This is a genomic window from Marinibacterium profundimaris (assembly GCF_002210095.1).
Lineage (GTDB): Bacteria > Pseudomonadota > Alphaproteobacteria > Rhodobacterales > Rhodobacteraceae > Marinibacterium > Marinibacterium profundimaris.
Genome location: NZ_AQQR01000003.1, coordinates 459,440 through 517,110, shown reverse-complemented (window position 1 = coordinate 517,110; position 57,671 = coordinate 459,440). Strand labels below are relative to the sequence as shown.

The window sequence follows — 57,671 nt, the reverse complement described above, 5'->3', positions numbered from 1 at the left end:
ACGCGACCTGGGCGTCGAGACCATGTACGAATACGGCTCTCGCGTGGGGTTCTGGCGTCTGATGGACGTCTTCGACGAGCAGGACGTCAAATGCACCTTCTATGCCTGCGCGCAGGCGCTGGAACGCAACCGCGACGCCGCCGCCGAGATGCGCCCCCGCGGCCACGAGGTCATGAGCCACGGCTGGCGCTGGGAAGACGTGACCCTGCTGACCCGCGAGCAGGAGCGCGAGCACCTTCTGCGCGCCATCGACTCGATCACCGAGACGACGGGCGAACGCCCGCTGGGCTGGTACTGCCGCTACGGGCCGTCGGTGAATACCCGTGAACTGGTCGTGGAAGAGGGCGGTTTCGTTTATGATTCAGACACCTACAACGATGACCTCCCGTATTTCGTGAAGGTCGACGGCAACAAGCACCTGGTCATTCCCTATTCGCTCGCCAACAACGACATGAAGATCCACACCGGCTGGATGGGCTCGCCGGTGGAGTTCGAGCGGCATCTGAAATCCGCCTTCGACCGGCTCTACAAGGAGGGCGCGACGCATCCCAGGATGATGTCCGTCGGCCTTCATCTGCGGCTTGCCGGGCACCCGGGACGGGCGCTCGCCCTGGCCAATTTCATCGAATATGCGAAGTCCTTCCCGGACGTCTGGTTCGCCCGCCGGATCGACATCGCCAACCACTGGATCGCCAATCATCCCGACACGGTCCAGCCGATCCAACAGGACGCGTGAGGCGACATGGATACCGCACCCAACACCATCCCCGGCCCGCCGCGCGATCTCGTCGGCTATAACGGTAAACCGCCAAAGGTCACCTGGCCCGACGGCGCGCGCATCGCGATCTCTCTCGTGGTCAATTACGAGGAAGGCTCCGAACCCGCCGTGGGCGACGGCGACCCGGCCAGCGAACGCGCGCTGTCGGAAATCCCCTACCGCCCCTGGCCCGATGGCGAGCGCGATCTCGCCATGGAATCCATGTACGAATACGGCTCCCGCGCCGGCTACTGGCGGCTGATGGACATCTTCGACGAGCTCGACGTGAAGGCCACATTCTACGCCTGTGCCGTCGCCATGGAGCGCAACCGCAAGGCCGCCCGCCTGATCGGCGAGAAGGGCCACGACATGATCTGCCACGGCTGGCGCTGGGAAGACGTGGCGCTGCTGACCCGCGACGAAGAACGCGAGCACATCCGCCTGGCCGTCGCGTCGCTGAAGGACACCATGGGCCAGCGTCCGCTTGGCTGGTACTGCCGCGGCCGGCCCAGCGTGAACACGCGCGAGCTTGTGGTGGAAGAGGGCGGCTTTCTCTACGACAGCGATGCCTACAACGACGATCTGCCCTACTGGACAGAGGTCCACGGCAAGCCGCACCTGATCATCCCCTATTCGCTGGTCAACAACGACGGCGGCTTCGGCACGGGGGCCTTCGGCTCTCCCGACAGTTTCGAGGAGCACCTGCGCTACACCTTCGACCAGCTCTACAAGGAAGGCGCGACACATCCGAAGATGATGAACATCGGCCTGCACATGCGCGTCGTCGGTCAGCCGGCCCGCGCGCAGGCGCTCTACAACTTCATCGAATACGCGAAATCCTTCCCGGGCGTCTGGTTCGCCCGACGGATCGACATCGCCAACCACTGGATCGAGCATCACCCCGCATGACCCCCGAACACGCGCGCGAGACGGCGCTGGCCACGATCGACCAATCCGCCGACCGGCTGATCGAGGTCAGCCGCAAGATGCACGCCGAGGTCGAGCTGGCCTTCGACGAATACAAGGCGCAGGGCTGGCTCTGCGACGTGATGGACGAGGCCGGGCTGGAGGTGACGCACGGGCTGGGCACGTTGCAAACCGCGTTTCGCGGCACCGGCGGTCAGAAGCAGGCCGGACCCTCGATCGCCTTCCTCTGCGAATATGACGGTCTGCCGGTCTACGGCCAGAGCTGCGGGCACAACGTGGCTGCGGCCGCCTCGCTTGGGGCGGGCCTGGGCTTTGCCTCGGTCGTGGACGCGCTTGGCGGGCGCTGTATCATCATGGGCACCCCCGGCGAAGAAGGCGGCGGCGGCAAGCACATCCTCTGCAGCGAAGGCTGGTTCGATGATCTCGACGCGATGATGCTGATCTATCCCGGCATGGACAACATCGCCCATTCCCGCGCGGTCGGCGCCACGCGGGTCGAGATCTCGTATCACGGCAAGGCCGCCCATGCCGCCGCCCGGCCCGAACTGGGGATCAACGCGCTCGATGCGCTGCTGCTCGCGCTGAATGGCGTCTCGGCCCTGCGCCAGCAGCTGCCCTCGGACGTGCGGGTGCATTACATCATCACCAAGGGCGGGACCCTGCCGCAGGTCATTCCCGACCACGTGACCGCCGTGCTGACCCTGCGCGCCAACGATCCCGCCACGGTCAGGGCGGTCAAACCCCGCATCGACGCCTGTCTCGAAGGTGCGGCGCGCATGACCGGCGCCCGGCTTGACCGGCAATGGTCGCCCTCGGTCGGTCAGCCGCTGCTGAGCAACGCCGCCATGGCCGGCAGGTTCGACGGTGCGTTGCGCGGACTGGGCCGGGAAACACGGGGCCGCGACGAGCTGTCGGGCGCCTGGTCCGGCGACACCAACGCGGTCAGCTGGAAAGTTCCCACGATCCAGCCGCAGATCGCCATGACCGGCCGCGACGTGCCACCCCATTCGCACGAGTTCCACGCCGCCTCGGTCGGGCCCGCGGCCGAGGCCTGCATCCTGGATGCCGCCAAGGCCATGGCGCTGACCGCCATCGACCTGGTGACGGATCCCACCCTGATGCCCGCCGTGCGCGCCGAATTCGAGGCCGCTCGCGGCTGACGGACACCGAGGGAAAGAACCCGCGATGAAAGACCAACATGTCTTTGTGACCGGCGCCCTTGGGCGGATCGGCAACGCCGTCCGCACCTAGAAGGGCGCGCCGAAGCAGGTCTGAACGGACCTCAGGCCGCCGTCAGATCCGTCACGATCCTTGGCCATGCATCCGCCCAGGGCCGCGCGGCCTCGAACGCGGCCGAGGCCGCCATCACCAGCGGATCGTCCAGGTGGCGCCCGGCGATCTGCAGGCCCACGGGCAATCCCTCCGACGTCCAGCCGCAGGGGACCGAGGCCGCAGGCTGGCCCGTCTGGTTGAACGGCCAGAGCGAGGGTAGGCCCGGCCCCGTGACCGGCTGGCCGTCGATAACCTTCGGCCCATAGGTGTCGATATCGAAGGCCGGGTAGGCGACGGTGGGACACAGCAGCAGGTCGTATCGCGACATGAACCGCCACATCCGGATCACCACCTCCTGCCGCTTCTTCGCGGCCTCGGTGAAATCCTCGGCCGTATAGGTCGCCTCCATCGCCGCGCGCAGATGCGGCATGAAGATCTGGCCCTTCGCGTGCATCCCGCGCATGCCCACCAGATCGCTGTCGGCCATGATGATCATCCAGTGCAGGCCCAGCACGTCGCTCAGATCCGGCGCATCCTCGACCACCTCGCAGCCGAATTCCTCGGCGAAGACCTGTGCCGCCTTGGCTGTCAGCGCGCGGACCTCCGGGTCGACGAGGCAGCCGCCGAAATCGGGCGTATAGGCGACCCGCTTGCCTTTCAGGCCGCCGCGCATCGCCTCGAACCAGTCGAATTCCGGCCCGGGCAGCGAATGGCGGTCGCGCATATCCGGCCCCGAGACGACCGACAGCATCAGCGCGCTGTCCTCGACGGTCCGGGTGAGCGGGCCGATATGTTCGGTGCTTTCCCAGGACGACAGGCCGGGATAGCGCGGATCGCGGCACCCGGGATAGGCGGGCACGCGCCCGAACGACGCCTTCATCCCGAAGAGCCCGGCGAAGGAGGCCGGGCTGCGGATCGACCCGCCGCCGTCGCTACCCAGGGTCAGAGCGCCCATGCCGGCGGCCACCGCCGCAGCGCTGCCGGCGCTCGACCCGCCCGGGGTCTTGTCCAGGTCCCAGGGGTTGCAGGTGGTGGGAGAGACATTGTTGTGGCCGACCGCGCCATAGCCCAGCTCGGCCGTGTTGGTCTTGCCCAGGATGATCCCGCCCGCGGCCTTCACCCGTTCGACGACGATGTCATCCTCGTCGGGGACATGGGTTGCATAGGCTTCGGAACCCAGCATGGTGCGCACGCCCTTCGTGCAGATCAGGTCCTTGATCGACACCGGCACCCCGTGCAGCGGCCCCAGTTCGGCGCCGTCCATCACCGCCTGTTCCGCGGCCTTCGCCCCGGCGCGGGCGCTGTCTTCGGTCAGGGTGCAGAAGGCATGCAACCGGGGCTCCAGAGCGTGGATCCGGTCCATCACGGCGTCCATGAGCTCGACGGGGGAGAGCGCCTTCTGACGGATCAGCCGCGCCTGTTCGGCGCCGGAGAGAGAGCAGATGTCATGAGATGATCGGGTCACGGGCGGATCCTTGAGATTGGGTGGCCGGGCGCGCCGCACCCCGACCGGGGGCGGATCTCCGGCGGGGGGGCAAGACCCCGGACTTCAAGAGAAAACTAGCCGCTGCGACTGAGCCCCGACAGCTTTTCCGGCGCTTGCGGTCGCCGCGCCCGGCGCTTGTCCCACCGGGTGCCCCATTCCGCGCAGGATGCCCGGGATTTGGCCGTTTGCCTCAGCCCCGCTCGCGCGCCTTTGCGGCCCAGCGATGCAGAATTTCTGCCGCCGGGGCCGATCGATGCTGCGCGCTGGTCATCTTGCGCGCGGGGGCGGGCAGGCCGCATTGCGACAGCATGTGATCCACGTCGATCGGGAAGCGGGCGGCCTCGGGCAGATCGCCCAGGGCCGCGCCGGCCTGGGCCATGTCGGCGGCGTAATACAGCTCCGACACCCCGGCGATCAGCATCGCCGCGACGCAAAGCGGGCAGGGCTCGCAGCTGGAATAAAGCGCCGCGCCGCGCAGGTCGACAGTGCCGAGGTTGCGGCAGGCGTCGCGGATCGCCTCGGTCTCGCCATGGCTGGTGGGATCGTGGTTCAGGACCGAGCGGTTGATGCCTTCGCCGACGATGCGGCCGTCCTTCACCACGACGGCGCCGAAGGGTTCGGTGCCCGGTGTCTCCAGCGCCTCGGCCGAAATTTCGATGGCGCGGGCCATGAAGCTTTCGTCATACATGGGCGCTCTCCTGCCGGTCTTCCGCGGCGGCGAAACAGGCGACACGGCGGTCGTGAACGTGGACCTCGCGCTGCGGCCGCTCCCGCTTGCACCGGTCGAAGGCCAGGGGGCAGCGGGGATGGAACGAACAGCCCGAGGGCGGCGACACGGGCGAGGGGACTTCCCCGCCCATCGGCGCGCGGTCGCGCTTTGGGCTTTCAAGGTCCGGGATCGTGTCGAGCAGCATCCGCGTATAGGGATGCAGCGGGTTGGCAAAGAGGTCGCCTGTCGGCTGGATCTCGACAATGCGGCCCAGGTACATCACCGCGATCACATCGGCCATGTGACGCACCACTGACAGGTCGTGGCTGATGAACAGATAGGTTAGCCCCATCTCGCGCTGGAGCTTCTTCATCAGGTTCAGCACCTGCGCCTGGACCGAGACATCGAGCGCCGAGGTCGGCTCGTCACAGACCAGGAATTCCGGCTCGCCAGCCAGTGCGCGAGCGATCGAGATCCGCTGCCGCTGACCGCCTGAGAATTCATGCGGGAACTTCGCGGCATCGGCGCCCGACAGGCCCACGGTGCGCAACAGCTCTTCGACCCGCGCGGTGACCTGAGCGTCGGGCGTTTCGGGGTGCAGGGTGCGCAAAGGCTCGGCCACGATCCGGCCCACCCGCCAGCGCGGGTTGAGCGAGGCAAAGGGATCCTGGAAGATCATCTGCATCTTCTCGGGATCGCCGTTGAACCGGATCTTGCCGCCTGAAGGTGCGTGCAGCCCGGTGACCAGCTTGGCGATGGTCGACTTGCCGCAGCCGGATTCCCCCACCAGTGCAAGGGTCTGGCCGGGCATGATGTCGAAATCCACGCCATCGACGGCACGCAGCGTGCGGCGCGGCTTGCGCTCCAGCACTCGGTTCAGCCAGGGGGCGGAGACGTCAAAGCGCCGTTCCAGCGCATCCACTTCAAGGATCGGTCGGGTCATGCGGTCTCTCCTGTCAGGGCCAGCCAGCATGCGGCGCCGGGGCCGTCGGAGCGGGGGATGTCGCGGCGGCATTTCGGACCGGCCTGCGGGCAGCGCGGGTTGAAGGCGCAGCCCGAGGGGATCGCGCCGAGACGGGGCATGGATCCGGGGATCATCTGCAGCTCGTGCATGTCCTTGCGCAGGCTGGGGATCGAGCCCATCAGCCCCGCGGTATAGGGGTGCTGCGGGCGGCGGACGACATCCTCGACGTTGCCCAGCTCGGCCAGGCGGCCGGCATACATCACCGCGACGCGGTCGGCGGTTTCGGCGATCACGCCCATGTCGTGGGTCACCAGCATCACGGCGGTGCCCCGGTCGCGGCAAAGGCGCTTCAGCAGCGCGGTGATCTGCGCCTGGATCGACACGTCAAGCGCGGTTGTGGGCTCGTCCGCGATGATGAGTTCCGGTTCGGCGCAGAGCGCCAGCGCGATGACGATGCGCTGGCGCATGCCGCCCGAGAACTGGTGCGGGTAATTGTCGATGCGTTCCTCGACCGCCGGAATGCCGACCTCGCGCATCAGGTCGAGCGCGCGGGTGCGGGCCTGGGTGCGGGTGAGGGTGGAATGCAGGCGGATGGTCTCGACCAGCTGGTCGCCGACCTTGAAGAGCGGGTTGAGAGAGGTCAGCGGGTCCTGGAAGATCGCGCCGATGCGGCGGCCTCGGACGCTCTGCATCTGGTGCTCGGTGAGGGTGTCGATGCGGTCGCCGGAGAGGCGGATTTCGCCAGAGGCGATGCGGCCGGGCGGTTCCAGCAGGCCGAGGATGGCCATGCCGGTCATCGACTTGCCGGCGCCGGATTCGCCCACGACGCCAAGGATTTCGCCCTTGCCGATGGTCAGCGAGATGTCATCGACGGCGGTCAGCACGCCGCGCCGGGTGGGGAATTCGACGCGCAGGTTGCGGACGTCCAGGACGGTGTCGGTCATTTGGCCCTCCGGTAGCTGGGGGTGAAGATCTCGGACACCGGCGGGTGCCCGGCGGTGCGGTCGGGGTACTTGGCGATGAGCCCGTCGAATTGCTGCTGCGCGCGGGTGTAATCGGCGTCGCTGAAGCCGGGGATCTCGCGGTCGGCCATCACGCGGCGCCCGTCGATCCAGACATCGCGGACGTCATGGCCCGAGGTCGAGGTCATGATCGTCTGGATTGGGTCCGTGGTCTGCAGCGTGCGGGAGAGGTCGATCACCGTGATATCGGCGCAGGCGCCGGGGGCGAGGCGGCCGAGGTCGGGACGGTCCAGCGCCTTGGCGCCGCCGAGGGTCGCGGCGTCGAACATCATGGCGCAGGTGAGGGCGGATTGCGTCTCGGCGATGCGGCCGGTCATCATGCCGACCTGCATATTCAGGATCATGTCGGGCGGCCAGGTGTCGGTGCCGAGGCCGATGTTGATACCCTGCGCGCTGGCGGCGGTGAAGCTGCGCAGCAGACCGCCGTGGCGGGCCGAGACCAGCGGGCAATGCACCAGCGTCGCGCCGTGGTCGGCCATCAGCGCGAAATCGCGGTCCGAGGCATGTGTGCCATGGGGTAGCAGCCAGTTCGGACCGATGGCGCCGATACGGTCGAGCCAGTCGATGGGGGTGGTGCCGTGCTGATCCTGGAGCAGCCGCAGCTCGGTGGGCGACTGGCAGGAATGCTGGCGCACCGGGGCGCCCATCTCGGCGGCGATGGCATGGGTGCGCTGCAGCAGTGCCTCGGTACAGGTCTCGATCCGGTCGGGGGCGAACATGGCGCGGAGGCGCCCCTGCGCCGTGCCGTCTATGCGGCGGGCGAAGGCGGCGGCCTCTTCTAGGCCCTCCAGCCCGCGTGCCTCGTCATAGACCGGGCGGATGTTGCCCTTGCTGTCCGTGACCTGCCCGCCGGTGCGATAGGCGGGGCCGAGATAGGCGCGCAGGCCCATCTCGTCGGCCACAAGTGCTGCCGCCTCGAATTCCGCGACCGTCTCGCCCCATTCCCGGTAGAAGAGCGAGGCGATGGGCAGCGCCGTGGTGATCCCGTTGCGGATCAGCTGCGCGAAGGCAAAGCGCTTCTGAAAGGCCAGCTCGTCCGGCGAATACATCTCGTAGGGGTCGCGCTCGATGTAGCTTTGCGGCCAGACGCGGCCCTTCTTCCACGCCGGGCCGTTGTCATAGCCCAGGATCGTGGTGTCGAGATCCGAGAGCGCGTCGAGGTCGATGAAGCCGGGCGACAGGATCGCCTCGCCGTAGTCGATCCGCTCGGCCTCGCCTTCGAAGGCGGGGCCGACATGCAGGATCTTCGTGCCCTCGATCACGACGCAGCCGTTTTCGAAGATCACATGGGCGCCGTTTTCATGGCCGATCACCCAGCGGGCGGAGAGGGCTTTGCGTGTCACGGCGCCTTGATCACGGCCTTGCCGTCCTGCGCCACGATCTTGCCGGCCTTCATCACCATCTTGCGCGGGGCGCGCAGGGCGACGGCCTCGGCCAGCGTCTCGCCCTCGACCAGCACGCAATCGGCGTGGCAGCCGATCTCCAGCCCGTAGCCCTCCGTCTCCATCACCTTGGCGCCGCCATAGGTGCAGATATCCAGCGCCAGCTCGACCTCGTCATCGCGGCGCAGGTTGTTGCGCAATCCGATGAACATGGCGCGTTCCAGCATGTCGCCGTTGCCATAGGGCCCCCAGGTGTCGCGGATGCCGTCATTGCCGCCGCAGGTCAGGATGCCAAGCTCGGCCAGTTCCTTGACGCGCGGCGCGGGGGCCGAGGCCGGGGCGGTGGTGGCGATGTGGATGCGGTTCTCGGCCAGCTGCTCCTGCAGCCCGGCCACGTAGTCGCGATCCGGCGCGCCAAGGCAGAAGGCATGGCTGATCGTGACCTTGCCCTGCATCCCGTGCGCGATGGTCCGCGCGATGATCTCCTCCATGGAAAACCCGCCCATGGCGTCGCGCTCGTGCAGGTGGATGTCGATCGGCTTGCCGTGTTTCTCGGCCAGCCGGAACACTGCGTCCAGGTGGCCCTTGGGGTCACGCTCGATCCCGCAGGGGTCGATCCCGCCCACGATATCCGCGCCAAGCGCCAATGCCTCGTCCATCAGCTCCACCGTACCGGGGCGCGGCATCATCGAGGATTGCGGGAAGGCCACGATCTCGATGTCGACATAGCCCTTCAGCTTCTCGCGCGTGGCCATCACGCCCTCGATGCCCGCAAGCCCGTGATGCGTGTCGACATCCACGTGGGACCGGATCTGCGTCGTGCCATAGGCCATCGACTGGATCGCCTGCCGCTCGCTCTGCACCTGCGGGTCGAGCCCGAGCGAGACCTTCACCTCGCGCTCGTTGGTGATCTTGTCGATCAGGCGCGGCCCGACCTCGTTGCGATACCAGGGCAGGCCCAGCAGCGACTTGTCGAGATGGGTATGCGCCTCGACCAGGCCGGGGATCAAGATGCGGCCGCCGCAGTCGATGGTGTCTCCGTCGGCGCTGTCGGCGAACTTGCCGTCGGCGATGTAGAGGTCGGTGGCGGTGGCGCCCATCGGGCGGACGTTCTTCAGAATGGTCATAATCATCTCAGTTTTGGGTTGAGGGCATCACGGAGCCAGTCGCCGATCATGTTGACCGACAGGACGATCAGGCAGAGCTGCACGGCGGGGAACACGACGATCCACCACAGGCCGGAAAACAGGTACTGGTTGCCGATCCGGATCAGGGTGCCAAGGCTGGGTTGATCGGGCGGCATCCCGACACCGAGGAACGAGAGCGTCGCCTCGGACAGGATTGCGAGGCCGAAGTTCAGCGTCGCGGCCACCATGATCGGCGTCATGCAATTGGGCAGGATGTGGTGCAGCATGATCCGCCAGGGCTTCACCCGGATCAGGCGCGCGGCCTGCACGTATTCCTTCTTGCGCTCGACCATGGCCGAGGCCCGCACCGTCCGCGCATATTGCACCCAGGACGGCACGGCGATGGCGAAGATCAGGATCGGCGCGGCCAGCACATCCTTCAGCCCCGTGGGCAGGGCGGCGGTGGCCATGGCCGAGATCAGGATGGCGATCAGGATGAAGGGCATCGACAGCAGCACGTCGCCCAGCCGCATGATCACGTTGTCGACCCAGCCGCCGAAATACCCGGCGATGAGACCCAGGCTCAGCCCCACGGCCAGCGCCACGAGAACCGAGGCGAAACCGATGATCAGCGAGATCCGCGAGCCGTAAAGGATCGCTGACAGGATATCCCGGCCTTGCGTGTCTGTGCCCAGCAGGTAGGGCCACTGGCCGCCGTCCTTCCAGATCGGCGGGATCTCGGCGTTCCACAGCTCGAGCGCTGCCAGATCATAGGGATCCTGCGGCGAGATCACCGGCGCCAGGATCGCACTCAGCGCCACCAGCGCCAGCAGGCAGGCGGCAAAGATCGCGCTGGGATGGCTTAGGAACGAATACCAGAGGTCGCTCTCTCGCATCGCCTGCCAACGGGTGCGGATGGTCGGTTTGGCGGGACGTGTCTCTTGCGTCATGTGGGATATCTCAGCCATTGGCCCCTCCGGCTTTGGCGGTGTCGTCGCGCAGGCGCGGATCGACCCAGGCATAGGTGACATCGACGATCGTGTTGAGCGCGACGAAGATGAAGGAAACGAGCATAAGGTAGGCGGCCATCACCGGGATATCGACGAAGGTCACCGCCTGGATGAACAGCAGCCCCATGCCGGGCCACTGGAACACCGTCTCGGTCACCAGTGCAAAGGCGATCAGGTTGCCGATCTGCATGCCCGTGAGCGTGATCACCGGCATCAGGCAATTGCGCAGCGCATGGACCCAATGCACCCGGCCGGCGGGCACGCCGCGGGCGCGGGCGAATTTCACGTAATCGGTGCGCAGCGTCTCCAGCATCTCGGCCCGCACCAGCCGCATGACCAGCGTGATCTGAAAGGTCGACAGCGACAGCGCCGGCAGCACCAGCGCGGCCCGCCCCGAGGACGTCAGCAGCCCCGTCGACCACCAGCCGATATCCACCGTCTCGCCCCGTCCGAAGGCCGGCAGCCAGCCCAGGCTGACCGAAAACGCCAGGATCAGCATGATCCCCACCACGAAGGACGGCAGCGACACCCCCACGATGGACCCCAGCTGCAGCGCATTGGCCATGCGGCTCTCGCGGTGGACGGCGGTGATCACACCCAGCGGGATTCCGATCACCAGCGACAGGATCGTCGCCACCAGCACCAGCTCGAAGGTCGCCGGGAAGCGTTCGCCGATCAGCACCATCACGTCCTGCTGGTTGCGGTAGGAGATCCCGAAATCCCCCTGCACGGCATTGGTCACGAACCGCGTGTACTGCGTTACGAAGCCGTCGTTCAGGCCCAGCCGCTCGCGCAGCTCGGCGCGATCCTCCTGGGTGGCCTGTTCGTTGACCATCATCTCCACCGGGTCCCCGAAGAACCGGAAGATGGTGAAGGCCAGCAACGCCACCGCGAGCATCACGAAGGCCGCATTGGCAAAGCGCTTGATCAGAAAGGCGAGCATGTCCGGCTCCAACTGGCTCGAGGATCAGGGGCAGAGCGATCCGCCCCTCGTTCTTCTTGGCTGAAATACCTCTGGGGGGTCCGGGGGGCGAAGCCCCCCGGCGGGTCGGATCGCGTTAGAGATCCGAAACCCTCAGCTCTCGCCGCCGACCTGCGCGAACCAGAGCCGCGGCTTGTTGTCGGGGAAAAGCGGCATATCCGTCACGTCATCCGTGACCGCCCAGGCCATCGGCTGCTGGTGCAGCGGGATCATCAGCATCTCGTCCTTGACGATCTGCAGCGCCTGCGTTTCCAGCCCCAGCCGCGTCTCGACGTCCAGCTCCTGGCCGGCCTCCTGGATCAGCGCGTCCAGCTCCGGGTAGGACCAGCCGCCCCAGTTGAAGACACCCGAATTGCCTTCCTTGGAATGGAAGATCTGCAGCAGCGGCGAATAGGCGTCGAGCATCGGCAGCGTCGCCCAGCCCAGCGTGTAGACATCGGTCTTGCCATTGGTCCGCTTCGGCGTCTGCACCGCGCGCGGCGCCACGTCCAGCTGCGGGGCCAGCCCGATCCGCGACCACATCGAGGCGATCGCCTGGCAGAATTGTTCCTCGTTCACCAGCCCGTCCGAGAGACAATTGAACTCGAAGGAAAAGCCTTCGGGCACACCAGCCTCCTGCAGCAGCGCCTTCGAGGCGTCCGGATCGTATCCGGGAAGTGTATCCAGTTCCTCAGCATATCCGGGGATCGGCGGCGCCACGGTCGCGCCCGCGATACGGGATTTGCCGCGCATCACGCGCTGGTGGATCAGGTCGAGGTCGATCGCCTTGTAAAGCGCCTCGCGCACCGCCTTGTCCTTGAACGGGTTCGGCTCGCCCGACACCAGCGTGTCGCGGAACGGAAAGCCGATCATGACGGTGCGCAGGTCGACGCCCTCCAGCACTTCGACATTCGGCGCGGCCTCGAGCCGCGGAAGATCCTGCACCGGCGCGTCATTGGTGAAGTTGATCTCGCCCGACAGCAGCGCCGCCACGCGGGTCGCGGCCGAGGTCACCGGTGTCAGCTCGATCCGGTCGAGGTTGTGCTGCGGCTCGTCCCACCAGTCGGGGTTCACCACGAAGACGGTCTTGGCATCGGGTTGGCGGCTTTCCACGATGAAGGGCCCGGTGCCGTTGGCGTTGTAGGTGGCATAGCCCTCGACGCCCGACCCGATGTCGGTGGGCAGCTCGGCGCCGTTCTCGACCATCCAGTCCTTGTCGAAAATATGAATGTTCGTCAGGTCGTTAAGCAGCAGCGGGTAGGTGCCGTTCAGGGTGATGTCGACTGTCCGGTCATCGACCATCTCGGAGGAGACATAGGCCGGCAGGTTGCCCTTCAGCGGCGAAGTCTCGTGGCTGACGCGTTCCAGCGAGGCCACGACATCCTCGGCGGTGAAGGCATTGCCGTTGTGAAAGGTCACGCCGTCGCGCAGCTTGAAGCGCCAGGTCACCTGATCGTCGAGAATCTCCCAGCTTTCCGCCAGCGCGGGCTCGATCTGCAGGTCCTCGTTGTAGCGGACCAGCCCCTCGTAGACGTGGTTCAGCACGTTGATCGTGAAGCTGTCACCGTAGGAATAGGGATCGAGCGAGCCGATATCGCGGTTGGCGCCCCATTTCAGGACGTTCTCGGCCGTGGCGGCGCCGGACAGGCCGGCAAGTGCCGCGGAAGCAAGCAATAGCGTTCTGATCGTCATGATGTCTTGTCCCTGTTTGCGAATTGTCTCCGGGAATCACCCCGATTGGATACGATGCATTAGACATGGACGATTGTTTCTCATCTGGCAAGGGGATTGTATCCAATTGACGTTAGTCGATGGATACGCTATGCCCTCTGCACTGAAAACGGACGTGACACCGACAATGAGTGACAAGACGACCCTGACGGACGCGGTCCACCAGCTGCTGCGCCGTGCGATCATCGAACAGGCCCTGAAGCCGGGCATGCGCCTGCCCGAGGACACGGTGGGCGAACAGTTCGGCGTGTCCCGCACCATCGTGCGCCACGCGCTGGTGCGCCTTGAAAACGAGGGGCTCGTGGTGACGCGTCGCAACCGCGGCGCCTTTGTCGCCGAGCCCTCTCTGGAAGAAGCCAAGCATGTCTTCGAGGTGCGCCGCGCGCTCGAGGCCGAGGTGATCCGCCTGCTGGTCGAACGCATGCCACGCAGCGGCTATGACCAGCTCGAGGCGCATGTGCGCAGCGAGGAAAGCGTCAAGGGCAAGGACGGGCCTGTCTCGATTCGCCTGGCCGGGGAATTCCACATCCTTCTGGCCGAGCTGACCGGCAACCACGTGCTGGCGCGCTATGTCTCGGAAATCGTGCTGCGCTGTTCGCTGATCATGGCGATGTACGCGAAAAGCCATTCCTCGGATTGCGCGGTAGACGAGCATTCGCAGATCATCGCCGCGATCCGCGATGGCGATACCCGCCGCGCCACGTCCCTTATGGATCACCACCTTGGCGCCGTCGCCGGCCGCGCCGAGCTTGAACCGAAACAGGACAGCGTGTCATCGATCCTGTCCCGCTATGGAAAGGAACTGGCCTCGTGAGCGAAACCGCGACCCATCACGCGCTGAACTTCTCGGATCTCACCCCGCGCGAGGCCTACAAGGTCATGATCGGCACCATCGTGCCGCGCCCCATCGCCTGGGTGACGACGATTTCGCCCGAGGGCGTGGTCAACGCGGCGCCCTATTCCTTCTTCAACTGCCTGTCGGCCGATCCCCCGATCCTCGCGCTGGGGGTCGAGAACAAGCCCGACCGCAGCTTCAAGGACACGGCCTACAACATCCGCATGACCGAATGCTTCACGGTCAACATCGTGGACCGCGCCAATGTCGGGCCGATGTCTGTGACTGCCGCCAATTTCGGCCCCGAGGTGGACGAACTGGACATGGCCGGTCTGACCGCCGTGCCAGGGGTTCAGGTCGCCTGTCCGCGCATCAAGGAGGCGCCGGTCGCCTTCGAATGCCAGCGCTACCTGGGGATCGAGGTCAGCTCGGCCCGCGAGATCATCCTTGGCAAGATCGTGATGGCCCATGTGCGCGAGGATATCATCGACCTCGACACCTATTATTCGGATCACGAGAAGCTGGATGCGTTGGGCCGGATGGGCGGCAACGGTTACGCCGGCACGCTGGATTATTTCGACCTGGCCACGCCCTCGGCCGAACAGGTTCAGGCCGACCGCCGCAAGCGGGCGGGCTGAGCATCGTAAATCCGCCCGCCGGCCCGTCAGGGGCGGGGGCAGGGCGCGCCTGTGAACGCCCGGGTTGTGGCCGGGGGATTGCCTGCCTAGGTTCGGGCTCCGACAAGGTTGGAGCCCGAGCAGTCCCATGACATCAAAGACCGAAGGCGCATGGCGCGTCGGCGTGCTGTTCTCCGAAAGCGGCACGACCCACGTGACCGAGACGGAGCACCTGCGCGGCACCGAGCTGGCCATCGCCGAGATCAACGCCGCCGGCGGCATCCGCGGCAAGCCGATAGAGCCGGTGATCCACGATCCCGGCGCGCGCAACGACAGCTACCTGAAATACGCCCGCCAGCTGCTGGCCGAGGACGAGGTCGACGTGATCTTCGGCTGTTCCATGTCGGCGAGCCGCAAGACGGTGCTGCCCATCGTCGAACGCTACAACGGGTTGCTGTTCTACCCGTCCATGTACGAGGGGTTCGAATATTGCGAGAACCTCGTCTATTCCGGCGCCACGGTGAACCAGACCTGCCTGCCGCTGGCCGATTACCTGGTGAACACCCATGGCGGGCGGATCTCGCTTGTCGGGTCGGATTACATCTTCCCCCGTGAATCCAACCGCATCATGCGCGATCTGATCGAAGCCCGCGGCGGCGAGATCGTGGGCGAGGCCTATGTGCCGCTGGGCGCCGGGGTCGAGGATCTCGACCCGATCCTGCGCGATATCCTCGCCCAGAAGCCGGACGCGGTGTTTTCCACGATGATCGGCACCTCGGCGCAGGCGTTCTACCGGCTTTATGACGAGGCCGGGATCGACCGCGCGGCGCATCCCATCGCCAGCCTGACCATGGCCGAGACCGAGATGGCGAAGATTGGGCGCGACCGCGTGGAGGGGCACGTGCTGGCCTCCACCTATTTCCAGACGCTGGAGACAGAGGTGAACCGCCGGTTCGTCGCCGCCTTCAAGGCGCGGTTCGGCGCCGAGGCCACGACCTCGATCTGGTCCGAATCCGCCTATCTTCAGGTGCAGCTTTTTGCCCGGGCGCTGGACCGGCTCGGCGTTATGGACCCGCGCCGCCTGTCGCAGGCCCCGCTGGGCGATGAATTCGAGGCGCCCGAGGGGCTGGTGCGGGTGGATCCCGAGACCCGGCACCTGTGGTTGACCCCGCGGATTGGAGTTGCGCGGGCTGACGGGCTGTTTGACGTGGTCTGGGAGGGAAATGCGCCGGTGCGCCCCGATCCCTACCTGGCCACCACGCGGATCGAGGAAACCGCGCTGGAGCTCTGGTCATGAAGGGCGCGCGCCGGATCCTGGATGAGCTGCGCCGCGCCCGGGTGCAGGTGATCCACCCCAGGGACGAGGACGGCCAGCTGCTGATCGGCCATCTCAAGCGGCTGGGCTGCGAGGTACAGGGCACCTGGCCGCCGCCCGCCGCGCTGACCGAAGGCGCGGACACGGTCTTCATCAGTGTCGATGACGTGGACGTGCCGGCGATGATCCAGCTGCTGGAAGGGCAGGACGTGGCCGTGTTCGCCGTGGTCACCTATGAAAGCCCCACGACGCTGCAATCCATCTTCGACGTGAACGCCCATGGCGTGATGTCGAAGCCGCTTCGCCCGCTGGGCATCCTCACGCAATTCACGCTCGCCCGGTATCGCAGGCGGGCCGAAGGGCGGCTGAACTCCAAGGTGCGCAAGCTGGAAGAGACGCTGAAGGGCCGGCGTCTGGTGGACAAGGCTGTGCGCCTGTTGGTCGACGTGCAGGGCATGTCGGAGGACGACGCCTACAACCTGCTGCGCGAACAGGCGACGACCGAACGGGTGACGATGAGCTCGATCGCCGAGGACATCGTGACGGCGCACGAGACCATGGCGCGGCTGGGCCTGCGCGGCGGGCGCGATTCAGAACTGCCGAAAAAGTAGCGCGAAAATCCCGGGCGCTGCTGAAAGCTTCCACTTGAACGTGACGGGGCCCGGTGTCACCCTGAAGACAGAGCAGTGAATGCTCGGCGGCAGGGTTGCCGCCTCAAATACCGGCTATGTAGCCCCTGAACCGCGGTCGCGCACCGCGTCAGGGGCTTTTTTGCGTTTGGAGCACTGAAAATGACCCCTGTCCCCGGTTCCGCCTTCAAGGTCGCGGCGATCCAGTTCGAACCCGAATTCGGCGCCGTGGACCGGAACCTTGCAGCGATGGAGGCGCATATTCGTGCCGCCCATGCGCAAGGCGTGCGCTTGATGGTGCTGCCTGAACTCGCCGACAGCGGCTATGTCTTCGAAACGCAATCGGAGGTCGCGCGGCTCTCCGGTCCGATCCCGGGCGGGCCGAGCACGGATTTCCTTTGCTCGCTGGCGGCGGAACTTGGCGTCTGGATCGTCTCCGGCCTCTGCGAGGTGGCGGGCGACGCGTTCTACAACTCGGCCATGCTCTGCGGGCCCGACGGGTTCATCGGCGGCTATCGCAAGCTGCACCTGTGGAACCGCGAGACGCTGTTCTTTGCCCCCGGCGACCTTGGCCTGCCGGTCTTCGACACACCGCTGGGCCGGATCGGCATGGCGATCTGCTACGACGGCTGGTTCCCCGAAACCTTCCGGACGCTGGCGGACAAGGGCGCGCAGATCGTCTGCGTGCCGACCAACTGGGTGCCCATGCCCGACCAGCCCGAGGGCGCGGAGGCGATGGCCAACACGCTGCACAAGGCGGCGGCCCATTCCAACGGGCTTTACATCGCCTGCGCGGATCGGGTCGGCACCGAACGCGGCCAGCCCTTCATCGGCCAAAGCCTGATCGTCGGGCCCAACGGCTTCGCGCTGGACGGGCCGGCGGACAAGACCTCGGAACGGATCCTGATCGCCGAGGTCGACCCCTCCGGCATCGCGGCGGCGCGCAAGATCAGCGAGTACAACGACGTCCACGCGGACCGGCGGCGGGATGTCTATTCCTGAGCCGCCCTGCGGCGCGGGACCCATCGAAACCAACGCAACCAGAACAGGGAAACACACCATGAAGACAGCATCGAAATTCCTCGCAACCGTCGCCGGCACGATGATCGCCGGCGCGGCCCTGGCCCAGGACGGCGAGCCGATCAAGATCGGCGTGCCGGTGGGCCTGTCGGGCGCCAACAGCGTCGTGGCGCCGTCCGTGGTGCAGGCCGCCGAACTTGCGGTGGAAGAGATCAACGCCGGCGGCGGTGTGCTTGGCCGGCCGCTGGAGCTGGTGGTGGCCGATGACGGCTCGGGCGCGGTGGGGGCGCAGAAGGCCTTTGACAGCCTTGTCTTCCGCGACGAGGTCGACGTGCTGATCTCGATGGAGACCAGTGCGGCGCGCAACGCCGGTCTGCCCATCGTGTCGCGGGGCAAGGTGCCCTATATCTACACCTCGTTCTACGAGGGCAAATCCTGCAACCCGTTCCTCTACGTGAACGCCTGGGTGCCGGAACAGCAGGTGCCGCCGATCGTCGATTACCTCTCGTCCGAAGGCGCGACCAAATTCTTCCTGATCGGCAGCGATTATGCCTTCGGGCGCGGCATGTTGGAATTCGCGGGCGCCTATATCGCCGAGACCGGCGGTGAGGTCGTGGGCGAGGAATACCTGCCCATGGACGGCACCGACTGGACGGCGATCATCTCGCAGCTGAAAAGTTCGGGCGCGGATGCGCTGATCACCTCCACCGCCGGTGGCGCGCCCAACGTGACGCTGACCAAGCAGCTGCGCGGCGCGGGCGTCGATCTGCCCTATGCCAACCTTGCCGTGGACGAAGGCACCGCCGCCAGCATGGGCGCAGAGGCCGAGGGCATCCTGATCTCGGCCAGCTACGTCACCGGCATCGACAGCGAGGAGAACACCAGCTTCCTGGCCGCGATGAAGGACAAGTTCGGAGAAGAGCTGCGCACCCCCAACGACCTGTCGGTCCCGCAATACGAGGCGGTCTACCTCTACAAGGAAGCGGTCGAGGCGGCGGGCTCCACCGACGCCAGGGGCGTGCTGGACGCGCTGGGAGAAGTCTCCTTCACCGGTCCGCGCGGCACGATCTCGATGTCCGATCAGCATCACGCGCCGCTGACCATGTACCTTGGCCAGGTGCAGGCGGACGGCTCCGTTTCGGTGGTCGAGGCCTTCGAGAACGTGGATCCGGGCGAGCAATGTCCCAACCTCTGAGCTGACCCTGACCGGCGGCCCTGGTGGCCGCCGGATCCACCCCGGTGACGGAGACCCGCCGACCATGACATTGCTTCTCGACATCGCGACAAGTGCGGCGATCCTCTTCATCGTCGCCACCGGGCTGCTGACCATCTTCGGCGTGCTCAAGATCATCAATTTCGCCCATGGCGCTTGGCTGACCGTGGGGGCCTATTGCGCCGTGGCGGTGGGGCAGGCGGGGCTGAACCCCTGGCTGGCGTTGCCCGTGGCCTTCATCGCTGGATCGGTGCTGGGCCTGCTGACCGAGCGTTTCATCGTCCGCCCGCTCTATTCCCGACCGCTGGACGCGATCCTGGCGACCTGGGGGCTGGGCATCGTCATTGGCCAGCTGATCACGCTGGGTTTCGGGCGCGACGTGCAGTTCACCGCCAACCTGATCCCCGGGACGATGGACATTCTCGGCACCTCCTATTCCGCATATCGGATCTTCGCACTGGTCGCCGCCGTGGTCCTGGGCCTGGGCTTCTCGCTGCTGATGGAGGGCACGCGGCTGGGCCTGTCGGCCCGCGCCGTCATCATGAACGAGACGCTGGCGCGGGGCCTTGGCCTGGATACGGCAAAGATCCGCACCGTGACCTTCATGATCGGCACCGGGCTTGCCGGGCTTGCGGGCGTCCTGCTGACGCCGCTGACGAGCGTCGATCCGACCATGGGCGTGGCCTGGCTGGTCGGCTCCTTCATGCTGGTGATGGTCGCCGGCCAAAGCTTCGGCGCTCTGGCGCTGGCCTGCCTGCTGCTGGGTGGGGCGCAGGTGATCGTCTCGACCTACATCAGCCCGATCCTTGGCGGTGTGACCGTCGCGGTGCTGGCCGCCGTCATCCTTCGCATTTCTCCGAAAGGGTTCGCCCGTGCCTGACACGACATCCGACATGACCCTGACCGCCGCCGTGCCCGTCGCGCGCCGGGCCCGGCTGCTGTGGATCCTGGCCGCCGCCGCCGTGCTGCTGGTGGTCTTCGGACCCTACGTGCTGGACCGTTTCGCGCTGAACGTGCTGACGCGCGCGATGATCTTCGCGATCCTCGCGATCACCGTCGACCTGCTGTGGGGCTTCACCGGGATCCTGACCTTCGGGCAGGCCGCCTTCTTCGGGGTTGGGGCCTATGCCACGGCGATGCTGCTGACCCACGTGGGATCCTCGCCGCTGATGCTGGCGCTGGCCGTGCCGGTCGCCATCCTCGTGCCGATGATCCTGGGCGCCGCCGTCGGCTGGCTGACCTTCTACCCCGGGTCGTCGGATTTCTACGCCACGATCATATCGCTGGTCGTGCCCATCGTGATCACGCAGCTGATCTACTCCGGCGGGACGCTCACCGGCTCCAGCTCGGGCCTCGTGGGGTACTGGGGTCTGCCCCTCGGTCTCGAAGGTTTCTTCCGGCTTGCAGGCCTCTGCCTTGTCGCCGTTGCGCTGGCGGCGCTGATCTTCGTGCGGTCCGATGCGGGCCGGGTGCTGACCGCGATCCGCAACAACGAAACGCGCTGCGCCTATCTCGGGATCAACACCCAGCGCATCAAGATCGCGCTGACCGCCGCGCTGGCCGGGGTGACGGGGCTGGCGGGGTATCTTTACGCCAATGCCTCCGGTGTCGTGGCGCCCGAGAACGCGGGCTTCGTCTTTGGTACCGAGCTGGTGATCTGGACCGCCCTTGGCGGGCGTGGCACGATCATCGGCCCGGTGCTGGGCGCGATCGGCATCGGCTATCTCAGCGCGCAGCTGTCGGGTGACCTGCCGTTCCTGTGGCAATTGCTGATCGGTTCGCTCTTCGTGGTGATGATCATCTTCCTGCCCAACGGGCTGGCCGCACTCGCCACAGGCTTCCGCCAAAGCCGCAGGGCCGCCGTGGTGCCGGATCTCGTGGCCCGGCCGGTGCAGCGCAAGGCGCACAGGGGCGATGCGCCGCTGCTCGATATCGAGAAGCTGGAAAAATCCTACGGCAGCCACAAGGTGCTGGAGGACATCACCCTGTCGGTCCGTCCCGGCGAACTGGTCAGCCTCGTGGGCCCCAACGGCGCGGGCAAGACCACGCTGATGCGCTGCATGACCGATGGCGCTGCGGCCTCGGGTGGCATCGTGCGGATCAACGGCGAGAGCATCGCCGGCATGCTGCCCAACGACATCGTCGCGCGCGGCATCGGGCGCAAGTTCCAGGTCGCCAGCGTGTTCGAAAGCCTGACGGTCGCCGAATGCCTGCGCATGGCTCGCACTTCGCTGGATGCGCCAAGCTTCGTGACCGTGTCCGACACGCTGGGCCTGTCGCAATCGGCTATCGACATCCTGAAGCTGACGGGGCTGGACAAGATGCTGGACGCGCCGGTCTCGCTTCTGTCGCACGGGCAGAAGCAGAGCCTGGAGCTGGCGATGGTCGTCGCGCTGGAACCGGAGCTGATCCTGCTGGACGAGCCCACGGCGGGCCTGACCAAGACCGAGCGCACCACCATCGGAGCCGTGCTGAAGACGCTGACGGCCGAACGCGGCATGGCGGCGATCCTGGTCGAGCATGACCTGGATTTCGTGCGCGACATCTCCAGCCGGATCGTGGTGCTGCACCAGGGCCGCCTGGTGCTGGACGGCACGGTCGGGGAGGTCGTGAACAGCGACATCGTCAAGAAGATCTACTCCGGAGGCCACCATGGATGAGATGACCGAGCTGCGCACCGCCAAGCTCGCGCTGGAGGGCGTGAGCAGCGGATATGGCAACGTCGAGATCATCAAGGACCTGACACTGGACATCCGGCCGGGCGAGGTCTTTGCGCTGATGGGCAAGAACGGCATGGGCAAGACGACGCTTCTGAAGACGATCATGGGGCTGCTGCCTCTGCGCCAGGGGCGGATCCTGCTGGACGCGGATCCGGCCGGAAAGCTGGGGCCGAAGGACATGGTGCGCGCCAGGGTCGCCTATGCGCCGCAGGACCAGCCGCTGTTCCAGGACCTGACGATCCGCGACAACCTGCGGCTGGCGCTGCCCTCGGACAAGGCGCTGGCCGAGGGGCTGGAGCATGTCTATGGCCACTTTCCCTTCCTCAAGGAACGGCTGGGGCAGAGGGCAGGCACCCTGTCGGGCGGCGAGCAGAAGATGCTGATCATCGCGCGGGCGCTGATGACCCGGCCAAGCCTGCTGTTGATCGACGAGATATCCGAAGGGCTTCAGCCGACGGTGATCGATAGGATCGCCAGCGCGCTGAAGGATGAACGCGAGAGCCGTGGCACGACGATCCTGATCATCGAACAGAACCTGTCCTTTGTCCTGGGCATCGCGGATCGCTGGGCCGTGCTGAAGCTGGGCGTGATCGACGATGCCGGGCAGGTGGGGCCCGATACCCAGGCCCAGATCATCGAGCACCTGAGTATCTGAGTATCTGAGAGCCGATCACACCGACACGCCGGCGCCCCGTGCCAGGGCCCGGCGTCCGCAGTCCTGCAAGGCTGATCCACGGGCGGCGGCCGCGCGCGGTGTCAGACCTCTTTGCCGCCCCCTCAGCTGCGGGCGGCTTGTTTCTTCGGCGCCTCGGCGGGGATCTCTATATTGATCTCAAGGCTCGAGATCTCGTCGCCGCGTTCCATGCGGATATCGACGTCATCGTCCGCGACCTGGACGTATTTCCGGATCACGGCGATCACGTCGTTCTGCAGCTGGGGCAGGAAATCCGCCGTATCGGCGCCCCGCCCGCGTTCATGGGCGAGAAGGACCTGGAGTCGGTCCTTCGCGACCTGGGCCGGCTTCTTCTGGCGCGGCCGGAGAGAGAAACCGAACAAGCTCATGCCGTGCGCCCGAAGAGCTTCTGGAACAGGCCCGGGGCGCGCTCGGCCTCGACGCGCATCTCGATGTCCTTGCCGGTGATCCGCGCGACCGCATCCTCGTAGGCGCTGGCCGCGGCGCTGGGGTCGCCCAGCACGACGGGCGTGCCCACGTTCGAGGCACGCAGCACCGCCTGGCTTTCCGGAACAATGCCCAGAAGCGGCACGGCGAGGATCTCGAGCACGTCCTCGACGGTCATCATCTCGCCCTTGTCGATCCGCGCCTGGTCGTGGCGGGTCAGCAGGACGCGGGCCTCGACCGGCTCCGAGCCCTCTTCCTCGGCGCGGCGGGTCTTGCTGTGGAGCAGGCCCAGCACCCGGTCGCTGTCGCGGACCGAGGACACCTCGGGGTTGGTCACGACGATCGCCTCGTCGGCGAAATACATCGCCATCTGCGCGCCGCGCTCGATGCCGGCGGGGCTGTCGCAGATGATATAGTCGAATTCAGCCTTCAGCTCGTTCAGGACCGCCTCGACGCCTTCCTGGGTCAGCGCGTCCTTGTCGCGGGTCTGCGACGTCGGCAGGACATACAGCGTATCCAGGCGCTTGTCCTTGATCAGCGCCTGTTTCAGCTTTGCGTCGCCCTGGATCACGTTGATGAAATCGAACACCACGCGGCGTTCGCAGCCCATGATCATGTCGAGGTTGCGCAGGCCCACGTCGAAGTCGATCACCACCGTTTTGTGGCCCAGCTTCGCCAGCCCGGCAGAGATCGCCGCGGCCGAGGTGGTCTTGCCCACGCCGCCCTTGCCCGAGGTGATCACGATCACCTTGCCCAGCGGCGCCTCCTCCTTGATTTGCGTCGTCATCCGAGCGCCTCCATGCATAGCTTGTCCTTGTCCAGGAAGACCTGGACGCTGCGGTTCCTCAGCCCGTCGTCGATGCTCTCGCTGGTGCGGTAGAGCCCGGCGATGGCGAGCAGTTCGGCATTCAGGCTGTGGCAGAAGATCCGGGCGGTTTCGTCCCCGTGCACGCCGGCGATGGCGCGGCCGCGCAGGGGGCCGTAGACGTGAATGCTGCCCGAGGCGGCCAGCTCGGCCCCCGACGACACCGGCCCGATCACCGTCAGGTCGCCGCGTTCGGCCACCACGATCTGGCCCGAGCGTACGGGCCGGGTCAGCACCTTGTTGTCGGGCGGCAGCAGCCGGTCCGCCTTGGACCGGCCTGTCGATCTGTCGCGCGGCAGGGGCGCGTCGCGGCCCACCTGCACCTGGATCAGCCCCAGCTCCGAGGCGGTCTCCTGCTGCCGGGCATCGGCGTTCTCGACCCCGAAGACGCGCACCTTGCGCTGGCGCAGCTGGTCCACCAGGTGGCGGAATTCGTCGGGGTCCAGCCCCTGCGGCACATTGGCGAAATCCAGCACCATGGGCGCTTCGGCCAGAAGATGCGGCGTGCTCTTAAGCTGGTCGTCCAGGGCGGTGAAGAAGGCCTCGTCGATCGGGCCATTTTCCAGCCGCAGGGCGATGGCGGTCAGGAACCGCCCCCGGATGCGGAAGGGAACGACGTCGACCGACGCGGTGTCGCGCCGGGCCCGGCTGCGGTCTCGTTGCACGTGAACCTGATGCTCCTGATCTGCCTGTATGCCGCGATTCGCCCGCAGCCTTGGTTTTTTCCCTTCCTAGCTGGCTCAGACCCGAGGTCCAGTACGGATTATGGTACTGGCCGGATTCCGGGCGTGTTCCCGCTTCATTTCCAGGGGAGTTCCGCCGAAAAGGGGGGCTTTCCGGATCAGGCGAGGCTGACGCAAGGGCAATTCGAACTTGCCGAGGCCTCGCGGTCCGACGGCGCATAACCGGTCCGGGTGGGGCCGGGCGTGCGGGGGGGTGCCTGTTTGAGCCCGGCGGGTGTCCACCCGCCATCGCCGCCATCGCCACCGGGTCCGGCCGTGTCACGTCCCGCGATCGGTCCCCGGAGCACGCTCGGTGGTCTCCGCCGTTGCGTCCTCCGGGTCGGCGGAGAGCGGCTCGCTTCGTTCCGGGGCGATCTCTTCCTCTCGGCCGCCGGCATCTTGGCTGCCGTAGGGCGGATAGTCCAGTGTCGCCGCGAGCCGGTCGAGCTCGGCCTCGGACAGGCGCGGGAAGGGGAGGGTCCCGGACCGGCGCCAGCCCTGCACTTCGGCCTCGGCGGCTGTGCTGCGGTCCGGATCGAGGCCGGTGTCGCGGGCCATGTAGAGCGTCTGCGAGGGGAAGGCGATATCGGTGCCGGACTCGCGGATAATGTCGAAGACCCGCAGGAAGACATCCTCGCGGATCGCATGGAAGTCATTCCATTCGTGGGTGGCGGCGTAGATCCGGATGTTGACGTTCAGCGCGCTGTCGCCAAAGCCCGAGAACCGCACCCGCACCGTGTCGCCGTCGATCCGGGGATGGGCATGCAGCATCCGCCGCAGCCGAGCCAGCACATGGCGCATCTGGTCCATGCTGGTGTCGTAGCGCAGGCCCACAGTCTCGTTGATCAGCATCCGGTCGCATTGGGCCCAGTTGATGATCTGCATGTCCGCGAACTGCGCATTGGGGATCGAGATGATGGTCCGGTCCAATGCGCGCAGCTTGGTGGAGCGGATGCCGATCCCTTCCACCGTACCCTGCTGGCTGCCCACGGTGCAGAAATCGCCCACGCGCACGGGCCGATCGATATAAAGGATCACCCCGCCGATCAGGTTCTCGAAGGTGGGCCGGACCGCCAGCGCCACGGCGAGACCGCCGATCCCGAGGCCCGCGACCACGCTCAGCACCGGCAGGCCGATGGCCTGGCCGCCGAAGGCCAGAAAGATCAGCGCCCCGATCAGCCCGAAGGTGCCGGCGCCCAGCCGTAGCAGGTCGGCATCCAGCCCCTCGTCCGGGATCCGGGGCGAGCGGATGACGCTTTCCACCATGATCCGCACCACCAGCCAGAACAGCAGGGCCATGGCGCCGTAGGTGATCACGGTCAGCACGGCGTCGTAGAGCTTGGCGAAGGAGCCGGAGAGATGCACCTGCCGGGCGATGAACGGCAGCAGCGTGGTCGTGCCATAAATCGCCAGGAGCGGCGGCACGGTGCGCAGGACCAGATCGGTCACGCGCGCTCCGCGGCCGATCGCGTGCAGCAGGCGTCCCAGCGCCAGCAGCGCCGTGCCGAACAGCGCGAGCAGCGCGACCTCGAAGATCACCTTCCAGGCCGGTGTGTCCAGCCAGGGCCGGTTCAGCGCGTCGGGCATCAGCTCGACCACTTCCGGCGGCACCAGCGGCCCGGTCTGTTGCGGGCCGAAGGCGGACCAGCTCTCGATCTCCAGCGGGCTGTCCATGGGCAGGTGGCGGATGGCCGCGAAGAAACGCGGCGCGATGCGGACGGTGGCGGCCGAGAACAGGTATTCGCCCTCGCGCTCGCCCTCGGTGATGCGTTCGATCCGCAGCGGGGTCTGCGGGATCCGCATGCTGCCGGTGGTCATCTGGTCGATCATGTCGACGTCGGGAAAATCCAGCGGGTCGGGGTCCCCGATGCGGCCGAAGATGTCCATGAGGTATTCGAAGGTCCGGATCCCGGTCTCGCGTCGGGTGGCGGTGGCGACGTCCTCGAGGTTGATGAGGAAGACCAGCTCGTCCGACAGCAGCGCGATCTCGGCCAAAAGGTCCAGCGACGGGTCCTCGAGATAGGCGCCGACGATCGCCTCGAGGTCGCCGGAGACGCGCGTGAACGAGGCGATCGTGTCGCGCGGGCTGTCGGTGCGCACGGGGGACCAGCCCTCGGAATAGGGGTCCGGGAGCGCGTCGCGGGTGGCATCCTGCTGTGCGCGGAGGCCGGATGGAGCGAAGGTGGCCAGGACGAGCGTCAGCAGCAGCACGAAGACGCGCAGAGGGGTCGCCCGGCGATGCGGGCGGCGGCGGACGTGGGGCTGTGTCATGGCGTTTTCCTGTCGTCTTCTGCCTTTGGCCCACGGGCGGGGCCGCCCGCCGCGATGCCCATTGTGCACAGGGTTCTGGACCGAAAGCCTGGTCGGTTCCAGCCTCTGGCCGCAGGTTGTCGCCCCAGCGTGTCAGCCGTGAGACACCTTGGATCCCCGGTCGTGGCGAGCGAGGAAGCGTGGCACGAAAGATCTGAATTATCTATGTATGACAGAAGGTTTCAAGGCGATATTTATGCGTTTGACCAAGTGGGAAGGCCCGTGTCCGGACCCGGCCCGGCCGCTTGTGTCAAAAGGCCAGCAGGTTGTCGCGCAGCATCTCGTGTTCGTATTTCTTCCGGACCAGTCCGCGCCGCTGCAGCGCCGGGACAAGACCGTCGGTGATCGTCGCCAGTGACCGGCGCGACAGGTCGCCGAGCGCGATCAGGAAGCCGTCACCGCCGGCGACCTCCATCGCCTCCTCCATCTGCGCGGCGACGCTGTCGGGCGTGCCGACCAGGTCCACGCCGTAGCCTTTCGTCGCCCGCTCCAGCACCGCCTCGCGCAGGGTGTTCTGGCCGGCGGCCTCAAGAAACTGCTTCAGCGTGGTCTGGTGCCCGTTGGTCGTCAGCTCGCCCACCGGCTGATCCAGGTCGAATTCCGAGAAGTCGATATTGATCGTCCAGCCCAGCCGCGCCAGCCGCACATCCATGTTCTGCTCGGCCTCGACGCGGCGCTGTTCGGATTTCCAGCGCGCCATCTCCTCGGTCTCCTCCACGATGGGGGAGACCAGGAACAGCACCTTGCAGCTGTCCGGATCGCGCCCGTTTTCCACCATCTGTGCGCGCACCTGCTCGCGGTAGGCGCGCATGTTCTCGGCCCCGTCGGGCGCGGCGACGATAGTGTCGGCATGGCGCGCGGCAAAGCGGATGCCCATCTTCGAGCCCCCGGCCTGCGCGATCACCGGCCGGTCCTGTACCGTCGGGCCCGAGTTCAGCGGCCCGCGCGAGGCATAATACTCGCCCTCGAAATCGATCGTGTTCACCTTCGAGGGGTCGAAAAGCTGCCCGCTCTCCTCGCCTGGCTCCAGCCCGCCGACCTGCGCCCCGGGCGCCCAGCTGCCCCAGAGGCCCTTGACGATCTCGACATATTCCTCGGCCATCTCGTAGCGCTTGTCGTGTTCGGGCATCGCCTGCATCCCGAAGTTCTGCGCGGCGAAATCCGAGGACCCGGTCACCATGTTCCAGCCTGCGCGCCCGCCCGAGATCTGGTCGAGCGAGCCGGTGATCCGCGCCGTGAGGTAGGGGTGGTAGGCGAAGGTCGACAGCGTCGGCACGATGCCAAGGCGCGAGGTCGAGGCGGCCAGCAGCGTGGCCACCACCGAAGGTTCCTGCCGGGGAATGCACAGGCCGGTCTTTAGGAACAGGTCGCGCGAATTCTGCCAGTTCTCGCCGACATAGATCGAATCCTCGATCAGCAGGTAATCGAAACAGGCTCGTTCCAGCCCTTGCGCGAGATCCCTGAAGAAGCTGGCGCTCTGCCAGTCCTGCCCGATCGTGCCGATGAAGGGCGAGCCCCAGGCATGAACGCTGGAGCCCTGCAGGAAGTAGGAAAGGTGAAACGGCTGCGGCATGGTAGGTCCTCGTGGGGAAGTCTGGTCAGGCATGGGCGCCGGCGGGCCGCCCCCGGACACGGTGCGAAAGCCCGTCGGGACGGCCGGTCATGGAGGCCCCGGCGATGGCAGCGAGGTCAGCGGAGAACGCCGCGCGCCTCCAGCGGGTTGGCGGGGAAATCCCGGCGCGCCCGGCGCGGCGCTGGCGAAAGGGGCGAATTGCCGGAGGGACGCCGATTTGCTGGGCGGCGGACGAATGCATCGGCGCGGGGCAGGCCGGTGCCATGCCCCGGCCGTAAAAGTGCCCCCGTGTACCTTGTGGCCGGGGCTGCCACGGAACGACCGCATTCATCGCGCAATTTGCGTCCGGTTACCGCCCCATTTCCATTTTCAGAAATCGATTGTTTCGAAGGCGTCGCGGTTTCGGTCGGCTTGGTTCTTAACACTATGTACTACTCTTGCTAGGCAGTATCGGCCTGGCCTGGGCCTGTGCCTGGCCAGGCACCGCGCGATCAGAGGGAGGACGCGGTTCGCCGACCTGGCCGACAACCGTGGCACTGCACAGGTGTTTACCGCCTGTCCAGAGGTTGCCGCCACCTAAGCAAACTGAAGGAGGCCCCGCACCATGGCCGACGCAACAGACACCCCCGCAACCGAACCCATGGAACCCGTGGGCAAGACGCCCAAGCCGAAGCTTTCTGTGCCCGGAACTTCCACGCCCACGGTCCCGTCCGCGGTTGCCACCACGCTTGAGGTCACGCTCAGCGACGCGCTGCAGAAGACGCTGGGAGAGCCAGGCGTGAATGCCTATGCGGTCTACTTCAACAAGAACGTCGGCGGTGGTCCGATGTGGACCGAGCTTGTCTCGGACGGTGTCGTCGGCAATAAGGGCGTGACCGAGATCCCGCTGACGGACACGGTGAACGGTGTCCTGCAGCCGCTGATCGGCGGCAAGGTCTACTTCCTGGTCCAAAGCGCCGGGTCGGGCGCTGCGGACCTGCGCCAGGTGATCACCCAGGAAAGTGACATCAACTGGGGCAATGCAGAAGCGAACGATTATCGCTACGACAGTTTCGAGGTCACGCTTCAGGGCTCGCCCAATGACGTGGGCAACCTGACCTCGGTGAACGGCTTCGGCCTGCCGATGGAACTGAAGGTCGATTATACCGACGGCAGCTCCTCCAAAGGCTACAGCATCCCGGCCAAGACGCTGTTCGACAAGCTGGACGAGGCCGCGTCGGGGTCTGTCGACACCTATTCCGACGGGCCGCTGAAGGGCGACAACCGGGCCGCGGTGTCGCCGACCACCTCGGTGGCAGAGGGCTTTGACGACTACCAGGCCTCGGACTGGCTGCCTTACCTGGACGATCTGAAATCGGCGGACGGTATCGTGATCTCGGGCTTCTTCAACGGCGCGCCGGATGCCAACCAGATCTGGCACAACAGCGGCTTTTACGCCTATGCGCTGGAGTGGGACGGCACCCACAAGGTCTTCTGGCTGCGCGCGCAGGACAGCAGCCAGATCAAGGGCGACATCCGCCTGACCGAAGACGACCTCGCCAACAGCATCTATTCCACGCTTGGCAATGTCGGCGTCTACGCGCCCGGCTCCGACACGCCCTACCAGATCTTCAATCACGCCTCGGTCAACAACAGCACTGGCGCAGAAGCCACGATGAACACGGGCGAGAACAACCAGTGGGGCGCCGTGCTGGAGCAGTTCCTCACCGGGTTCACCGCCGGCTATTACGGGGTGGAGGGGCAGTCCCTGAACCCGCTGGACGACACGCCGATCGACCTGAGCCAGAACTGGAACTGGGATCCGACCTATGCCTTTGGCGAGAACATGGCGCAGGATCCCTCGACCAAGTCGGCCTATGTGCCGACGTTCTTCGACCATTACTCGCAGGTCTTCTTCGACATCTCCAACTCTTACGGTTCGGGCTATTCCGACGGGCTGATGGCCCAGTACAACCGGGGCGATCCGCTGATCTCGGTCTCGGAGCCGGGCACGTCGCAGAACGTACCGAAGATCTCTTTGACACTTTTCGACGACGACGAGACGCCCGAGGGATACGTGGCGCCGGAGATCGACAATTACATCGCCCCGGACGCAGGTGGATATGTCACCGCGCCGGCGGGGACCACCAACACCTCCGGCGCGTCGGTCGGGCTGAACCTGGCCAATGCCGGTATGGTGCTGAAGGGCGACACACCGATCACTCTGGATTTCCTCGTCAGCGGGGATGGCAGCAGCGCTGCAGACTGGCAATCCGTCACGATCACCCCGGACGACGCCACGCCGCTCTGGCAGAACTGGAAGATCGACGTCGACGCCAACGGGGACTACAAGGCCGTCGCCAGCGGCACCGACACGCCGCCGGGCAGCCTGCTGATCACCAATTACCCGGGGATGGAGGCCGGCGTCCACTGGTCCCGGATCACCATCGGCGAAAACGAGGCCTCCAAGACCTTCAACCTCTATACCACGACCGATGGAACCAACTTCCTGAACCCCGCCTATGACGGTCAGTCCGGTGCGCTGGCCATCGACGGGCTGGCGACGATCGCGCCACAGGCCTCCACGGCGAGCGGGATCCCGACGTTCACCATCGACTTCCTGCGCTCTTCAAGTTCGACCCTGCCGTCCGAGTTGCTGACGATCAATACCGACCTGGCCCCGGACCGGACCCCGACGGCGCCCGTTGTCGGCACGCTGGACGGGACCACCTTCACCGCGCTGAGCGGGCAAGGCGACAAGATCAACACCAGCGCAACGGCGACCAGCGCCGAGGTTGCCTTCGGCTGGACCGGCCTCAACAACTCAAAGGCGGCATCGGCCTCTGTCTCTGAGTGGATCGACAGCTATTCCAACAAGGTTGGCGCCCTGAACTATGCCCAGATCAGCACCTTGACCGGAGCCGGGGCCGCGGTGCCGTTCCTGACCACCCGGTCGGACCTGGACGGGCAATGGATGACCGAGGCGAAGGCCCTGGGCAACGGCACCTATACCGTGACCATGACCGAATTTCTGCCGGGCACCAACGACGAGATGATCCCGATCGGTGCGCAGAGCAGCCCGCTGACACTGACTGTCGACGTGGCCGAAAAGCCCCTTGCGCTGGCGCAAGGCGGGCGGGCGCTGAAGATCGCCAATGACAGCGGGCCCGACGTCGCCGGCAACTGGGTCCGGATCGGCTCCGCCGAAGCGCCGCAGGTGGCCGGTGCCGCCGTGGCGGTTGTGCTGACCGACGCCAAGGGCGCATTGATCCATGCGGAGACGGGCGCGACGGGCGGCGTTTCGGTTGAGGACGCCAAGGTCCTGACCCTGGGCGCGCTGGCCCTGCCGGACGGCGGCGAGGCGCTGCACGGCATGCAAAGCCTCTACCTGCCCACCGAGGCGCGGCTGGGCTTCGTCTCGCTTGATGCGGATGGCAATGCCCGGGGCGATCTGGCGGTCGCCACGCCCGAATCCGACGGCGGTGCCAGGGTCGAGGTCGGCGGTCACGTGCTTGACGTGGACGTCGACAACACGCTCTCCGACGCCGCGCAGCTGGCCGATGCCCAGCGGGAGACGTGCGAGCCTTTCGTCTTCGTCCGCACCGGGCAGAAGATCCGTGTCGACCTGGCCGGGGACGCCGAGGGCGGCAACCGGCTTGGTTTCGTCAAGGTCGACATAGACGATGACGGCGGCTGGTCGGTCGGCGGCGTCGGCCAGGACGAGGCGGGCTTTGACGCCACTCTGCGCGCCAATCTGGACGGCGGGTTCTCCATGCGGGGCGCGGGCAATTTCCGGGACGCGAATACCTGGACCGTCGCGGGCGAGACGGGGTTCTACGCGCCGGTCGTGCTGACCGATACGGGCGAGGTCCTCTTTGCTCCGGCCGAGAACGGCGATGAAGGCGACGGCGACAGCGTCCGCGTGCTGGGTCAGTCCTTCTTTGCGTTCGAGGATGGCGCCGGCAGCCGCGATTTCGACGACATCTCGGTCCGGCTGACCCCGGTGTCCGAAGGGCTGACCGGCCGCCTGGAAGGCGAGGCCGACGTGCCTCTGGTGGTACAGACGGCGGCGGCGGTGCGCGCGGGAGACCGGTTCGTCTCAAGCCTGCCGGATGTCGACGGGGGAGCCTTCGGCGTGACGGTGTTGCCGGACGAGGCCGGCAGCTCGCGCCTGCTGGTGAATGGCGAGGCGATCTTCCGGGGCGACAGCGGTGTCCGGATGCAGGGGCCCGGCGGCATCGCGGTGATCGGCGAGGACGGCATTCTCAGCCTGGCCGGCGATGGCACGGTTCTGAGCCTGGACACCGGAACAGGCACCCTTGTGAACCAGGGTCTGATCCGGGGCGACATCGGCTTTGGCGCGGGCGACGACATCGCGCGCGGCCCGGGGCGCTACAACGGCGAGATCCGGATGCGGCAGGGCAACGACTCCTTTGCCGGCGGTGCGGGCGACGACGTGGTCCTTGGCGGTGCAGGTGCGGACGAACTGCGGGGCTGGGCCGGGGACGACACCCTGACCGGCGGCACCGGTGCGGATGTGCTGATCGGCGGGCGCGGGATGGATGAGTTGCGGGGCGGTCCGGGCTTCGACGTGCTCAAGGGCGGGATCGGCGCGGACGAGCTGCGCGGCGGCCGTGGCGCGGACACGCTGAATGGCGGGCCCGGCGATGACCGGCTCTTTGGTGGCCGGGGCGCCGACCTCGTCGAAGGCGGCACCGGAGACGACCTGCTGATGGGCGGCATCGGCGCCGACGATCTGCGCGGCGGCAAGGGCGACGACACCATATGGGGCGGCGCCCGGGACGACGTGATGCGGGGCGAGCAGGGCGCGGATTACCTGCTGGGCGGCCGCGGCAACGATATCCTGCTGGGCGGCAGCGGAGACGACGTGCTGCGCGGCGGCCGTGGCGCGGACACGCTGAATGGCGGGCCCGGCGATGACAGGCTGATCGGCGGGCTCGGCGCAGACCTGCTGGCCGGTGGCCCGGGCGACGACGTGCTGATCGGCGGCCGGGGCGACAACGTTCTGCTGGGCGGCAGCGGATCGGATGTCTTTGTCATGCACATCCGCAACGGAAACGACCGGATCGGTGACTTCGACCTCAGCAGCGATACGCTGGACCTGACGGATTACGGGTTAGACCCGGATACCGGGATGGCACAGGTGCTCTCGGCGATGGAGGAGCTGCCGGACGGGTCGACCCTGCTGGATCTCTCCGATCTGGGCGGCGCGGGCTCGGTCCGGTTCAACGGGCTGGCCCTGGAGGATGCGCCGGACATATTCTTCCTGTTCTGATCCGGACGCGATACGAACCGAAGGGGGCGGGCACCGCCCCCTTTTTCTTGGGACCCGCGCGTGTTCGCACCCGCGCCGGCGCTATCCCGCCAGCGGCCGGAACGACACCTGCGTCAGAAGCCAGTCCCGGAAGGCCGCGGCCGTCTCGGCGCCGCGTTCCGGGGTGACGATGTAATAGCCCGCATCGGTGGAATGGGGGATCTCGATCGCCACCTTCAATGCGCCGCTCTCCAGCTCGGGCTCGATCAGATAGGCGGGCAGCAGCGCGCAGCCCATGCCGGCGCGCACCGCTTCGATCGTCAGCGAGAACTGGTCGACCCAATGGCCTTCGCGCGCATCCGGCATCTCAAGCCCCTGCCGCGCGAACCAGTCGGGCCAGAGAAACGGGCGGTCGGACAGGTGGATCTTGGGCAGGCCGGCCAGGTCACCGGCGCTGTCGATCCGCCTGTCGCGCAGGGCGCCGCCGACCACGGGCAACACGATCTCGCTGCACAAATAGGTACAGCTGCCGCCGGGCCAGGCGGGTTGACCGTAATGGATGGCAAGGTGGCAGTTGCGCTCATCCAGGTCAAAGACCCCCTGCATCGTCGTCAGGTCGAACCGGGTTTCAGGCGCGATCTTCAGGTAGGCGGGCAGGCGGGGCATCAGCCAGCGCGTGGCAAAGGTGGGCAGTGCGTTGACCGCAAGCACGCGGTCGCCCACGGCGCCGGCATTCGCATGTCGCATGGTGATCTCGGCCATCTCCAGCAGGCGGCAGACCTCGGGCAACAGGTCGCGGCCGGCGGCGGTCATCACCACGCGCCCGGGCAGCCGTTTGAACAACGGCTTGTCCAGCTGGGCCTCAAGCTCGCGCACCTGGCGGCTGACAGCGCTTTGTGTCAACGCCATCTCTTCGGCGGCACGGGTGAAATTCCCATGTCGGGCGGCGCATTCGAAGGTCTGCATCAGGCGCAGGTCGGGCAGGAAGCGGCGCTGTCGGATCACCTGTCGGTCTCCCGGAATGTGGCCCCGCGCAGCATGCCCGGGGCGGGGCATCCGGGCAAGCCACCATGCGCAAACGGAATGGGGTCAGTCTGATCCCGCGTTCGGTTTCCGCGCGCCTTGTCGCTATGATGGCGCGCGACGACCGGGTGCCATAGGCGTGGCCATGGCGCCGGGAGGCGGGCAGATCCGCGCGGAGCGCACCGCGACGACCTCGGCACGCTCCGCACGAGCAAAGGAGACCACGATGCACAGCAAATCCCTCGCGGCAGTGACCGCGGACACGATGGCGGCCTGCGGCGCGACGGTCGCCCTGGATGCAGGCGCGGGCCTGACGGTGACCTCGCCGGTGACCGGACAGCCCGTCGCGACCCTGGCACAGCATTCCCCGGCCGAGGCCGAGGCGATGGTGGCCCGGGCGCACGATGCCTTTGCCGCCTGGCGCATGGTGCCGGCCCCGCGCCGGGGCGAGCTGGTGCGGCTTTTCGCCGAGGAACTGCGCCGCTCGAAGGAGGACCTGGGCCGCATGGTGTCCGTCGAGGCGGGCAAGAGCCCGTCCGAGGGCCAGGGCGAGGTGCAGGAGATGATCGATATCTGCGACTTCGCCGTGGGCTTGTCGCGCCAGCTTTACGGTCTGACCATCGCCACAGAACGGCCGGGCCACCGGATGATGGAAACCTGGCATCCGCTGGGTGTCGTGGGCATCATCACCGCCTTCAACTTTCCCTGCGCGCCCTGGTGCTGGAACGCGGCCCTTGCGCTGGTCTGCGGCGATCCGGTGATCTGGAAACCCTCGGAAAAGACCCCGCTCACCGCGCTGGCCGTGCAGGCCGTGCTGGACCGGGCGCTGGCCCGGTTCGGCGCCGATGCCCCCGCGGGGCTGAGCCAGGTTCTGATCGGCGGGCCCGCGCTGGGCGAGGTGCTTGTCGACAGCCCGAAGGTCGCGCTGATCTCGGCCACCGGCTCGACCCGTATGGGGCGCATCGTCGGGCCGAAGGTCGCGGCGCGGTTCGGCCGCTGCATCCTGGAACTGGGCGGCAACAACGCGGGCATCGTCTGTCCCTCGGCCGACATGGAGATGACCCTGCGCGCCGTGGCCTTCGGTGCCATGGGCACCGCCGGGCAGCGCTGCACCACCATGCGGCGGCTCTTCGTGCACGAAAGCGTTTATGACCAGATCGTGCCGGCGCTGATCAAGGCCTATGGCTCGGTCACGGTGGGCAATCCGCTTGAGACCGATGCGCTGGTTGGCCCGCTGATCGACAAGGCGGCCCATGATGCGATGCTGGAGGCGCTGGACGAGGCGCGGGGGCTGGGCGGTGTCGTCCATGGCGGCGCGCGCGCGACGGATGTGCCGGAGGGCGCGATCTATGTTCATCCCGCCCTGGTCGAGATGCCAGAGCAGGCCGGGCCGGTCCTGCGCGAAACCTTCGCGCCGATCCTCTATGTCATGAAATACAAGGACTTCGACCAGGCGCTGGAGCTGCACAACGCGGTGGGCGGCGGCCTGTCCTCGTCGATATTCACCACCGACCTGCGCGAGATGGAAACGTTCCTGTCCGCCCGCGGCTCCGATTGCGGCATCGCCAATGTGAACATCGGCACCTCGGGCGCCGAGATCGGCGGCGCGTTCGGCGGCGAGAAGGAGACCGGCGGCGGACGCGAAAGCGGATCCGACGCCTGGCGCGCCTATATGCGCCGCGCGACGAACACGATCAACTACTCGACCGAGCTGCCGCTGGCCCAGGGCGTGGTCTTCGACATCGGCTGAGTTTCCGGCCGCGCAGCCGAGGGCCCGTTTGCCTTCAGCGGCTGCGCGGCCGGAGACCCGATGAGGCCCCCGGCCGATCCGGGGCCCCGGGTCAGGCCGCGGCCAGCGCGTTTTCGAGGAAGGCGGCCGCGCGCAGCACCCGGGCATCCTCTCCGAACCGGCCCACCAGCTGCACGCCCACGGGCAGGCCCTTTGGCCCCTGTCCGGCGGGCAGGGTGACGCAGGGCACACGCAGCATGGTCCAGCCGCGGTTGAAGGTCGGATCGCCGGTATAGCCCAGCCCCTCGGGCGCCTCTCCGGGCGCGGCGAAGGTCAGCAGCACGTCGTTCTCGCCGATCAGCTCGGCAAAGCCCGCCTGCGCCTCGGCCATGGCGCGCATCGCGGCATCGTAGGTCTCGACCGAGGACCGGGTCCAGAGATCGACCAGCCCCTGCCGGGTCATCGGCGCCAGCCGCTCGTTCCGGTGCAGCCGCTCGTCCATCAGCGCGGTGGGCAATTCGCGGTCCATGACGCCTTCGTGGATCGCCAGGTGACGCCGGCTGATCTCGGTCGGCGCGGTGTCGGTCACGGTGGCGCCGGCGGCATCGGCGGCGCGGGCGGCGGCCTGCAGGATCTCGTGGGTGTAATCCTCGGCCACGTCCGCCTCGGGCGGCAGAAAGAGACCGATGCGTGGGGCCTCGTCCGGCACGCCGGCCTCGGCCAGGGCGGGGCGGTCCGAGAGCGCGGCCAGCACGATGCCAAGGTCGCCGACACTGCGTGTGAAAGCGCCGATCGTGTCGAGGCTTTGCGCCAGCGTCTTGGTGCCGGTGCGGTCGATCAGGCCGAAGCTGGGCTTGCAGCCGACCACGCCGCAGAAGGACGCGGGCCTGATGATCGAACCTGAGGTCTGGGTGCCATAGGCCACGGGCACCATGCCCGCCGCGACGGCCGCGGCCGAGCCGGAGGAGGAGCCGCCGGGCGTATGGGCGCTGTTGTGCGGGTTGCAGGTCTCGTTGGGCGAGATGAAGGCGAATTCGGTGGTGACGGTCTTGCCCATGATCAGCGCTCCCTCGGCCTTGGCCTTGGCGACGCAGGCGGCATCGGTGCCGGGGCGGTGGCCAGCATAAAGCCCGGATCCGTAGGCGGTGGGCAGGTCGCGCGTTTCGATCACGTCCTTCACGCCCAGGGGCACGCCGGTCAGGCCGCCGTGCGGGGCGAGCCCCCGGTCGATGCGGCGCGCCTGCGCGAGGCCCGCGTCATTCACGCTGACCCAGGCCCGGATGTCCGGGTCCTGTTCGGCGATGAGGTCAAGGCCGTCTGCAAAGACGGTCTCGGCCTTGAGGGATCCGCTTTCGATCGCGGCGAGGATCTGGTGCACCCCGCGCATGCGCGGATCGTCAAAGGTTTTCATCAGGTGGTTGCTTTCAGTTCCCGGGGGCAATCCCGGGGGTGTTGAGGCTTTCAATCTATGTCCTGACCGGCAGGTATCCATGCCGAGGATACGGATATCAATCACCGGGACATCTTTGCTGGCATCATGACCGGAGATTGCCCAAATTCGCGGAGGCTGTGGCGGATGCCGCCGTTACCCGTCCATTCACCGAAGCGGGATGGAGAACCGGGCGGGCCGGACGGAAGGGGGCATGGATCGGGTATCGCCCCGGTCGCGGCGGGGTGTTTGGCAAACCTCTGCGGCAGGACCGGCCTAAGGGCCTGCGGTGGGCAGGTCCAGGCCGGATGGACAGGGCCTGGCGCAGGACGGCCGCGCCCCGTGTCCTTTGGGGGCAAAAGGGCCTGCTGTCACAAGCTCGGTCTCGTCTGGGCGCGGTTTCGTGTTATCATTGAGTCTCAGGACACAATCTGCTTCCTCAAAAGCCGCCGCGCGCCCAGGCTGACGCGCAGCCCGGGAGGGTGCGGTGCCGTGTCTTGCACGACAGCTCCGGATCGGGGCAGGCTTGAGTCATCCGACCCCGACCCGACGATGCGGAGGGTACATGACCGAGCAAACCGTCCATCGCCGACTCGCCGCGATCATGTCAACGGACATCGCCGGATTCTCGCGGATGATGAACGCCGACGAGGCCGGCACCCTGGACGCTGTCAATCGCATCCACCGCGAGATCTTTGCCCCCCGCGTCCGGGCTCATCAGGGCAGGGTGGTCAAACTGATGGGGGACGGCGCGCTGGTGGAGTTCGTCAGCGTCGTCGATGCCGTCGATTGCGCGCTCGAGATCCAGCAGGCCATGGCCGCGCGTCCCGAAGACCCGCAGGGCCGGCGGTTGCTGCAGCTGCGCATCGGCATCAACCCGGGCGATGTCATCTTCAACGGCCGCGACATCTTCGGCGATGGCGTCAATCTCGCCGCGCGTCTGCAGGAGATCGCCTCGCCGGGCGGGATCAGCATCAGCGCCAGCACCTATGAACACCTGGGCCGCCGCATCAAGGCGATCTTCGCCGATGACGGCGAGTACGAGCTGAAGAACATGGTGCGGTCGGTCCGGGTCTTCCGCTGGCCCGCCGAGACCCTGCCGGGGCGCCGCGACGGGGCGGGGCGCGCAAGGCTGCAGCGCCCGGACAAGCCTTCGATCGCGGTGCTGCCCTTCGACAACATGTCCGGCGATGTCGAGCAGGAGTATTTTGCCGATGGCGTGGTCGAGGCGATCACCGCCACCCTGTCGCGCATCCGGTCCTTCTTTGTCATCGCCCGCAATTCTGCCTTCGCCTACAAGGGACGGCACGTGAACGTGCGCGACATCGGGCGGGAACTGGGGGTGAAATACGTGCTCGAAGGGTCGGTCCAAAGGGCCGGGAACCGGGTGCGCATCACCGTGCAGCTGATCGAAACGGACGGCGGGGCGCATCTCTGGGCCGACCGGTACGACGGCTCGCTCGACGACATATTCGAACTGCAGGACAAGATCACCGAACAGGTCGCCGGCGCGCTGCAGCCGTCGATCCAGTTCGCCGAGATCGAGCGCACCCGCCGCAAGCCGCCCCATGACCTGGGCGCCTACGATTACACGATGCGCGCCATGCCGGATGTCTGGATGCTGGAGGAGCAGTCGGCCGCCCGGGCGCTGGACCTGCTGGACAAGGCGCTCGAGATCGACCCGGATTACCCGCTGGCCCTGGCGTTGGCCGGATGGTGCTGGGCGCAGCGGTCGGTCTACAACTGGGCCGAGGACATCGCCGTCGCCAAGGCCGAGGCGCTGAAACGGGCGGAGCGGGCGGCCGAGTTATCCTCGGACGACCCGCTGATCCTGGCGGTGCTGGGGGCGGTCCATACATTCGCGCGCAACTACGGCACGGCGCGGGTGCTGCTGGAGCGCGCCAACCAGCTGGATCCCAACGCCGCCTGGGCGCTCAGCCGGCTTGGCTGGCTTGAAACCTATGCCGATCGGCCGGAGGCGGCCAAGCAGTTCTTTGACCGTGCCATGCGGCTGAGCCCCCTGGACCCGATGAATTTCAACAACCTTGTCGGCATGGGCAGCGCGTACCAGGTCGCGAGCGAGGATGGCCGCGCCGCCGAATACTTCCTGCGCGCACTGGAGGAACGGCCCAATGCCCATTGGGTCCACCGCAACCTCTGTGCCGCGCTGCTGGGGGACGGGCGCGAGGCCGAGGCCCGCGCCTCGGCCCAGGCGCTGATGACGGCGCATCCGAACATGACGGTGCAGCGGTTCAAGGAAGCGATGGTCTTTTCGCCCTGCGTGCTCGACCGGATCGGAGAGCAGATGGCCGCCCTGGGGATACCCGAGGGCTGAGCCGGTGTTGGGGACGTTGTCGGGTGGCACGTTGTCGATCGGCCGGTCCGGTCCGGGCAGGGCCCCTGGCCGCCGCTTTGCCTGCCGACCCTCGACCATGGCGGCCTCAGGGCCTATGAAAAGGGTCGATCGCCCCACCGGGGCTGGCATTTTTCCAAATCGGCCGGCGGCCAGAACAACAGTGACATGCACAACACTTCGCACATCGCCCAGCGTCTTTTGACGACTTACGACGACATGCCGAGGGGCGAGCGCAAGCTTGCGGATCTGCTGCTGGAGGACGTGGGCGTTGTCGGCCAGTTCACCGCGGCCGACCTGGCCGAACAGGCCGGCGTTTCCAAGGCCACCGCCGCGCGGCTGTTCCGGCGGCTGGGCTACGGCGGCTACCGTGACGCGCAGCGCGAGATCCGCGAGGCGCGCTCGGCCGAACTGGCGGCCCCCCAGGTCCCGGCCCTGTCGGGCGGGACGCTGTCGCCCGGCGAATACCTCGATGCCGAGGTGAAACACCTTGTCCGCTCCTTCGAGGCGCTGCCGGCGGACCAGGTGACCGAGGCGGTGCAGATGCTTTGCGCGGCGGCCAAGCTCTGGGTCGTGGGCTTTGGCGAGGATTATCCGCTGGCCCTGTTCGCGCGGGCGATGCTGATCAAGGTCTTTCCCGACATCCGGATGATCCCGCTCAGCGGCTTCCCGGTGCCCGAGGAATTCGCCTCGATCAAGCCTGCCGACACGGTGCTGGCCTTCGGGGTGGGGCGACGGAACCCGGAATTGCGCAACATCATCGGCTCGTCCCGCCGGGCAGGCGCCAAGATCATCCTCGTCACCAACACGCTTGCCCCGGGCGACAAGCGCGGCGCCGATGTCATCCTGCGGGGGCGCAGCGACGGGCCCACATTGTTCGGGTCGATGACCGCGCCGGTCAGCCTGATCACCTATCTTTGCGCCCGGGTCGCATCCCGGACCGGCGATTCGGCGGTGCAGCGGCTGCAGCACATCGAGTCGATCCATTCACAATGGGCTGAAGAAAGCAGCAGCAACGAGTGAACGGATTTCAGAACTGAAATCTTGAAGGGAACGCTGCGCCGCGGAAAGACTCATTTCTGAAATTGCAAAAATCAGATATGAACTTTTTTCTTGCCCGATTGGGTGTCCCCTGCCGAGCCTGATGCTCAGTCGCGCCTCGATGAGAGGTGCCGTGACTGGAGCTGATGGAGGCGATCGGAATGGACGGAAGACTTTTGGGAACACTCTGGCGGGGGCCGGTTCTGGGTGCCGCACTGGCCGCGCCACTGGCGCTGGCCGCAGGCGGTGCCACCGCGCAGGAGCTGGTCTGGGCGCGCTACGGCGATATCGACAGCCTCGACCCGCACCGCGCGACCAGCACCCTGTCGATGCAGGTCTGGGACCAGATCTATGACACGCTGCTGGCCTTCGACATGGACGGCAACCCGGGCCCGAACATGGCGAAATCCTGGGAGGTCAGCGAGGACGGGTTGGACTACACCTTCACCCTGAACGACGGCATCCTGTGCCACGACGGCACCGAATTCGACGCCAATGACGTCAAGTTCACCATCGACCGGGCCTTCGGCGACACCCCCAGCCTGACGCGGACCAGCTGGGGCCCGATCACCGATGTGACGGTGGTGGATCCGCTGACCTTCACCGTCACTCTGGAGAGCAAGTTCGGCGCCTTCCTGCCGTTCCTGGCCGACAGCTTCTCGTCCATGGTCTGCGACACCAACACCGCCGACACCTTCGGGTCGTCCACCGCCATCGGCACCGGGCCCTTCAGCCTGGTCGAATGGGTCAAGGGCGACGAGATCGTGCTGGACACCAACCCCGACTACGTCAACTGGGGCGAGCCGGTCGAGAACGACGGCCCGCCGCAGTTCGACCGACTGATCATCCGCACCGTGCCCGAGCCGCAGACCCGCCTGGCCGCGCTGCGTACCGGCGAGGTGCATATCGCCGAGCCGCCGTTCGATGACGTCGAGGCGATCAAGGAGGCCGGCGAGCTGGACATCGTGGTGGCCGACAACACCGGTCAGAACGTGTTCTGGGAATTCACCATCTCGCGTCCGCCCTTCGACGACATCCGCGCGCGCCAGGCCGTGGCTTACGCGACCGATGCGCAGATGGCCATCGACATCATCTACGGCGGCCTCAGCCAGCGTGAATGGTGCCCGATCGCCCGTGGCGTGTTCGGCAACGATCAGGAATTCTGCAAGCAGTACGGGTATGAATACGACCCAGAGAAGGCCATGGAGCTGCTGGCCGAGATGGGCTACGGCCCCGACAACCCGCTTGAGACGACGATGTTCGTCTGGACCGGCGGCAACCGGCACAAGCTGGCCGAGATCTTCCAGGCCCAGCTGGCGCAGGTCGGCATCCAGGCCTCGATCGAGATCATGGACATCGGCACCATGAACGCCCGCGTGAAGGAGCAGAACGAAAGCCCCGACGCGGAAACCCCGGGCACCTTCGACATGATGACCTGGTCCTGGTACGACCCGGATATCCTCTATCAGCTGTGGCATTCCCCTGGCGCCTATTCCGGCTACCAGTCGCCCGAGCTGGACGCGATGCTGGAGGAAACCCGCACCACGATCGACCCCGACGAACGGCTTGAGAAGGTGCAGGCGGTCATCAGGTACCTGATGGAAAACGCCGTTCACATCGGGCTTTACACACCCGGCTGGGAATGGGTCTTTGCCGTGCGCCCCGAGGTCGAGGGCTTCAAGATCGGGCCCTTCCTGCACCCCAACTTCCAGGACGTGACCCTCAGCGACGGCTGACCATGTCCTGCCGCCGGCGCGCCCAATGTCCCCGGGCGCGCCGGCTCTTTCCCCGGAAATCCGACCCCAGCCGGAAGGGAGCCCCATGGGCAAGTTCATCGTTCAAAGGGTGCTGGCCGCCCTGGTCACGATCTGGATCGCCACGATCGCCGTGACCATCCTGATCCACCTGGTGCCGGGCGATCCGGTCCGGATCATGTATGGCTCTTTCCAGACCACCCCCGAAGAGCTGGAGGCGATCCGCGTGCGGCTCGGCCTCGATCAGCCGATCTGGCAGCAGTATTTCATGTATATCGGCCGGCTGCTGCAGGGCGATCTGGGCAATTCCATCGTCGGAGATCAGCCGGTGCTCGACATCCTGCTGACCCGGTTCCCGGCGACTCTGGCGCTGACGATCTCGTCGCTGGCCATCGCCATCGTGGTCGGCATGAGCCTGGGCTTCCTCGCCGCCTACAAGCGCGGCACATGGGTCGATGTCAGCTCCATGGTGCTGGCCATCGTCGGGGTCTCGATGCCGCATTTCTGGCTGGGCCTGCTGCTGTTGTTCCTCTTTGCCCTGCAATTGCAATGGCTTCCCGTGGCGGGGGGCGACTGGCGGTCGCTGATCCTGCCGGCGATGACTCTGGGGCTGGCGAATGCCGCCGTGCTGGCGCGGCTGACGCGCTCGGCGATGATCGACATCTTCGACCAGGATTTCGTGCGCACCGCCCGCGCCAAGGGCCTGCCGAAATCCATCGTGCTCTATCGCCACGCGCTGCGGTCGGGCCTTGTGCCGGTGGTCTCGATGCTGGGCCTGCAATTCGCCTACCTGATGGGCGGGGCCATCGTGGTCGAGAACGTCTTTGCCTGGAACGGGGTCGGGCGGCTCGCCATCGAGGCGGTCTTTGCCCGCGACTACCCGCTGATCCAGGGCTTCATCCTGTTCTTCGCCACCATCGTCGCGCTGGCATCGGTCGTCATCGACGTGGCCTATGCCTTCCTCGACCCCCGCATCCGGTATTCGTAATGGTTCATGGTTCCTCCACGGCCGAGCTGGCCGACAATCTCGCCACCACCGGCGCCGCGCGCAATCGCAGCTTCTGGCGGGCCCTGCTGGCGAGCCCCTCGGGCCTGATCGGGCTTTTCGTCGTGGGCCTGCTGATCTTCTGCGCCATCGCGGCGCCGGTGATCGCGCCCTATGATCCGCTGCGCATGGCCGCCGGCCCGCGCCTTGATCCGCCGTCGATGGGATATATCATGGGCACCGACGATTTCGGCCGCGACGTGTTCAGCCGCATCCTCTACGGTGCCCGCCTGACCCTGCAGATCGGCGTGATCGCGGTGGGCATCTCGTTGACCTGCGGGTTGCTGCTGGGTCTTGTGGCCGGCTATTCCTCGGGCTGGACCGAACGGGTGCTGATGCGGCTGGTGGACGTACTTTTTTCCTTCACCGAGATCGTGATCGCGCTGGCCTGCCTTGCCATCTTCGGCGTGGGCCTGACCAACGCCATGATCGCCATCGGCATCGCCTCGATCCCGTTCTACGCCCGCGTCACCCATTCGGTCGTGCTGGTGGAAAAGGGCAAACCCTATTTTGAGGCCGCCGTGGCCGCAGGGGCAGGGCACGCAAGGCTGATCTTCATCCACCTGCTGCCCAACGTGGTGCCCACGCTGATCGTCATCGGCACGCTCGGCGTCTCCACCGCCGTCCTTGCCGCCGCCGGCCTGTCGTTCCTGGGCCTCGGCGCGCAGCCGCCCCAGCCGGAATGGGGCTTCATGCTATCCTCCTCGCGCGACCTGATCAGCCGGGCGCCCTGGATGATGATCTTTCCCGGCCTCGCCATCGCCGTCACCGTCCTGGGCTTCAACCTGCTGGGCGACGGCATCCGCGAGGCGCTTGACCCGAGGCAGCGCCAAAGATGACCCGTCCGATCCAGACCCCGCTTCTGTCCGTCAAGGACCTGACCATCGCCTTCGGCAGGGGGGCCAGACGCAACCTCGCGGTGCAGGACCTGTCCTATGATCTCTATCCCGGAGAAACGCTGGCCATCGTCGGCGAAAGCGGCTCTGGCAAGAGCGTGTCGTCCATGGCGCTGCTGGGCCTGCTGCCGCCGCGCGCGGCCACGATCGAGGATGGCTCGGCCATGTTCGACGGCCGCGATCTGCTGCACCTGACCGAGGGTGAGATCCGCGGCATTCGCGGCGACCGGATCACCATGATCTTCCAGGAGCCGATGACCTCGCTGACCCCGGTCCTGCGGATCGGGCTGCAGCTGACCGAGGCGCTGGTGGAGCACAAGGGCATGTCCAGCGCCCAGGCCGAGGCGCGCGCCAAGGAGATGCTGGAGCTGGTCGGGCTCGACAACCCGGACCGGCGGCTGAAGCAGTTCCCGCACGAGCTGTCGGGCGGCATGCGCCAGCGGGTGATGATCGCCATGGCCATGGCCGCCGATCCGGCGATCCTGATCGCGGACGAGCCGACAACCGCGCTGGACGTGACCGTTCAGGCGCAGATCCTCGACCTGATGCGCGACCTGAAGACCCGCTTCGGCACCTCGATCATCCTGATCACCCATGACATGGGCGTGGTGGCCGAGATGGCCGACCGTGTCGTGGTGATGAACCGGGGCCGCAAGATCGAAGAGGGGACGGTGGCCCAGATCTTCGCAGATCCGCAAGAGGCCTATACCAAGAAGCTGCTGGACGCGGTGCCGCGTCTTGGTGCCTTTGCAGCGGCGGCCGCGCCGCGCAGCGTGGTCGCGGATCCGGTCGCGGTCAGCGGCCGGCTGCTGCATACCCAAGGCATGAACAAGACCTTCCGCGAAAGCGGGTTCTTCGCGTCGAAATCCGGCGGCACGGCGGCGATGCAGGACGTGGGCTTTGACCTCGACGCCGGCGAGACGCTGGCGCTGGTGGGGGAATCCGGGTCCGGCAAATCCACCACCGGCCGGGCCGTTCTGCGGCTGCTGGAGCTGGATTCAGGCGTCATCGAGATCGACGGCACCGATATGCGCAAGCTGTCGACGGGGGGCGTGCGCAAGGCGCGGCGGCAGATGCAGATGATTTTTCAGGACCCCTTTGCCTCGCTCAACCCGCGCATCAGCGCCGGGCGGCTGGTGGCCGAACCGATGGTGATCCACGGGCTCTGCTCGGGCAAGGAGATGGAGGACCGCGTCGAGCAGCTGTTCCTGCGCGTGGGGCTGGAGGCCGACCATATCCGCCGCTACCCGCATGAATTCTCCGGCGGCCAGCGCCAGCGCCTGTCGATCGCCCGGGCGCTGTCGGTGAACCCGAAGCTGATCGTCGCGGACGAGCCGACCTCGGCGCTGGATGTCAGCGTGCAGGCCCAGGTGCTTGAGCTGATGCTGGAACTGCAGCAGAGCCTTGGGCTGGCCTATCTCTTCATCAGCCACGACATGGCGGTGGTCGAGGAGGTCTCGCACCGCGTCGCCGTCATGCGCCGGGGCCGGATCGTCGAGATCGGGCCGCGCCAGGCGGTGCTGAACGATCCGCGCCATCCCTATACGCGCGCGCTGCTGGCCGCCGTTCCGGTGCCCGATCCCGAACGGACACGCGGCGCCCTGCCGGTGATCGATGCCGCCAACCTGCCCATGGGCGCGCTGGCCGAGGTGGCGCCGCAGCACATGGTGGCCCGGCCGTGACCGTCGGAATAGCAGTCTACGGCCCAGGTGCCGCCCGCGCCGCCCTTGCCGGTCTCGAAGCGGTAGAGGCCGTCGGGCGCGGTGCCATTGGCGGTTTCGTCTCGCTTTCGGTCCTGCTTGAGGACGGCACGCTCTTCGACCTCGGAACGCAGAGGGGCGGGGCGCAGGCGCTGCTGGCCCTGCCGGGGTTCGCCCGGACCAGGGGCGCGCGCCACGCGGTGCTGATGTCGTCGGGCCCCGACCGGCCCGATCCGCTGTCGCAATTCACGCCCGGCGATCCCGCCGTGGGTCTGTTGACGGGCCACCGCCTGCCGAACATGGCCGGGCCCGACGGCCATCCGCCGAACCTCGTGGCGCTGACGGCCATGGGGGCGGGCGCTTCGCCCTCTGTCGCCATCGAAACCGCGCTCTCGGCCGATCCCGAGCTGGACGCTGGTCTGATCGCCATGAACCTTGCCGGAGACATCGCGCTGCTGAATTCCGCCTCGGTCGGCGCGCGGGACGATATCGGCGCGGCGCATTTCACGGGCGACGGGATCGCGGCGGCGGTGCTGCACAACACGATCTTTCCGCATCACGCGCTGGCCGATCTTGCGGTTTCGGCGATCCGTGACAGCATGGCACCCGGCGATGCCGCGCCCAACCTCGGCACCGCGCTGGGGCAGCGGGTGCATCCGGGTCCGTGCCGGGCGCTGCTGGTAGGCTCCGGCGGGATCGAAGGGTTCGAGGCGCCGGGCGCGCAATGGCAGCGTCCGGAATGGGAAGGCTGCCCCGTGCGGCGCGGCGATCCGGCCATGGCCGGCGGAGAGGTCGTGGGCCGGGTCGTCGCCGAGGCCTATTGCATCCTGCGCGACGGCACCGTCACCGGCACGCGCGGCAGCGATGCCATCGGATGGACAGAGGAGGAGCCGGCATGAGCGGCGACAGGGAATGCGATCTGCTGATCCGTGGCGCGCTGGTCTTTGACGGCAGCGGCGGCGCGCCGGCGGTTATGGACGTGGCCGTGGCTGACGGCCGCATCGTGGCAACCGGCGAAGGCCTGACCCTCGCGGCGGGCGAGGTGCTGGAGGCCGGCGGCCTGGCGCTCGCGCCCGGCTTCATCGACGTGCATACCCATGACGACATGGCGGTCTTCGACCGAAAGACGATCCTGCCGAAGATCAGCCAGGGTATCACCACCGTCGTCACGGGCAATTGCGGCATCAGCCTCGGGCCGACGCCGCTGCTGACCCGCGATGCCCCGGTCCCGCCGCTGGACCTGATCGCCACGGCGGAGGAATACCGTTTCGACAGTTTCGGTGCGTTTCTGGATGCGATGCGCGCGGCGCAGCCGGCGGTCAACGTGGTCCCGCTGGTCGGCCATACCGTGTTCCGGGCGCGGCGGGTGGCGGACCTGACCGGACCGGCCTCGGCGGACGAGGTCGCCGCGATGAAGGCCGATCTTGGCGCGGCGCTGGCGCAGGGCGCGGCGGGGCTGTCGACGGGGCTGGCCTATCCACCGGCCAAGGCGGCGACCACCGGCGAGATCCTGTCGCTGGTGCGGGACGTGGCGGCTGCCGGCAAGCTCTGGACGACCCATATGCGCGACGAGCGGTCGGGTGTGGTGTCGGCCGTGGCCGAAACCATCGACATCGCCCGCCGCTCCGGCGCGCGCACGCTGATTTCGCATCACAAGTGCTGCGGTCAGGCCGCCTTTGGCCTCTCGCGCACCACGCTCGCGATGATCGAGGAGGCCCGCGCCGACATCCCGCTTGATATCGACGTCTATCCCTATACCGCCAGCTCCACCGTGCTGATCGAGGCCTTCGCGCGCGACAGCCGCAAGGTCACGATCAGCTGGTCCGATCCGCATCCCGAAATGGCCGGTCGCGACCTGGACGAGGTGGCCGCCGAATGGGGCGTGGACCAGGCCGCAGCGATCGAACGGCTGCGGCCCGGGGGCGCGATCTATCACCAGATGGACGATGGCGACCTCGAGCGCATCCTGGCCTGGCCGCCCTCGCTGGTGGGCTCGGACGGGCTGCCGCGGGACCGGCGCCCGCATCCCCGGCTCTGGGGCAGCTTCCCGCTGGTTCTGGGCCATTACGCCCGCGACAAGGGGGTGCTGAGCCAGGCGCAGGCGGTGGCCAAGATGACCGGGCAGACGGCGAAGGTTCTGGGGCTGGCGGATCGCGGGCGCATTGCAACGGGCTGTGCCGGCGACCTGGTGCTGTTCGATCCGGCGAAGATCCGCGCCGTTGCGGATTACGACAATCCGCAGGAAACCTCTGCCGGGATCGCGCGCGTCTATGTCAACGGGCAGCTGACCTATGTGCCGGATGACGGGGCAGGGGCCCTGGCAGGCCAGCTTCTCTGAGCGCGGCCCGGACCGGCCGGCGGTCAGGTCGGACGAGGGCTGTGCCGTCACTCGGCCGCCGGCCGCCTTTCGGTGCGGGGTGAGACGGCCGCAAGGCAGCGCGGTGTACCCGGGGTGGCTGGAGGTTTGCGAGCAGGCTGACACAGGTCCCGCCGGTCCGATCCGCCCGCCGTTTCCCCGTTCGGGTGCCAATGCAGGGATGCAGCCGGGCCGGGTCCCGGCGCGGCATTGACGTTGCGGACCTGCTGGGTCAGGAAGCCAGTGCCATGTCCCGCCACCACGGCGACGATCGCGCCCTGCGTCGCGATCCCATGGCCGAGGTCAAGCCCGGCCAGCGCCCGCAGGCACGTCCCGACATGGCGCGCATATCTTATCGACCCGGAAACGGAACTGGTCGTCCGGCGCAGGCTGGAGACGACCGAAGGAAAGGCCCAGCAATGACCCGTTATGACCTCGTCATCAAAGGCGGCACCGTCGTCACCGAAGGCGGCCCGCGCCTCTGCGACATCGCGATCACCGGCGAAACCATCGCCGCGATCGGCACCGACCTGAACGGCGCCGAGGAGGTCGACGCCACTGGTCTGACCGTGCTTCCCGGCGGTGTCGACAGTCATTGCCACATCGCCCAGGTCGAGCCGGGAATGGGCCACGGGGCCGAAAGCATGGTCACGGGCACCAGCGCCGCGCTGGCCGGCGGCACCACCTCGATCATCTCTTTCGTGTCGCAGCACGCGGGCGAGGAGATCACAGACGTGCTGGCCGAGACCCTGGCACGGGGCGAGACCGCGCTGGCCGATTACACGTTCCACCAGATCATCTCGGACCCGACCGACAAGGTCGTGCTCGAGGACATCCCCAGGGTCGTCGCGGCCGGGCTCCGCAGCCTGAAGGTCTTTCTCACCTACGAAGACGCGCACCTGACCGACCGCGCGTTCCTGCGGGTTCTCGCCGCCGCGCACCGCGAGGGCTGCATGGTCACCGTGCATTGCGAGAATTACGACGCGATCGGCTGGATGACCGAGCAGCTGCTGGCCGAGGGCTTCACCGAGCCCAAGTACCACGCCTGGTCGCGCCCGGAGGTGATCGAGCGCGAGGCGACCTATCGCACCATCTGTCTGGCCGAGCTGGTCGACACGCCGATCCAGATCTTCCACGTCTCCTGCCATGCCGTGGCCGAGGAAATCGAGCGCGCGCAGAAGCGCGGCCTTAAGGTCTGGGGCGAGACCTGCCCGCAATACCTGGTGCTGTCCGCGACCGACATGGACCGTCCGGGCCGCGAGGGTGCCAAGTACATGTGCAGCCCCGCGCCGCGCGATGCCTCTGACGTAGAGGATTTCTGGGACGATATCCGCCGCGGCGTGATCGACGTGATCTCGTCGGACCATTCGGCCTATTTCTTCGAGGGGCCCGAGAATTCCAAGGAGACGGCCGGCGCCAATGCCGATTTCAGCCGGATCCCCAACGGGCTGCCCGGCGTGGAAACGCGGATGCCGCTGGTCTTCTCGGAGGGGGTCAGCAAGGGCCGGATCGACCTGGAAACCTTTGCGCGCGTGACGGCGACCAATCCGGCGCGGATCTTCGGGCTTTATCCGCGCAAAGGTGCCATCGCCATCGGCGCGGATGCCGATATCGTGCTTTGGGACGCCGATCGCAGAGTGACGATCACCAACGACCTGCTGCATCACGCGGTGGATTACACGCCTTACGAGGGGATGGAGGTCACCGGCTGGCCGGTCGCCACCTATTTGCGCGGGACGCTGGCGATGAAGGACGGCGAGATTTGCGCCGAACCGGGCCAGGGCCGGTTCCTCAAGCGCGGCACCTACGAGATGGCCACCCCGCGTGGCATCACCCCCAACGGTTTCGAAGCCGCGAAGATCGCGCCCCGTCCGGCCGCCAGGGCCGCCGAGTAGCCCGCAGGGTCAGACCCATGACCAGGGGGTTCCCCTGACCGGCCCGGCGCGCCGGAGGCGAAAGGTGACAAGGGCGTCCGGCACGGGAGGTCCTTGGCCACTCCGACGGCATCTCTGCGCGCCGGCCCCGGCCGGTCGTCCTGCGACGCGGCTCAGGGCGCTTGGCTGCGCGCGGGGCTGACGCAGGTGCCGCGCGGCTGGGCCGTACAGTCAAGTCATGACACGTCTGGGTTGAGCGTTTTGCCGGAATGATTTGACGGCGCATGATCCGGACTGCCTCTGGTGTCGGACCGTGCCCATGTTTTCAACGCTGCGCCGGGGCGACGCCGCCACGCGACGGTCCTCCATACCGGAAAAATGTAATTCGCGTGGCAATTTATTCCCGTTTCTGTATAATCGTTAAGGTAGTGTAAAACTGTTAAGATTTTTTGATGTTTATTAGCCGCTGAGCGGCACAGGGATCGAGGTCACGATGCTGCGGCCGCATGCGACCATTGATGCGGATGTACTCAGCCGTTCCATGTCGACGGTCCTCTTTGCGGACGTGGTGGATTCCGTCCGGCTGGTCGAGGCCGACGAGGAACGCACCATCCGCCGCTGGCTGGCCTTCGTCGACCAGATCGAGACGGAGCTTGCGCGCAGTGGCTCTGGCCGCATCGTGAAGAAGATCGGCGACGGGCTGATGATGGAGTTCGACGATCCCAGCCAGGCCGTCCGCTGCGCCATCGACATGCGGGATCGTCTGAACGCCGGAAACGCCAGCTGGCCCGAGGCCGACCGCTTCGACATCCGCATCGGGTTGAACATGGGCGACGTGCTGCGCAGTTCCGATGCCGACCTTTATGGCCGCGAGGTGAACATCGCTGCGCGCCTGGCCGCCAGCGCCCGCCCGGGCGAGATTGCCGCCTCGGCCAATGTGCGCGACGCGCTGGCCAGCGATCTCGTGGCCGAATTCGAGGACATCGGGCCCGTCCATCTGAAGAATGTCGCGGATCCCGTCCATGCCTTCAGTGTCGGCGCAAAGTCCGACAGGCCGCGCATCTCGGCGATCCTGGGCGACGAACAGCTGCTGCCGACCATCGCCGTTCTGCCCGTGCAGGTCAGCTTTGGCGACAAGGACAGCCTTGCCTGGCGCGATCTGGTGACCGAGGACCTGATCGTCGCCCTGTCGCGGTCGGACCAGCTGAACGTGATCTCGCGCCTGTCGACGGCGGGCATCGTGCCGGGCTCGGCCCTGCTGCGCGACATCGGCAAGGCGCTCAGCGCCGATTTCATCCTGTCCGGCAGCGCCGTGGTCAGCGAGGCCGCGATCCGGCTGGAGCTGGAGCTGGCCTCGGTCCAGTCGGGCCACGTGATCTGGTCGGACGGGATCACCGTGGCGCCCGACGCGCTGCTTCTGAAGAACGCGATCTTTTCCGAGGTCGCCGGGCGGGTGCACCAGGCGATCCTGAACAGCGAGGTGCGGCGCGCGCTGTCGCATCCGGTGCCGACGCTGAAGGCCTATTCGCTTCTGACCGCGGCGGTGGGGCTGATGCACCGGCTCTCGCGCCATGATTTCGCCCTGGCGGGGCAGCTGCTGGACGAGCTGACCGAACGCTTCCCCGAGACACCCGGCCCGCTGGCCTGGAAATCGCGCTGGCACGTGCTGCGGGTGGCGCAGGGCTGGTCCGACGACCTCCAGATGGAGGGGCGCCAGGCCCTGGCGCTGACCGGCCGGGCGCTCGATCTCGACCCGACCAACACCTCGGCGCTGATCGCCGAGGGCTTCGTACGCACCAACCTGCTGCACCAGCTCGACGAGGCCGAAGAGCTCTATGACAGCGCGCTCGAACACAGCCCGAACGAGGCGACAGGCCGTGCCCTGCGGGGCACGCTGCATGCCTTTCGCGGCGACGGGGACCTGGCGGTGCGCGATTGCGAACGCGCGCTGCACCTGGCGCCGCTGGATCCCAACCGGTTCTTCTTCCTCGCCCTGGCCGCCGGCGCTTGCCTCTCGGCCAGGGATTACGCCCGCGCGCTGGAGCTGGCCAAGGCCTCGATCCGGCTGAACCGGTCCCACACGTCAACCCTGCGCATCAAGGCGGTGGCCGAGCTGAACCTCGGCATGCCGACGCAGGCCCGCCTGACCCTGGGCAAGTTGATGAAGCTGCAGCCGGGGTTCACGGTCAGTGCCTGGCGCCGCAACGCGCCAAGCGATGCCTTTCCGGTCGGCCAGGCCTTCGCGGCCGCGCTCCGGGACCTGGGGGTTCCCGAATGACCCACTGAATAGCCCAGCCATAACCAGATGGAGTTCCGCCATGGCAAACGATTTCAACTACGGACCCGAAGGCAGCTTTGGAAGTTTCGGAAGTTTCGGAAGCTTTGGCAGTTTCGGGAGTTTTGGAAGTTTCGGAAGCTTTGGCAGCTTCGGGAGTTTCGGCAGCTTCGGGGGGCCGGCCAATCCGCCGATGGTCTCGGGCGCGCTGATCACCAACCACGACGGGATCGCGGGCAACTGGCAGGCGATCCCCGGCAACGCCGTGCCGGCCGCGTCGGAGGAGACGACCGCCTACCTCGACCGGCTTTCGCCCTCGGTGCGCGGCAGCATCTTCGCGCTTGAACTGGGCAGCCGCATCGGCTTTTCCCATACGCCGGCCACCGCGACCGAAGACGGATGGGCCAACATCTTCCACCTGGAGATCGGTGATGCCGCGACGCCCGGCACCAAGTACCAGCCGCTGATCAAGATGCGCCGCCCGACCCAGGCGATCTTTGCCGCGCAGCTGACGGTGGTGGCGAACTATGCCGATCTGCGGCAGGACCGGATCTCCGAGATCCTGGCCCAGCTGGCGGCGCCCACGGAGTTCCTGCGTGCCATCGCCTTCATCGAACCCGCGCGCACGCCCTACACGATGGAACTGCTGGCCGCGGCGCACTGGCTGGCGAATTACGTCGAGATGCGGATCAAGTACGCGCTCGATTGCAAGCGGCCCATGGAATATTCGCCGCAGATCCAGCCGATGATCTGGACGCCGACCCATGGCGCCCTGCCCAGCGGCCACGCGACCGAGGCCTTTACCCTCGCGCGGGTGCTCTGGCGCCTTCTGCGCGACGTGGATACGGGACCGGCCGTGCCCTATTCGGATGGCACCTGGGGCGAGATGATGATGCGCCAGGCCGCGCGGATCGCCATCAACCGCACGGTGGCCGGGGTGCATTTCCCCGTCGACAGTGCCGCCGGCGCGGTGCTTGGGCTGACGCTGGGCAGGTATTTCGCGGATCGCTGCACCGGGCAGGAACCGGCCCGCAGCTGGACCTTCGACGGCTCGGTCTACGGCAACGAGGACGGTGCCTCCAATCCGGCGCTCGATTTCGACTGGCGCAGGTACTACGCGCCCAACGATCCTGCCGGGGGCACCGCCCCGGTCCAGAGCGCGCCGGGCGACTGGGTCGCCGACACCGCCATCACGGGGCACCTGCCGAACCAGGTTCATTCCGATCCCCTGGACTGGCTGTGGAAGAAGGCGGCGGCCGAATGGGCCGGCTTCTGAGCGGGGCAGGGGAGGAACAGTGATATGCCATTGTCATGGACCGACACGCAGGCGCCGCCGGATTTCAGCGATCCCAACCTGGAATTCCGCCTGAACATCCTCAACCGCTTCACCGACGCAGATCAGTCCTTTGCCGGGGAGCCCTGGTGGCTGGCACTGATCGAACCGGCCGCGCTCGAGGAGGGACAGGACCAGAGCCCGGACACGAACGTCGGACAGGCCGACCTGCCCGGCAATGGGGCAGAGAAGGAGGGGGCGCCGGGAGAAGACATCGAATTCAATTCGCTGGAACGGATCCTGGAGCTGGCCGAAAGGCAGGAGCTGGCCGGGCAAATCCTTGTGCCCGGGGAATACGATGGAGATGACCGCAAGGCGACGCACCGGGCCCGGTTCACGGTCCTGGTGCAACGGGCGTACATGTTGGCCGCCAACAGCCCGGGCGGCCTGACGGTCCTCGGTCTGAACCGGATCATTCCGGTTACGCCGCTTCCCGCCGACACGGTGGCAGACGTGGACGAGCCCTTTGTCCAGGCCGATGAGCCCGTGAAGGTGCCTGATGACAGTGTGGTGATCGCGGTGATCGACAACGGGATCTGCATCGGCCACGACCTGTTCCGAAGGCGCTCGGGCACAGGGGACCTGGACCTCAGCCGGGTCGATTTCTTCTGGAACATGGATGCCCGAACGGATCCCGCCGCGCCGGTCCAGACCACCATCGGCCGGATCTTCACGCGGAAAGAGATCGAGGCAGCGCTGAAGGACAACATAAGGAACGGTCTGCTCGACGAGGCCGCCTTCTATGCCCGGACGGAGCTGATCAACTGGGATCGCGCGCGCTACTCCGCCTGTGCGCAGCGTGTCTCGCATGGCACCCACGTGACCGCCCTTGCGGCCGGCTACGATCCCGACGATCCCGAGGGCGCGCGTCGGCGGATCATCGCGGTCCAGCTGCCCACCGGCGCCGTGGCCCAGCCCAACGGCAGCGACCTCGGCGGGCCGCTGGTCGACGGGCTGAATTTCCTGAAGAACCGGCTCTTGCAATACAGCATGGGCGGGGATGGCCCGCCGCCGCCCATGGTGATCAATTTCAGCTTCGGCAATTTCGCCGGGCCGCATGACGGCTCGGGGCTGGTGGAAAAGGAGATCGACGGCAGGTTGTCGTCCTTCGGCGACGGGTCCGCGTCGCTGCCGCTGCTGACGCTGCCGTCGGGCAACGGCAATCTCTCGCGCTGTCACGCGGTGATGCGGCTGGAGGACGCGGGACCGGTTGCTGATCGCCTGTCCTGGCGGCTGCAGCCCGAGGACAACAGTCTGTCGGTGATCGAAACCTGGTTGCCGGTCGCATTGTCGGTGCCCGACGGCCTTGTCACGCTGGAGGTCCGCGCGCCCGGCGTATCCGGGGCCGCGGTGGTCTCGGCCGGGAACCTGCTGAACATATCGCTCGCTGTGGATGCCCAGGGCACGCCCGTGGCGCTGGTCGCCTACGAGCCGCCGGCCCCACCGATCTTTCGCGGCCGCTTCACGGTCTGGGCCGCGCCCACCGCGCATCCCACCGTGCCGGGCCCCTATGCGCCCTCGGGCAGCTGGTCCCTTGCGTTCGTCAAGGAAAAGGGCCTGGCCCCCGACAGTGTCGAGCTGCAGACCTGGATCCAGCGCGACGAGACGCTGCCCGGCTTCCCCGAGTTCGGGCGGCAATCCTACCTGGAGGATGCGGCCTATCGCCGGTTCAAGCGGCCCGGCGGACGCCCGATGCAGGAGGACCCGGCGAATGCCATGGGGCGGGTGCGGCGCGCCGGGTCGATCAGCGGCATGGCCTGCGGCGACCTGCCGGCGGTGATCGCGGGATACGTGCGCTCGACCGGGGTCATGGCCGACTACTCGGCCGGTGGCCCCACGGGCAACCCTGTCAGGGCACTCGGTCCCGATGCCTCGGCGGCGAGCGACGACAGCGTGGTGATGGCGGGAGTGCTGAGCGCCGGATCGGCCAGCGGCTCCATGGTGCCCCTGCGTGGTACAAGCGTCGCGGCCCCGCGCGTCGCGCGGTGGGCCGCGGCAAAGCTCGCCGCGGGCGAGACGGTCGACCGCACGACGGTCTTCCAGGCCGCCGAGGCCGCGGATCCCCCCGGCGGCGGAAAGCCTCCCGGGGATCGGACCGGGGGTGGGCGGATGTGGCTGCCGCCGGTCTTCGGCCGAAACCGCTGAGGCCCGCGCCGACTCGCAGGCCCGCCACCGCCGCGCCTGTCCTCGCCCCGACCGCCGGGGCGGGGCGGGGCGCCTGTTGTCCGTTTCGCCATCGCACAATCTGCCATCGTCGCGCGCCGCGCCCGCTCAAATCGGCGCCAAGTCGCGGGGGCGCACCCCGACCGGCGTTCCTGCCCTTTGGGGAGCTTCACGTTTTTTGACTAGTTGGTCAAAACCGCAAGCGTGGAGAAACACATATGGAAATCGGCGTTTTTATTCCGATCGGCAACAACGGCTGGCTCATCTCCGAGACCTCGCCGCAATACATGCCGACCTTCGAGCTGAACAAGCAGGTCGCGCTGACGGCCGAGAAATACGGGCTCGATTTCGTGCTGTCGATGATCAAGCTGCGCGGCTTCGGGGGCAAGACCGAATTCTGGGATCACAACCTTGAAAGCTTCACGCTTATGGCGGGGCTTGCGGCCGCAACCACGAAGATCAAGCTCTACGCCACCGCCGCCTCGCTGGTGATGCCGCCGGCGATCGTGGCGCGCATGGCCTCGACGATCGACAGCATCTCGGGCGGGCGCTTTGGCGTGAACCTGATTACCGGCTGGCAGAAGCCGGAATACGAACAGATGGGCATGTGGCCGGGCGACGAATTCTTCGGCACGCGCTACCAGTACCTCAGCGAATACGCGACCATCCTGCGCGAGCTGTGGGAAACCGGCCAGTCCGATTTCAAGGGCGAGCATTTCACCATGAACGACTGCCGGCTCAGCCCGCAGCCGCAGGCCGACATGAAGCTGATCTGCGCGGGCTCCTCGAATGCCGGAATGGCGTTCTCGGCCGAATACGCCGATTACAACTTCTGCTTCGGCATGGGGGTCAACACGCCCACCGCCTTCCAGGGCAACACCGAGCGTCTGTTGGAAGCCACCGCCAAGACCGGGCGCGACGTGACATCGGTCGTGCTCTTCATGGTGATCGCCGCCGAGACCGACGAGGAGGCGATGGCGAAATGGGACCTCTACAAGTCCGGCGCCGACCAGGAGGCCCTGGAATGGATGGGCATGCAGGGCGCGGCGGACAAATCTTCGGGCGATGACACCAACGTGCGCCACATGACCAACCCGGTCTCGGCGGTGAATTTCAACATGGGCACGCTGGTCGGTTCCTATGCAAATGTCGCGAAGAT

The 57,671-nt window shown here is 67.1% G+C and carries 43 protein-coding genes (2 of these 43 running past the window's edge); 27 read left to right on the top strand and 16 right to left on the bottom strand.

The genetic code is table 11. The features are described from left to right. The 3 genes in view from ATO3_RS10460 to ATO3_RS10450 are tightly spaced (at most 6 nt apart) and all read left to right on the top strand, a layout consistent with a single transcriptional unit that may run on beyond the window. Positions 1-736, top strand: partial view of an allantoinase PuuE gene (locus ATO3_RS10460; RefSeq protein WP_088649780.1) — the 3' portion only. 203 nt of this gene lie to the left of the window's left edge; 736 of the gene's 939 nt are visible here — the last part of the coding sequence; its start codon lies beyond the left edge, outside the window; the stop codon is at positions 734-736. A 6-nt stretch (positions 737-742) separates the two neighbouring features. Next, positions 743-1,666 carry an allantoinase PuuE gene (locus ATO3_RS10455; RefSeq protein ID WP_088649779.1) on the top strand — a complete coding sequence of 308 codons (924 nt, stop codon included), beginning with the start codon at positions 743-745 and terminating at the stop codon, positions 1,664-1,666. Continuing rightward, complete coding sequence (locus tag ATO3_RS10450) at positions 1,663-2,844, top strand: amidohydrolase (RefSeq protein ID WP_088649778.1); 1,182 nt, start codon at positions 1,663-1,665, stop codon at positions 2,842-2,844. The genes ATO3_RS10455 and ATO3_RS10450 overlap by 4 nt, the downstream gene beginning before the upstream one ends. Positions 2,845-2,966: 122 nt before the next feature. On the opposite strand, the gene ATO3_RS10445 is transcribed toward ATO3_RS10450, so the two are convergent. From ATO3_RS10445 to ATO3_RS10405, 9 genes are all read right to left on the bottom strand, one after another. After that, the gene (locus ATO3_RS10445) at positions 2,967-4,421 is read right to left on the bottom strand and encodes an amidase (protein WP_198963247.1); all 1,455 of its coding nucleotides are present in this window, start codon (positions 4,419-4,421) and stop codon (positions 2,967-2,969) included. 211 nt (positions 4,422-4,632) lie between these two features. Then, positions 4,633-5,130 (bottom strand): nucleoside deaminase, encoded by a 498-nt coding sequence (locus tag ATO3_RS10440; protein ID WP_088649777.1) that lies wholly within the window; start codon positions 5,128-5,130, stop codon positions 4,633-4,635. Next, positions 5,123-6,094, bottom strand: a complete 972-nt coding sequence (locus ATO3_RS10435; protein ID WP_088649776.1) for an ABC transporter ATP-binding protein — start codon at positions 6,092-6,094, stop codon at positions 5,123-5,125. The genes ATO3_RS10440 and ATO3_RS10435 overlap by 8 nt, the downstream gene beginning before the upstream one ends. Then, entirely contained in the window at positions 6,091-7,059 is a 969-nt protein-coding gene (locus ATO3_RS10430; RefSeq protein ID WP_088649775.1) for an ABC transporter ATP-binding protein, read from the bottom strand. The genes ATO3_RS10435 and ATO3_RS10430 overlap by 4 nt, the downstream gene beginning before the upstream one ends. Next, positions 7,056-8,480, bottom strand: coding sequence for an amidohydrolase family protein (locus ATO3_RS10425; protein ID WP_088649774.1), 1,425 nt, complete (start codon positions 8,478-8,480; stop codon positions 7,056-7,058). Before ATO3_RS10425 ends, ATO3_RS10430 begins: the two co-directional genes overlap by 4 nt. Then, the gene (locus ATO3_RS10420) at positions 8,477-9,646 is read right to left on the bottom strand and encodes an amidohydrolase family protein (protein ID WP_198963246.1); all 1,170 of its coding nucleotides are present in this window, start codon (positions 9,644-9,646) and stop codon (positions 8,477-8,479) included. The genes ATO3_RS10425 and ATO3_RS10420 overlap by 4 nt, the downstream gene beginning before the upstream one ends. A 2-nt stretch (positions 9,647-9,648) precedes the next feature. After that, positions 9,649-10,614: an ABC transporter permease gene (locus tag ATO3_RS10415; protein ID WP_332888691.1), complete on the bottom strand. Its 966-nt coding sequence runs from the start codon at positions 10,612-10,614 to the stop codon at positions 9,649-9,651. Further along, positions 10,607-11,599, bottom strand: coding sequence for an ABC transporter permease (locus ATO3_RS10410; protein ID WP_088649771.1), 993 nt, complete (start codon positions 11,597-11,599; stop codon positions 10,607-10,609). The genes ATO3_RS10415 and ATO3_RS10410 overlap by 8 nt, the downstream gene beginning before the upstream one ends. A 132-nt stretch (positions 11,600-11,731) precedes the next feature. Then, on the bottom strand, positions 11,732-13,309 hold the full coding sequence (locus ATO3_RS10405; protein ID WP_088649770.1) for an ABC transporter substrate-binding protein: 1,578 nt from the start codon (positions 13,307-13,309) through the stop codon (positions 11,732-11,734). A 166-nt stretch (positions 13,310-13,475) separates the two neighbouring features. Between ATO3_RS10405 and ATO3_RS10400 the strand changes: the two genes are divergently transcribed. From ATO3_RS10400 to ATO3_RS10360, 9 genes are all read left to right on the top strand, one after another. Next, a complete protein-coding gene (locus tag ATO3_RS10400; protein WP_088649769.1) occupies positions 13,476-14,162 on the top strand; it encodes a GntR family transcriptional regulator in 687 nt (228 codons plus the stop codon). Beyond that, on the top strand, positions 14,159-14,821 hold the full coding sequence (locus ATO3_RS10395; protein WP_198963245.1) for a flavin reductase family protein: 663 nt from the start codon (positions 14,159-14,161) through the stop codon (positions 14,819-14,821). Before ATO3_RS10400 ends, ATO3_RS10395 begins: the two co-directional genes overlap by 4 nt. Positions 14,822-14,948: 127 nt before the next feature. Further along, entirely contained in the window at positions 14,949-16,097 is a 1,149-nt protein-coding gene (locus ATO3_RS10390) for a transporter substrate-binding domain-containing protein (RefSeq protein WP_088649768.1), read from the top strand. Then, entirely contained in the window at positions 16,094-16,726 is a 633-nt protein-coding gene (locus ATO3_RS10385) for an ANTAR domain-containing response regulator (protein WP_088649767.1), read from the top strand. Before ATO3_RS10390 ends, ATO3_RS10385 begins: the two co-directional genes overlap by 4 nt. A gap of 180 nt (positions 16,727-16,906) precedes the next feature. Next, entirely contained in the window at positions 16,907-17,746 is an 840-nt protein-coding gene (locus tag ATO3_RS10380; protein WP_088649766.1) for a nitrilase family protein, read from the top strand. 58 nt (positions 17,747-17,804) lie between these two features. Beyond that, entirely contained in the window at positions 17,805-18,959 is a 1,155-nt protein-coding gene (locus tag ATO3_RS10375) for a substrate-binding protein (protein WP_088649765.1), read from the top strand. Positions 18,960-19,023: 64 nt separating this feature from the next. Continuing rightward, positions 19,024-19,857 carry a branched-chain amino acid ABC transporter permease gene (locus ATO3_RS10370; RefSeq protein WP_088649764.1) on the top strand — a complete coding sequence of 278 codons (834 nt, stop codon included), beginning with the start codon at positions 19,024-19,026 and terminating at the stop codon, positions 19,855-19,857. 13 nt (positions 19,858-19,870) lie between these two features. Continuing rightward, a complete protein-coding gene (locus tag ATO3_RS10365) occupies positions 19,871-21,637 on the top strand; it encodes a branched-chain amino acid ABC transporter ATP-binding protein/permease (RefSeq protein WP_088649763.1) in 1,767 nt (588 codons plus the stop codon). Then, positions 21,630-22,352: an ABC transporter ATP-binding protein gene (locus ATO3_RS10360; protein ID WP_233152096.1), complete on the top strand. Its 723-nt coding sequence runs from the start codon at positions 21,630-21,632 to the stop codon at positions 22,350-22,352. Before ATO3_RS10365 ends, ATO3_RS10360 begins: the two co-directional genes overlap by 8 nt. Before the next feature lie 122 nt (positions 22,353-22,474). Here the strand turns inward: ATO3_RS10360 and minE are convergent, their stop codons facing one another. From minE to ATO3_RS10335, 5 genes are all read right to left on the bottom strand, one after another. Beyond that, entirely contained in the window at positions 22,475-22,759 is a 285-nt protein-coding gene (gene minE, locus ATO3_RS10355; RefSeq protein ID WP_198963244.1) for a cell division topological specificity factor MinE, read from the bottom strand. Continuing rightward, complete coding sequence (minD, locus tag ATO3_RS10350) at positions 22,756-23,604, bottom strand: septum site-determining protein MinD (RefSeq protein WP_088649761.1); 849 nt, start codon at positions 23,602-23,604, stop codon at positions 22,756-22,758. Before minD ends, minE begins: the two co-directional genes overlap by 4 nt. Next, the gene (gene minC / locus ATO3_RS10345) at positions 23,601-24,347 is read right to left on the bottom strand and encodes a septum site-determining protein MinC (RefSeq protein ID WP_088649760.1); all 747 of its coding nucleotides are present in this window, start codon (positions 24,345-24,347) and stop codon (positions 23,601-23,603) included. The genes minD and minC overlap by 4 nt, the downstream gene beginning before the upstream one ends. 336 nt (positions 24,348-24,683) lie before the next feature. Further along, positions 24,684-26,675 (bottom strand): mechanosensitive ion channel family protein, encoded by a 1,992-nt coding sequence (locus ATO3_RS10340; protein ID WP_088649759.1) that lies wholly within the window; start codon positions 26,673-26,675, stop codon positions 24,684-24,686. A 289-nt stretch (positions 26,676-26,964) separates the two neighbouring features. Beyond that, the gene (locus ATO3_RS10335; protein ID WP_088649758.1) at positions 26,965-28,287 is read right to left on the bottom strand and encodes an NtaA/DmoA family FMN-dependent monooxygenase; all 1,323 of its coding nucleotides are present in this window, start codon (positions 28,285-28,287) and stop codon (positions 26,965-26,967) included. A 604-nt stretch (positions 28,288-28,891) separates the two neighbouring features. Here ATO3_RS10335 and ATO3_RS29460 point away from each other — a divergent pair. Continuing rightward, on the top strand, positions 28,892-33,562 hold the full coding sequence (locus tag ATO3_RS29460; protein ID WP_088649757.1) for a calcium-binding protein: 4,671 nt from the start codon (positions 28,892-28,894) through the stop codon (positions 33,560-33,562). An 81-nt stretch (positions 33,563-33,643) separates the two neighbouring features. Here ATO3_RS29460 and ATO3_RS10325 read toward each other — a convergent pair whose 3' ends face one another. Next, entirely contained in the window at positions 33,644-34,546 is a 903-nt protein-coding gene (locus tag ATO3_RS10325) for a LysR family transcriptional regulator (protein ID WP_088649756.1), read from the bottom strand. 244 nt (positions 34,547-34,790) lie between these two features. On the opposite strand from ATO3_RS10325, the gene amaB reads away from it, so the two are divergent. Further along, on the top strand, positions 34,791-36,314 hold the full coding sequence (gene amaB / locus ATO3_RS10320) for an L-piperidine-6-carboxylate dehydrogenase (protein WP_198963243.1): 1,524 nt from the start codon (positions 34,791-34,793) through the stop codon (positions 36,312-36,314). 91 nt (positions 36,315-36,405) lie between these two features. On the opposite strand, the gene ATO3_RS10315 is transcribed toward amaB, so the two are convergent. Further along, positions 36,406-37,704 (bottom strand): amidase, encoded by a 1,299-nt coding sequence (locus tag ATO3_RS10315; RefSeq protein WP_158217941.1) that lies wholly within the window; start codon positions 37,702-37,704, stop codon positions 36,406-36,408. 583 nt (positions 37,705-38,287) lie between these two features. Between ATO3_RS10315 and ATO3_RS10310 the strand changes: the two genes are divergently transcribed. The 13 genes from ATO3_RS10310 to rutA all read left to right on the top strand — a co-directional run. Continuing rightward, complete coding sequence (locus ATO3_RS10310) at positions 38,288-40,057, top strand: adenylate/guanylate cyclase domain-containing protein (RefSeq protein WP_088649754.1); 1,770 nt, start codon at positions 38,288-38,290, stop codon at positions 40,055-40,057. Between the two features lie 186 nt (positions 40,058-40,243). Continuing rightward, entirely contained in the window at positions 40,244-41,098 is an 855-nt protein-coding gene (locus ATO3_RS10305) for a MurR/RpiR family transcriptional regulator (RefSeq protein WP_088649753.1), read from the top strand. Between the two features lie 179 nt (positions 41,099-41,277). Then, on the top strand, positions 41,278-42,852 hold the full coding sequence (locus ATO3_RS10300; RefSeq protein WP_088649912.1) for an ABC transporter substrate-binding protein: 1,575 nt from the start codon (positions 41,278-41,280) through the stop codon (positions 42,850-42,852). Positions 42,853-42,937: 85 nt separating this feature from the next. Further along, complete coding sequence (locus tag ATO3_RS10295; protein ID WP_088649752.1) at positions 42,938-43,858, top strand: ABC transporter permease; 921 nt, start codon at positions 42,938-42,940, stop codon at positions 43,856-43,858. After that, complete coding sequence (gene nikC / locus ATO3_RS10290; RefSeq protein WP_088649751.1) at positions 43,858-44,754, top strand: nickel transporter permease; 897 nt, start codon at positions 43,858-43,860, stop codon at positions 44,752-44,754. The genes ATO3_RS10295 and nikC overlap by 1 nt, the downstream gene beginning before the upstream one ends. Next, positions 44,751-46,493, top strand: a complete 1,743-nt coding sequence (locus ATO3_RS10285; protein WP_088649750.1) for an ABC transporter ATP-binding protein — start codon at positions 44,751-44,753, stop codon at positions 46,491-46,493. Before nikC ends, ATO3_RS10285 begins: the two co-directional genes overlap by 4 nt. Then, a complete protein-coding gene (locus ATO3_RS10280; RefSeq protein WP_088649749.1) occupies positions 46,490-47,410 on the top strand; it encodes a DUF6963 family protein in 921 nt (306 codons plus the stop codon). Before ATO3_RS10285 ends, ATO3_RS10280 begins: the two co-directional genes overlap by 4 nt. Further along, on the top strand, positions 47,407-48,849 hold the full coding sequence (locus ATO3_RS10275; protein WP_088649748.1) for an N-acyl-D-amino-acid deacylase family protein: 1,443 nt from the start codon (positions 47,407-47,409) through the stop codon (positions 48,847-48,849). The genes ATO3_RS10280 and ATO3_RS10275 overlap by 4 nt, the downstream gene beginning before the upstream one ends. A gap of 437 nt (positions 48,850-49,286) precedes the next feature. Further along, positions 49,287-50,762: a dihydropyrimidinase gene (gene hydA, locus ATO3_RS10270; protein WP_088649747.1), complete on the top strand. Its 1,476-nt coding sequence runs from the start codon at positions 49,287-49,289 to the stop codon at positions 50,760-50,762. A gap of 520 nt (positions 50,763-51,282) precedes the next feature. Continuing rightward, on the top strand, positions 51,283-53,019 hold the full coding sequence (locus ATO3_RS10265) for an adenylate/guanylate cyclase domain-containing protein (protein ID WP_158217940.1): 1,737 nt from the start codon (positions 51,283-51,285) through the stop codon (positions 53,017-53,019). Between the two features lie 40 nt (positions 53,020-53,059). Continuing rightward, the gene (locus ATO3_RS10260; protein ID WP_088649745.1) at positions 53,060-54,292 is read left to right on the top strand and encodes a phosphatase PAP2 family protein; all 1,233 of its coding nucleotides are present in this window, start codon (positions 53,060-53,062) and stop codon (positions 54,290-54,292) included. 24 nt (positions 54,293-54,316) lie between these two features. Beyond that, positions 54,317-56,494: a S8 family serine peptidase gene (locus ATO3_RS10255; RefSeq protein WP_088649744.1), complete on the top strand. Its 2,178-nt coding sequence runs from the start codon at positions 54,317-54,319 to the stop codon at positions 56,492-56,494. Between the two features lie 236 nt (positions 56,495-56,730). Then, positions 56,731-57,671, top strand: partial view of a pyrimidine utilization protein A gene (rutA, locus tag ATO3_RS10250; protein ID WP_088649743.1) — the 5' portion only. Its footprint extends 145 nt past the window's final position; the window shows 941 of its 1,086 coding nt (coding positions 1-941); its start codon is at positions 56,731-56,733; the stop codon falls past the right edge of the window.

What these genes read in the sequence shown, in the direction of transcription:
- ATO3_RS10380 (WP_088649766.1), top strand. Translation starts at nt 16,907, where the DNA reads ATGACCCCTGTCCCCGGTTCCGCCTTCAAGGTCGCGGCGATCCAGTTC.
- amaB (WP_198963243.1), top strand. Translation starts at nt 34,791, where the DNA reads ATGCACAGCAAATCCCTCGCGGCAGTGACCGCGGACACGATGGCGGCC.
- ATO3_RS10410 (WP_088649771.1), bottom strand. Translation starts at nt 11,599, where the DNA reads ATGCTCGCCTTTCTGATCAAGCGCTTTGCCAATGCGGCCTTCGTGATG.
- ATO3_RS10440 (WP_088649777.1), bottom strand. Translation starts at nt 5,130, where the DNA reads ATGTATGACGAAAGCTTCATGGCCCGCGCCATCGAAATTTCGGCCGAG.
- ATO3_RS10255 (WP_088649744.1), top strand. Translation starts at nt 54,317, where the DNA reads ATGCCATTGTCATGGACCGACACGCAGGCGCCGCCGGATTTCAGCGAT.
- ATO3_RS10260 (WP_088649745.1), top strand. Translation starts at nt 53,060, where the DNA reads ATGGCAAACGATTTCAACTACGGACCCGAAGGCAGCTTTGGAAGTTTC.
- ATO3_RS10450 (WP_088649778.1), top strand. Translation starts at nt 1,663, where the DNA reads ATGACCCCCGAACACGCGCGCGAGACGGCGCTGGCCACGATCGACCAA.
- ATO3_RS10265 (WP_158217940.1), top strand. Translation starts at nt 51,283, where the DNA reads ATGTCGACGGTCCTCTTTGCGGACGTGGTGGATTCCGTCCGGCTGGTC.
- ATO3_RS10390 (WP_088649768.1), top strand. Translation starts at nt 14,949, where the DNA reads ATGACATCAAAGACCGAAGGCGCATGGCGCGTCGGCGTGCTGTTCTCC.
- ATO3_RS10430 (WP_088649775.1), bottom strand. Translation starts at nt 7,059, where the DNA reads ATGACCGACACCGTCCTGGACGTCCGCAACCTGCGCGTCGAATTCCCC.
- ATO3_RS10275 (WP_088649748.1), top strand. Translation starts at nt 47,407, where the DNA reads ATGAGCGGCGACAGGGAATGCGATCTGCTGATCCGTGGCGCGCTGGTC.
- ATO3_RS10335 (WP_088649758.1), bottom strand. Translation starts at nt 28,287, where the DNA reads ATGCCGCAGCCGTTTCACCTTTCCTACTTCCTGCAGGGCTCCAGCGTT.
- ATO3_RS10360 (WP_233152096.1), top strand. Translation starts at nt 21,630, where the DNA reads ATGGATGAGATGACCGAGCTGCGCACCGCCAAGCTCGCGCTGGAGGGC.
- ATO3_RS10370 (WP_088649764.1), top strand. Translation starts at nt 19,024, where the DNA reads ATGACATTGCTTCTCGACATCGCGACAAGTGCGGCGATCCTCTTCATC.
- ATO3_RS10285 (WP_088649750.1), top strand. Translation starts at nt 44,751, where the DNA reads ATGACCCGTCCGATCCAGACCCCGCTTCTGTCCGTCAAGGACCTGACC.
- ATO3_RS10300 (WP_088649912.1), top strand. Translation starts at nt 41,278, where the DNA reads ATGGACGGAAGACTTTTGGGAACACTCTGGCGGGGGCCGGTTCTGGGT.
- ATO3_RS10400 (WP_088649769.1), top strand. Translation starts at nt 13,476, where the DNA reads ATGAGTGACAAGACGACCCTGACGGACGCGGTCCACCAGCTGCTGCGC.
- ATO3_RS10385 (WP_088649767.1), top strand. Translation starts at nt 16,094, where the DNA reads ATGAAGGGCGCGCGCCGGATCCTGGATGAGCTGCGCCGCGCCCGGGTG.
- ATO3_RS10295 (WP_088649752.1), top strand. Translation starts at nt 42,938, where the DNA reads ATGGGCAAGTTCATCGTTCAAAGGGTGCTGGCCGCCCTGGTCACGATC.
- ATO3_RS10315 (WP_158217941.1), bottom strand. Translation starts at nt 37,704, where the DNA reads ATGAAAACCTTTGACGATCCGCGCATGCGCGGGGTGCACCAGATCCTC.
- minD (WP_088649761.1), bottom strand. Translation starts at nt 23,604, where the DNA reads ATGACGACGCAAATCAAGGAGGAGGCGCCGCTGGGCAAGGTGATCGTG.
- ATO3_RS10310 (WP_088649754.1), top strand. Translation starts at nt 38,288, where the DNA reads ATGACCGAGCAAACCGTCCATCGCCGACTCGCCGCGATCATGTCAACG.
- ATO3_RS29460 (WP_088649757.1), top strand. Translation starts at nt 28,892, where the DNA reads ATGGCCGACGCAACAGACACCCCCGCAACCGAACCCATGGAACCCGTG.
- ATO3_RS10415 (WP_332888691.1), bottom strand. Translation starts at nt 10,614, where the DNA reads ATGGCTGAGATATCCCACATGACGCAAGAGACACGTCCCGCCAAACCG.
- ATO3_RS10455 (WP_088649779.1), top strand. Translation starts at nt 743, where the DNA reads ATGGATACCGCACCCAACACCATCCCCGGCCCGCCGCGCGATCTCGTC.
- minE (WP_198963244.1), bottom strand. Translation starts at nt 22,759, where the DNA reads ATGAGCTTGTTCGGTTTCTCTCTCCGGCCGCGCCAGAAGAAGCCGGCC.
- ATO3_RS10340 (WP_088649759.1), bottom strand. Translation starts at nt 26,675, where the DNA reads ATGACACAGCCCCACGTCCGCCGCCGCCCGCATCGCCGGGCGACCCCT.
- ATO3_RS10305 (WP_088649753.1), top strand. Translation starts at nt 40,244, where the DNA reads ATGCACAACACTTCGCACATCGCCCAGCGTCTTTTGACGACTTACGAC.
- nikC (WP_088649751.1), top strand. Translation starts at nt 43,858, where the DNA reads ATGGTTCATGGTTCCTCCACGGCCGAGCTGGCCGACAATCTCGCCACC.
- ATO3_RS10435 (WP_088649776.1), bottom strand. Translation starts at nt 6,094, where the DNA reads ATGACCCGACCGATCCTTGAAGTGGATGCGCTGGAACGGCGCTTTGAC.
- ATO3_RS10365 (WP_088649763.1), top strand. Translation starts at nt 19,871, where the DNA reads ATGACCCTGACCGCCGCCGTGCCCGTCGCGCGCCGGGCCCGGCTGCTG.
- ATO3_RS10375 (WP_088649765.1), top strand. Translation starts at nt 17,805, where the DNA reads ATGAAGACAGCATCGAAATTCCTCGCAACCGTCGCCGGCACGATGATC.
- ATO3_RS10405 (WP_088649770.1), bottom strand. Translation starts at nt 13,309, where the DNA reads ATGACGATCAGAACGCTATTGCTTGCTTCCGCGGCACTTGCCGGCCTG.
- ATO3_RS10420 (WP_198963246.1), bottom strand. Translation starts at nt 9,646, where the DNA reads ATGACCATTCTGAAGAACGTCCGCCCGATGGGCGCCACCGCCACCGAC.
- hydA (WP_088649747.1), top strand. Translation starts at nt 49,287, where the DNA reads ATGACCCGTTATGACCTCGTCATCAAAGGCGGCACCGTCGTCACCGAA.